Here is a 57671-nt window from a genome sequence, read left to right as displayed (position 1 = left end):
ATGCTGAACATGTCGAGAACTTTATGCGTTTTGTTGCCACTGAAACGAGAGAGCTGATGGCTGAACTTGGTTTCAGAACAATCAACGAAATGGTGGGACGCACAGATGCACTTGAAGGGAACGAAGCGATTGACCATTGGAAAGCGAAAGACATCGACTTGTCTGCACTCCTTTATTCACCTAAACTCCCAGCAAAAGTAGGTCGCTATCACACAGTAGACCAAGACCATGATTTAGAGAAAACGCTCGATTTCCAGGAGCTGATACCGATTTGTCGAAATGCCATCGAAAAACAACAACCAATCGAATTTACAACCGCTATTCGAAATATTAACAGGGTAACCGGAACAATGCTCGGCAGCGAAATCACGCGACGATACGGAGAAAAAGGACTGCCTGAGGATACCATTCGTCTGACGTTAAAAGGATCTGCAGGTCAAAGCTTTGGTGCATTTATTCCCCGGGGAATAACGCTTAGACTCGTTGGAGATTCGAATGACTTTGTTGGAAAAGGATTGTCTGGCGGGAAAATCATCGTTCATCCCGATCCAGTGGTCACATTCCCACCCGAGAAAAATATTATCATCGGTAACGTTGCTTTCTACGGGGCTTCAGCCGGGGAGGCATATATCCAAGGAGTCGCTGGAGAGCGTTTCTGTGTACGTAATAGTGGTGCCAACGTAGTGGTAGAGGGGGTTGGCGATCATGGCTGTGAATATATGACGGGTGGAAAAGTGGTCGTTCTTGGCTCAACCGGACGCAATTTCGCTGCAGGGATGTCTGGTGGTGTAGCGTATGTCTTTGACGAAGATGGAACATTCCTAACCAAGTGCAATGCGGAGCTCGTTCATATCCAGCCAATTGAAAATAAAGAAGAGTTGAATGAGGTCTTCTCTATGATTGAAAAGCATGTGGAGTATACAAGCAGTGGACTAGGCAAACGCATTTTAACTTACTGGGAGAAATACTCATCACAATTTGTGCGAGTTATTCCGAAATCCTATTTAACGATAAACGATCGAATCAAAGAGCTTCACGATAGTGGCTTAACGGTATTCGATGCACAAATGACGGCATTTGAGGAAAGTAAAAAAGTAGGAGCGGAAAAATAATCTGGCGAAAAGGAGGGATACGATGGGAAAGCCAACTGGATTTATGGAGTATGAGCGTTATTCGCAACGAGAACGTGAACCGCAACATCGTGTAAAGGATTGGCAGGATTATACTGCACCGATGACGGAACAGGAAGTGCAGATACAAGCAGCACGCTGCATGGATTGCGGAGTGCCTACATGCCATACAGGAACTGAAATCAACGGGGTGACATCCGGTTGTCCGGTATATCACTTGATACCTGAATGGAATGACCTTGTTTATCAGGGGCAATGGCAGGAAGCCTTGAAGCGTGAACATGAAATGAACAACTTCCCTGAATTTACAGGTACAGCTTGTCCAGCTCCATGTGAAGGTGCGTGTGTCCTTGGAATAAACGAACCTCCTGTTGCCATTCGTACCGTAGAACGTGCCATTATCGACAGAGGTTTTGAAGAAGGTTGGGTCGTTCCCGAGCCCCCCGAAAAACGTACAGGAAAAAAAGTAGCGGTCATCGGATCTGGACCAGCTGGTCTTGCTGCGGCAGCACAATTAAATAAAGCAGGGCACTGGGTAACGGTTTTCGAACGTAACGATCGCGTAGGCGGATTGTTGACGTATGGAATTCCTGAAATGAAATTGCCATACGAAATGGTGGAAAGACGGGTTGCCTTATTAATTCAAGAAGGCATTACGTTCATTACCAAAACAGAAGTTGGAAAGAACTACCCTACTGAAAAACTGCAAACCGAGTTTGATGCGACCATTTTATGTGGAGGTGCAACGGTTCATCGTGACATCCAAGTGGAGGGTCGAGAATTAAGAGGCATTCATTTCGCCATGGACTTCCTTCATGCCAATACTAAAAGTTTGCTGGATTCAAATCTTCAAGATGGCAATTTCCTTTCAGCGGAAGGCAAAGATGTCGTTGTAATTGGGGGTGGCGATACAGGGACAGATTGTCTGGCGACAGCCGTTCGTCATGATTGCAAAAGTTTAACGCAGTTTGATATTTACGATAAAAAAGGTGCGGTGCGTGACGAGTTGGGCAATCCTTGGCCACAATATCCCATCATCCATCGTATGGAGTATGGCCAAAAAGAGGCGGCCAGTAAATTTGGAGAAGACCCACGCGCCTATGCCGTTCAAACCACACATTTTGTAGGGAACGAAGATGGTCACGTCAAAGAAGTTCATACTATTAATGTAAAACTCCGCATCGATGAAAATGGAAACCGTGTCCGCGAAGTAATTCCCGGGACCGAGAAAGTATGGCCAGCTGATCTTGTTTTGCTTGCCATAGGGTTTAATGGTCCGGAGCAAGGACTTCTTCAGCAATTGAATGTTGAAACAAACCGAAACTCTACGGTCAAAGCGGAATACGGCAAGTATGCAACAAATGTAGAAGGTGTTTTTTCTGCAGGTGATATGCGTCGCGGGCAAAGCTTGATTGTATGGGCCATTAACGAAGGGCGTGAGGTAGCGAGGGAATGTGATCGCTACTTGATGGGAACAACAGTACTGCCATAGGTATACAAATAGGGGTGTACTTCCACAATGGAAAGTATGCTCCTTTTTCATTTTACACACGTCACATTTGATGGCAGGTGTAGCTTAACCTTTGTCGACATGTTGCACTTTTGCCTTTTACTCAGTTTGAATAATTAATGCAAGAGTGTATCCATGTATTACAGCATTAAAAGAATTGTAAAGGTACATCCAAATGTTGGAAACATGTTAAACTGATAATAGGGGGAATTAACATGAATGGATCAAGAGAAAAGATGTTGTCACTTACCGATTTGAAGATGAATTACGGAAATAAATCCGTCTTAAAAGGAATCAATTTGGACGTTTACCGAGGTCAAATCATTGGCTATATTGGGCCGAATGGAGCAGGGAAAAGTACCACCGTTAAAATCATGCTGGGCCTGATTAATGGATACAAGGGAAAAGTGGAGATTTTCGGTCAGGATATTACTGACGGTGATATTACATATAAGAAAAAAATTGGCTATGTTCCTGAAAATGCGGAACTGTATGAGACCTTAACGCCACGGGAATATTTGACGTTCACAGGTGAGCTTTATGGGCTTGATCGAAAAGAAGCAGAGCACAAAGCACTCGACTTGCTGAGGAATTTCGGACTGGAGAAAGTGTATGACAGCCGCATTTCTTCCTTTTCGAAGGGAATGAAACAAAAAGTCTTGATTATCTCAAGCTTGTTACATGACCCGGATTTATTATTTTTCGATGAACCGTTGAGCGGGCTTGATGCCAACAGCATGATGGTCGTCAAGGAAATGATCACATTGCTTGCAGCTGCCGGCAAAACCATCTTCTATTCGTCCCACATCATGGATGTCGTCGAAAAAATTAGTACTCGTATCATCCTTCTAGTGGAAGGTGAGATTGTAGCAGATGGAACGTTCGAGGAGCTGGTCATGCAAAGTGAACAAGGGTCTCTAGAAGACATTTTCAATCAATTGACGGGTTTTAATGAACATCGGAATATTGCCTTACGCCTTGTCACGACAATGGCGGGGGGAGAGCAGAATGGATAATTTTCGCTCACTGAGAATGCTTGATGCATTTCGTAAATTGTTCATAGCAGTAGGTATTGATTACGACGTCATGCGAAAAATTCTTCAATTGAAGCTTACGATGGATGACCGTCGTGTACCAACCATTTTCGATGGAGCCAATCCAGAAGAAGGAGAAAATCACTTCCTGAAATCATTGGGCATTTATGCACTCTACGGGTTGATATTGATTCCCTTCATCCTGCTTGGTGAAAACTATATGATTCAATTAAGCCTGGTCTTCGGCATCATCATCTTCATCCTAATGACCACCATGATCACCGACTTTTCAACCGTTTTGTTGGATTTAAGGGATAAAACCATGTTGAATAGCCGACCGGTTGACAATCGGACCATCCAGGCTGCCAAGACCATTCATGTGCTAATTTATATGGTGTCAATTACCTGTGCTTTTGTTACTATTCCAGTAGCTGTCAGTTTGTTCAGCCAAGGTCCCTTATTTGCCCTGTTGTTTGTGGGGGTATTAATTTTTGTTAGCCTGTTCGTTGTAGTGCTAACTGCCCTGTTGTATTTGTTGGTGTTGAAATTTTTTGATGGCGAGCGTCTTAAAGACATCATCAACTATGTCCAAATCATCTTGAGCATCGGTATCTTCTTGGGGTACCAACTTATTGGGAGGTCAGTTGAGTTCACCATGTCAGGATTTATTTATCAATTCGACTGGTGGCATCTCTTTGTTCCTGCCTTCTGGTTCGGTGCCCCATTCGAACTGTTGTTGCGCGGGGATTTTTCCACGCCATTGATTGGATTATCCATCCTAGCCTTACTGGTTCCGGTCATTTCATTGATTGTTTACGTGAAGATGATGCCTTCATTCGAACGGAATTTGCAAAAGTTGCTGACTCACTCAAGCAAAAGCAAGAAGAGATGGAGTGGCGTTAACGAATTGTGGGCAAAGATTCTATGTCGAACAAATGAAGAACGAGCGATGTTCCGTTTTGCAGGATTGATGATGGAGAAGGACAGGGAATTCAAACTGAAGGTTTATCCGAGTTTGGCCTTGTCACTTTTCATCCCCTTCCTATTCGTGGTGAATCAAACCCGCTTTAGTTCCATGGACGAAGTTTCAAGTGGGAACGGATACTTATCAATTTACTTCTGTAATTTTATGATACCTGCAGTCATTCAAATGCTCCAATACTCAGGAAACGACAAAGCAAGCTGGATATTCAAGACCACTCCCCTTGAGCAGATTACGTCAACATATAGCGCGACACTAAAATCGTTCATCGTGAAACTGTATATGCCAATCTTCCTTGTCGTCAGCATCGGTTTTACTTGGTTGTTTTCGGTCAGTCTCCTGCCGCAGTTGGTCATTATCTTCCTAGCTGGTATCGTACAGACTCTCGTGACCTACAAACTGCTCGACAATGAGATTCATCCGTTTTCTAAGTCGTTCAAATTCATTAAAGAAGCCAAATCCGCCAAAACTTTATTGCTCGCTTTAGTCACTGGACTCTTTTACGGAGCTCATCACTTAGCATTGAAGGTCCCTTACGTATTACCCATCTATTTTATTCTTCTACTGGGAGCTGTCGTCATCGGTTGGGCACTCATCTTCCCAAAAACATCTTCAAAGCCTTTGGTTAGATGAGAACAGATGGGTATTATTTTGAAAGCTGAGTCAGGGTGTCAGGCACCACACTTATTGGCTTTGTAGCGAAATTCTGTTATCAAAGTAAAAACAGGAAAGGAAAGAAAAATATGAAATTTGTCATCATCGTGGGACCCCAGGCTGTCGGGAAGATGACAGTCGGGCATGAACTGGAAAAGATAACGGACTTAAAGCTGTTTCATAATCATCTGACCATCGAGCTCGTCCATCCATTTTTTGATTACGGCACCGAAGCGGGAAATCGGTTGGTTAAATCATTCCGTCAGCAAATGTTCGAGGAGTTTGCGGTAAGTGAGATGTATGGTGTGATTTTTACGTTTGTGTGGCGTTTCGACGTGCAAGTCGACTGGGATTATGTCGAGAAAATAAGTCGAATTTTCGAATCAAAAGGATCGATAGTCTATATCGTTGAGTTGCAGGCTGATATGGATGAAAGACTTGAACGAAATAAATCCCCTCATCGCCTGGAACACAAACCAACCAAACGAGACATATCATGGTCAGAGGCACATCTGAAAAGCGTAGCTAATAAATTTAGGCTTAACTCAATCGATGGGGAAATTAAGAAGGAAAACTACATAAAAGTTAACAATACGCATTTGACTGCAGCTGAAACTGCGGAGTTAATTAGAAAAAGATTCGATTTATAAAAGTTGCGATAGAAAAGAGGTACACCATTTGGCTACTGAAAAAGAGAAAATGCTTGCTGGTGATATGTACAATCCCGCAGATCCGGAACTGACAATCGAACGGGGGACAGCCCGACTTAAAACCAGATTATTTAACGATACACTTGAATATGAGACGGACAAGAGAGTGAAGATGCTGAAGAATTTGTTTGGCTCAACGGGTAAAAGCTTATACGTTGAACCCACATTCCGATGCGATTACGGATACAACATCCACGTAGGAGAGAACTTTTTCGCTAACTTCGATTGCGTCATTCTCGATGTGTGTGAAGTACGTATAGGAGACAATTGCTTTATGGGACCTGGCGTCCATTTGTATACGGCTACCCACCCGATTCATCCGGCAGAACGGAACACGATGCACGAATACGGAAAATCTATTACAATCGGTGACAACGTTTGGATCGGTGGGCGTGCAATCATCAATCCAGGTATAACGATTGGTGATAATGTTGTCATTGCTTCCGGGGCAGTCGTGACGAAAGATGTTCCAGAAAATGTGATTGTAGGTGGAAACCCGGCAAGAGTGATAAAGGAAATAGAATTTTAGTTTTTTGGTTAATGAAATCAAATTTCAATTAAGGGGACACGGAAATGGAGTACAGAATTGAAAATCTTGATTTTGAAATGAGAATTGTGGGAAAGGGTAAGTCAGTAAAAACAAGCAGGCCATTTAAAATTATTCCTTTGCTTTGGGGCAGTGCAAAAAAAGATGGATTTAGGCAGGAACTAATTGATATGTCATGGGAAAATCCAAAATGCACACTCGAAAGCCTTTTAGGGGTTTGTGGAAAAGAAGCTGCCATAACAGACGAAGATTTTACATACTTTATGGGTGTACGATACGACGGTGAGGCACCAAGTGGAATGGAAACTCTCGTTATTCCTCAAAGTACATGGGCAGTTTTTCCGAACATTCCAGATGCATGGAAACGTTTATATTCCGAATGGGTTCCTACTTCGGGTTATGAACTTGCTAATTTACCATGTATCGAATGTTATTACGGACCAAAACATAAACCAAGACATGAACTGTGGGTTCCCGTGATACCTAAATAAATAGTTGTATCAGTACCCTTGCTGAAATAACCGTTAAAAATCTTTTACATACTTACTGCATGCATGGTCAAATATTAATAAAAACACAAAAAAGGACTGCAATTGAGTCCTTTTTAATTTGCTTAATTATCAATATCGATGTTCAACAGAGCCTAAGACTAAAGAAGACCATACAACGATTATTTCACATCACCTAACCGAATAAAACTTTTTGTATCAGGCGTTTGTTTTCCTATCTTCGGTTTCATAGATACTGTTTCAAGCCTATTTATTCGGGGGCAGTCAGTATGGATGCCCAGCACAAATTTTAATGATATGACTGCAAAACTTCTCATAAAAAACTCCTTTAAGTTCCTTATTAATCAATGAAATAATCTTTATAAATATAAAGTGTAAGTAATAGAGCCAGAGAAAAATACACAATTGATCCGAGGAAGACAAATGATTGACTGGTCACTTTTTTTGTCGTGGCCATTCGAATTCCGGTTTCTCCTTGAATCTGCATATCCATCTGACGACTTAAGGCCCCGCCCTTGTTTGTAAAAATGTATGCCAAGAATATAGCTGCTAACCCGAAGGGAATGGCGATATCAACAAAATTAGAGTCAAATATAAAAGCAGTAATTCCATGCAAACTCCCAATAATTAAAATAGTTACGCTTAAAGTGATAAACTTTTTCAAAACCTCACTCCTAATCATTTTGAAGTATCAGAATAAATTATCGTAGTAATAACATTTTTTCCCTATTATTCCATCTGTACGTTTTGATTCAGCTTTAGGTTTCGGATAAATATAAATGAGAAGAAATAAAAAAAGAGTATTCTAACTATTTATTTTCGATTAATAATATTAATAAAAGGCACACTTATACAATATACAATTTTAAAAATCATTATATTATGTTAATTAATATTCCGAAATATCTAAATTAACAAAAAATAATATAGACTAAACGGATATCTTGTTTTACAATCAAATTGCTTACTATAAAATAATGATAATATCTAACTACTAAACTCACATAAACATTTTGTGAATTAAGTTTTCAGAATTATCAAAAAGGGGATTGCGTATGATAAAGAGAAAGTTTACGAAATTGGCTGTGGTTTCTACATTACTAGCTGGTATTTTAACTGGTTGCGGAGCAGAAGGTGGGGGTTCAGCTAACGGAGACACCATTAAAATTGGTGCGAACTTAGAGCTTTCTGGCGGTGTTGCTTCTTTTGGTTCTTCAATCTCAAAAGGAATCGACCTTGCTGTTGAAGAAATTAACAAAGCCGGTGGAGTCGACGGTAAAGAAATTGAAATTATTAAAGTGGATAATAAATCCGAGGGTTCAGAAGCAACAAGTGGGGCCATTAGATTAACAAGCAAGGACAAAGTTACTGCAATTATTGGTGCAGCTACAAGCGGTAATACAGTTGCACAAGCACAAATTGCGAATAAGAATAAAACAATTCTACTGACACCTTCTGGTACAAGTCCAAACGTAACTGTTAATGAAGATGGTAGTGTAAACGAGTTTGCTTTCCGAACTTCGTTCATCGACCCATTCCAAGGAACAGTGGCAGCTAACTTTGCAGCAAATGAGTTGAAAATTAAAAACGTAGCTATCTTTTCTGATAGTTCAAGTGACTACGCAAAAGGGCTTGCAAAATCTTTCAAAGAAACGTTTGGAGAAGCTGGTGGGAAAATTGTAGCTGAAGAAGCGTACGTTGCGAAAGATACAGATTTCCGCTCGACATTAACGCGTATTAAATCAGCAAAACCAGACTTCATTTTTATTCCTGGTTATTATGAAGAAGTTGGTTTGATTGTAAAACAAGCTCGAGAAATGGGCATTGATGTTCCTCTAATGGGTGCTGATGGTTGGGATTCTCCGAAGTTAGTTGAATTAGCAGGTGCAGAAGCACTTAATAATACATTTATTACAAATCACTATTCTTCTGAAGATCCAGATGAGAAAATTCAAAAATTCGTTAAGAGCTTCTCTGATAAATATGACGGCGCATCACCTGACGCATTTAACGCACTTGGTTATGATTCTGTCTATTTGTTAGCAGACGCAATTGAACGTGCAGGAGATTTAGATACAACTAAGATTAAAGATGAACTAGCAGCAACGAAAGATTTATCTTTAGTTACTGGAAATGTAACAATTGATGAGCAACATAATCCAATCAAGTCTGCAACAATTTTGGAATACAAAGATGGCAAACAAGTCTTTAATACAAAAGTAAATCCTTAATGATTTAACTTGAGATGGGAGGATGGAACAACCATCCTCTCATCTTGTTTTTATTAAGATGTTGAGAATTTATAAGGGAGTGAGAATACATGGAATGGATTCAACAGATTATTAACGGAATATCACTCGGCAGCATCTATGCGTTAATCGCACTCGGCTACACGATGGTTTATGGAATTATTAAATTAATCAACTTCGCCCACGGGGACGTATTCATGGTAGGTTCTTTTATTGGGTTTTATTCAATTACCGCGTTTGGACTTGGATTTTTCCCAGCATTATTATTGTCAATGGTTGCATGTGCAGCATTTGGTGTCCTCATTGAAAGAATTGCCTATAAACGACTTCGAAATGCAACTCGCATAGCCGCCTTAATTACCGCAATTGGGGTTTCACTTCTTATTGAATACGGTGTCATATATGTTAGAGGTGCTCAACCGGAAGCATATCCAGATGTAGTGCCTAATATTTCTTTTGATTTATTCGGGGCTCAAATTAGCAGTCAGTCTATTTTAATCCTTTCTGTATCAGTGATACTTATGATTATTTTGCAATTAATCGTACATAAAACAAAAATTGGTAAAGCAATGCGGGCCGTTTCACATGATGTAGACGCAGCAAAATTGATGGGTATAAATGTTGATAATACGATTTCAGCTACCTTTGCGATTGGTTCAGCTTTAGCTGGAGCCGCTGGTGTTATTTTTGGCGTGTATTATACAAAGATCGAACCATTAATGGGAGTTATTCCAGGGTTGAAAGCTTTTGTTGCTGCCGTTCTAGGTGGTATTGGTATTATTCCAGGAGCAATGGTCGGAGGTCTTGTCCTTGGAGTTGTTGAAACGGTGGTAAGTGGCTTAGGGTTCTCATTATGGAGAGATGCGGCAGCTTTCATCATTCTAATTTTAATTCTAATTTTCAGACCGAATGGCATCTTTGGGAAAAATACACGAGAGAAAGTGTAGGTGAAGGCACATATGAAAAAGATAAAGGGATTCTGGTTATTTATCATTTTATCGGTAGTGATTTATGGAGTTATCCAATTTCTCATCACCGGTGGAGTTTTGGATCTGTTTTATTCAAACACACTCATCTTTATTATCATCAATATAATATTAGCCGTAAGCTTACATTTAGTAATTGGGGTTACGGGACAATTTTCAATTGGTCATGCGGGATTCATGGCAATTGGGGCATACATATCAGCTATTGTAACAATGAAACTTCAGCTACCTTTTGCTCTTGCAATCGTCATGGCTGGTTTGGTTGCTGCGTTAGCCGGAATGCTCGTTGGAATTCCTTCTTTACGATTAAAGGGTGATTACTTGGCAATTGCCACATTAGGATTTGGAGAAATTATTCGGATTGTCTTTCTTAACATTGACTATGTCGGTGGGGCAGCAGGTATGCAAGTTGATCAATTAACTACATGGACAACTTCTTTCGTCTGTTTAGTAATTACGATTATTGTGATTGTGAACTTTACTAATTCCAGACATGGACGCGCATGTATCTCTATACGAGAAAACGAGATTGCTGCAGATGCTATGGGAATAAATACAACTTATTACAAAGTGACAGCCTTTGTTATAGGGTCGTTTTTTGCAGGGGTTGCAGGTGCTTTATATGCTCATAATTTTTATATTATTCAACCTACAAACTTCACGTTTTTAAAATCATTTGATATTTTAATATACGTTGTGTTAGGTGGATTAGGAAGTTTATCTGGAGCAGTTATTGCAGCCGTGCTGTTAACGATTGTATCGACTTTTCTTCAAAGTTATCCCGAAACACGTATGATTATCTATAGTCTTATTTTAATCATTGTCATGTTATACCGACCTAAAGGATTAATGGGAACACGCGAAATAACTGATTATTTTAAATCGCGAAAAAGTTCGAAAGGAGACAACCAATATGGTAAGTAAACCTTTACTTCAGGTACAAAATGTTGGCATTCATTTTGGTGGACTTAAGGCTGTCTCTGATTTTAACTTAGAAATCCATCAGGGAGAGTTAATTGGTCTTATAGGACCTAATGGTGCTGGAAAGACAACTAGCTTTAACTTATTAACTGGCGTGTATGTACCAACAGAAGGTGAGATTGTATTCAACGGAAAACGTTTGAATGGACTGGCGCCATATCAAGTAACCCGTGGGGGAATTAGTCGTACGTTTCAAAATATCCGACTTTTTAATGAATTATCTGTTTTAGATAATGTGAAAGTTGCTTATCATTCATTAGCGAAGCATTCGATGTTTAGCTCGATTTTGCGTTTGCCTTCTCACTTTTCTGGTGAAAAAGAAATGGAAGAGAAATCTTTAGAGTTTCTCAAGCTTTTCGAATTGGACCAATACAAAGATGAGATTGCAAAAAATCTTCCTTATGGTAAGCAAAGAAGATTGGAAATTGCCCGTGCTTTAGCAGCGGGACCTCAATTATTATTATTAGACGAACCGGCGGCGGGGATGAATCATAAAGAAACACACGATTTAATGTCATTAATCGCATTTGTTCGAGAAAAGTTCAATTTAACGATTTTATTAATTGAGCATGATATGAACTTGGTTATGGGTATCTGTGAAAGAATTTATGTGTTAGACCATGGGGTATTAATAGCTGATGGCACACCTGAATATATCCGTAACCATCCTAAAGTGATTGAGGCCTATTTAGGAGAGGAGGTTCCGAAATGACTTTACTTAAAGTAGATCAATTGGATGTTTACTATGGAAATATACAGGCACTAAAAGGAATCTCACTTGAAGTCAACGAAGGTGAAATTGTAACGTTAATCGGAGCAAATGGAGCGGGAAAAAGCACTCTACTAAAAACGGTTTCAGGATTACTTAAGCCCAAATCAGGAATCATTAATTACATGAATTCTTCAATCGCAGGTAAACCGGCTCAAGGCATTGTGAAAGCCGGAATATCTCATGTTCCAGAAGGAAGACGTGTTTTTTCGAATATGACCGTTCTGGAAAATCTGGAGTTAGGGGCTTATTTACGAAAAGATTCAAAAGAAATAAGCAAAGATTTTGATAAGGTGTATGAACTATTCCCACGATTATTTGAGCGAAGAAAACAGATGTCAGGCACACTTTCGGGTGGAGAACAACAAATGTTAGCGATGGGAAGAGCCATCATGGCAAAACCAAAACTTCTTTTGCTTGATGAACCATCCATGGGCCTTGCACCGCTTATGGTAAAGACTATTTTTCAAATTATTGAAGAAATCAATCGTGAAGGTACGACGATATTATTAGTTGAACAAAATGCCAACGTCGCTTTATCCATTGCAAACCGAGGTTACGTAATTGAAACTGGACGCGTGGTCGTTTCAGGGCCAGCTTCAGAGTTACAAGCAAGTGAGCAAATCAAATTGGCATACCTAGGTGGTATATAAGCAATTTTTGAAGGGAGTAGATTAAACGCTACTCCCTTTTTTATATGGATTGAATTAAAACGATGTTTGATAAAAAAATTAAGAAATGTCTTCAATGGGCTTATTAAAAATTGGTTCCTCTAAAGCTCATTATCATGCCAAAAATTTTGTGAAACGTGCAACTCCGACTTATATGGCTGAATTGAATACCCTTGTTCGATTAGCCAGGCAATGATTCCAGGTAAAGCTTTTGTGGTTTGTACACGATCATGGAGTAATACCACAATGTGTTGATCCTTGGCCCGAATGGCTTCTTCCACACCCTTTTTAACACTCGTGATAATTTGTTGGAAATTGTCTTCCGATATTTTCCAATCCAATGTATCGACATCCCAATCCCACATTTTGTAGCCTTCCTTTTTCAGTAAACTACGCATGGCAGACGTTACGTAGGGCTTACTTCCATAGGGGGTACGAACCAACGTAGGCTTGAACCCAGTCAGCGATTGAATCATTTCCGTTTCTTTCTTCATTTCACCTATGAACGCTGGTGCGGATGCATAAACGCTCTTACGGTCATGCGTCATGCTGTGAAGAGCGAGGGTGTGACCTTCATTATAAGTTTGCTGAGTCAATGATTTGAAACTTGAAATCTGATTTCCAACGAAAAAGAACGTGCCCTTTACATTATAATTTCTCATGATTTTTAAATGCTCGGATGTATAGCGATTCGGTCCATCGTCAAAGGTCAAATAAACAATTGGCTTTCCAGGCTCAGCAGGTGGAGTTGGTTTCGGTGATGCAGTTTCGTTACGTTTCTTCTTTATTTGTTGAATAAACTGCGGATGGCTTAGATGGGGGTATCGATCCGTATAAAGTCTTACTGTTAAGATGTCGGATAAGTAATCAACTTTGAAATCTGTGGATTCTCCTAACAAGCGAACTGGAATGTACAGAATATCGTCGATCATTTGGACCGCGTTGTCGGAAATAATCACTTGATTGACTGTCGTTTCAGTGGTTAGAAAATTATAAGAAATGGACGTATCATTTTTTGTGATTGTGATTTGTTTGTCTGACTTTTGAATGTCCGCATACAAATAACGTGACATTTTTTCGAATGGAACCAGTATTTGTGCGTTCTCCAGGCGGACTTCTTCTTTTTCGAACGCTAATAAACGGTCATGCAATGCGATGTACCGATTTGAATCTTCTTTAGCAAGACTGGGAGTTGGCAAAGAAAATAAAATGAAAACAAGCACAACAAGGAACAACATCGGATATGTTAATTTCATCATTCATAACCCCTTTATCTATCAAACTTCTTAGTAAGTGTATGAAAGAAGGTCTTCAGATAGATTCGAAAAGGAGAAAAAATTTTCCGTTCGATTGCTTGAAAAATCGGCTTTAATTCCGAACTGAATGCCAATCTGGCATTTGTTGCATAAGATAGAAAAAGAATTGCAGGAAAGGGGTGTAAGTAGCGATGGGATTATTTATTAATTCAGATAAGCACCCGGATGTTTATAAAAATCATGGGCAAATACAAGAGCCCAATCAATCATTTTTCAAACAGAATCACTTAACTGATTTGTTGGAAGAACAGCAAAAAACAAGTGAAAAATTGCATCAGTCATTTAGTGAACTGAAAGATTTATTGGAAAATCAAGCTACGAAACAAACCAATCAGTGGAAGTTTTTCCAACATGGATTCAATGAGCAAAAGAAAGTGAATTACCACCATGAAAAGGTTGAAAATCAAGTGTTGGATTGGTTGAAGAAACTAGATGGAAAAAGTGAAGCTTTACAAACAACATTGGAAAATGAAACGTTAGGCAACAATGATTTAATGAATTACATGAACCAGCTAAGCCTTTCAAATCAAGAGGTAGCGAATCGGTTAGACAAAGTAGGGTTGAGAAATGAGCAACTGGAACAAAAGGTTGATGAGCAACTGATTCTCCAAAAACAGATGGCGCATCAAATGAATGCCCAAAAAAATACTCATACGGAAGTAATGAGCCGGCTTGATAACCAGGAAGCACTGACGGAAAAAATCTTAAGACAAGTTGATCATTTCCGATCCATCCTCTTCGAACGAACGAATTATTTAGCAGAAAAAATTGACACAGGGTATAACTACACAACCTCTTATATAACAAAACTGTTCACAGGGTCAGACCATCCATTGACACATTTTGTTATCAACCAAAAATCAAAAGACAACGAGAAAAAGAAGCCTTGAAGAAAAAGCGTAAGACGTGCCTGGCAAAGGGACGTCTTTTGTGTGTTTTGGACGTGGAAATACTATGAAATGATTGAAATCGCGAATAGAAAGGCGAGAATCGCGAATAGAACTTCCAAAACCGCGAATAGATCCCCATCTACGACCTCAAAAGATTGACAGATGACCTTTTTATGATTAGAATCCTTAGTGGCTTACCTGTTTATCAGGCAGAGCGGGTTGGGAGAGGGCTAATTTTATAGAAGGTTGAAAACATGTTTAATTGGTTTGACCGATTTTTCGGTCTTAAAACGAACGGAACGACGGTAAAGCGGGAAGTAATGGCAGGAATCATCGGATTTTTTACGGTGGTTTACATCATTGCGGTCAATGCACTTATCTTGTCTGAAGCGGGAATGCCGCTCGAAGCAGCGATTGTTGCAACGATTGCAGCTTCTGTGTTCGGATGTCTGATTATGGGCTTCTGGGGGAATGTTCCAATTTTGCTTGTACCAGGAATGGGAATCAATGCGTTGTTTTCCTATACGATGGTTCAATCAATGGGTCTTTCCTGGCAGGAAGCACTGGCTGTTGTTTTTGTGTCTGGCGTCATTTTTGTGTTCATTGCATTTACGCCTTTCTCGAGAATATTAAGTGCTGCTGTACCGCATTCACTCAAAGAAGCAATCACTGTCGGTCTTGGATTGTTCCTTATGCTAATTGGTCTAGAAAAAGGCGGCATCGTCGAAAAAGGCTCAAGTTCCATTTTGGCACTTGGGTCTTTGGGTGAAGCACATGTGCTTGCGACTGTCTTGACGTTTTTAGTAGCAATCGTGTTGTTCATCCGCAACGTACCTGGGAATTTTCTCATCACGATTGTGTCCGGAACCATCATTGCGTATTTCTTCGGATTGATTGATGTCAATCAGACAGACAATGCCTCTTTAGGCTTGGCTGACGCATTTGGTGCATTTGGTGCACTATCATTTGAGAATTTCCTGTCCATGACATTCTGGATTGCAGTATTTTCGCTGACAATGGTCATTGTCTTTGAGAACATTGGGCTAGTCCATGGGCACGTTGGATTTATCAACCGTCCAGACAGATTTAGTCGTGCGTTTCAGGCAAACTCAGTGTCTGCGATGATGTCCGGTATTTTCGGTACGAGTCCGACTGTTGCTTCTGTTGAAAGTGCTGCCGGAATGGTAGCGGGTGGTCGAACAGGACTGACAACCGTGACTGCAGGATTGTTGTTTTTAGTGGCTGCGTTTTTCATTCCGGTTATCAAACTGATTCCGGATAGCGCCATTGCACCGATTCTAATCATTATCGGCAGTTTGATGCTGCAGAACATTCGCAATCTCGAGTTGAAAGACTTGAGCGAAAGTTTCCCTGCACTGTTCATCATTGCAATGATTCCGTTCACTTATAGCATTGCTGATGGCATTGCAATCGGCTTCATCATGTATCCAATCCTGAAAATTGCGATTGGTAAATGGCGAGAAGTCTCGCCGGCACTTTACGTTATTGCAGGATTGTTCCTGATGAATTTCGTTGTTCATGTCATAGGCTAATTCAAAAAATGCACCCGCATATAAATAGCGGGTGCATTTTTCTATTTTAATCTCTTAACTGCTCAATAAAGGCATCCAATTGATCGAACGGTCCTGCCAACCCGTGTTGAATGACTTCATGGGCATCCTGGAATACGGAATGCTCCTCTTCAGTGGCAGAGACTGGAATCCCTCGCATGGCTAGGACGGTTTTGCTGTTTTCATCTTCGTCAGTAACAATGATAATAACTGAATAAATACAAAGTTAACCATATAAATGAAAAAAGCCCAATAACAGTAACGTTATTGGGCTTGATGGTTATTTGTAAATGACGATTGAACCAACAGACTTATCAGCAGCTTGACCATTTACAGTGATTTTCAAACCCAAAGACTGCAAATCGCGACCTGCATCTGGCATAAATGAATTGCTATATGAATTTGCATCATCAAACAATCGAACGCCTTGTTGGCTTGCATAATTCAACGTTTGAGTTGGATAAATCAGATTCAATCCAGATGTTTTATTCAATCCGAATGCTGCATCCGCTAAATGGTAGCGAGAACTTGCTTGAACCGGTGTACCATTTTTAATGTTCCATGTTAAATCGGTTTTCGTATGTGCATCAACAACCCCTAAGAAACCATCTCCAGGGTGAACCCCAGTCCAGTTATCCGTGTAACTGTCATCCACATACCACACGACTAAACCACCATCATAGCTCATTAGTGAATTACCACGAGCAATGTTGCCTAAACCTGCATCCACACCTGCATGATTTCTCCACTCTAGTAAATAGTAATGATTCATTAATTTATTACCATTGAAACGCTCAAACCCATTCAAAGTGAACTTAGTTGGTTCTGTTTCGGCGCCATCTTCTACGATTGTTTGTCCATCAGCTACTACTTTCACATTATCCGCAAAGAAACCAAGTTCCGAAGTACCCCAGTCCGTTACAGAACGTAAACGAAGTTTAATGTTTTGGCCTGCATATTCACTCAAATCGAACGATTGTTCAGTCCAACCATTGGAATGACCTGTTAGTCCTGGCATTGAATTTAGGATTGTTGGATAACCTTCAGCCACAACATCACTTCTCGTGTTTTCATTACCAAGAGATTTCCATGTCGCACCGTTGTCCTTAGAAACTTGTACAAATGCAAAATCCCATTTTTCTTCAATTTCGTACCAAGCATCAAAAGTTAATGTAGCAGAAGTTTTTCCTGTCAAATCAACGTTTGTCACCATGTTTGAATCGCTTTCATCTTTTTGACCACCCCAGAATTCGAAGTTACCAGATTTAGGTGTGTTCACAGGTGTTTCTTTTTTCGGTATGTTGATGCGAACAACTTGGTTGTTTTTACCGAGTGGTGAATTTGCTTGATCTAATAAAAACTGTGTACCTTTCGAAGAAACATCTTTCCATTCTAATACGGCTGGTTCAAACCATTCGCCACCTAATGTAGATTGGAAATATTGCTTAGCCCACGGAGAGAATCCAGTCGGTTCTGTTCCAGGAATTTTACCTGCCCAAGAACCTGCAGACATAATGGACCAATAAGCAACAGCTTCGCCTGTTCCAGAATAAGCAGTGTCATATTCATCCGGTAAGCCTAAGTCATGACCATACTCGTGAGCGAAAACACCAGTTGCCCCATCTTCCGGCATAACTGTGTAATCGTAGAAGCCAGGAAGACCTGCTCCAAGTCCATCTGGATCCACAAATGATGCTGAACGATGTGACCAAACTGCGTTATCACCTAATGAACCACCACCTGCTTCTTGTCCCATCCCAGAGTGAATGATTTGTAAGTGATCGACTAAACCGTCTGGCTCCCAGAAGTTACCGTCTCCATCTAAATCATGTGAATCTTCTAAATCGTAATCTTGTAATGGGACACCTGCTGCTTTAGCCGCGTTATATACATCTTTTACTAATATTTTCGATCCGCCGGGTGCAACATTATCATGACCGCCATTAGTTCTATCAGCACCATAAAATGCTGCAGTACCAGGAAGTTTTAACCATCCATATGCTTTTCCTTCAATCGTATACGTACCACCAGATTGTTCTTCATAATATTGTTTCTGTGAAACAAATGTTTCTCCATTCGGACCTTTCACGCCATTTTCACCGAAAATCATATCTTCGAAATGCTTCGTGTTGTAATCCTCGTAGTAGTTGTCTGTTTCATTTGGTTGGAGATTATTATGTTCAAAATCCGAGTATTCTACCATTAGTGTTAATAGTTTACCTTGTTTCACTACACCTGGTGATGCCCCTTCTTCAACAGGATCTGGTTGTTTTTTTAGATGCCCATTTTTTTTGCCATTTCCCTTTAATAAACCATTATTGAATTCTTTCTGTTTCTTCGCTTCGGCTTGTTTCACCTGTTTCGCTAATGGATCATCACTTACTTTGTTACTAGAGTCAGATTGACCTTTAGCAGCTAAATAATTATGCAATCCCTGTTGTTTTTGTGCTTCTGATGCATTAGCTGGTATTACACCACGTTTCATTAATGCTTTGATTAATTTCTCGTCATTTACAATTGAGAGGTCAATAGATCCTGCAAAATGAGATTGAGCAGAATGTGATACTTGTTGATGAAGAGGCGCTTCGGAAATTGGGCTTGCAAAGCCACCGGACATACCGGATAGCAATGTTCCTGCAAACACAACCGATGTAATACTAGATTTCCAAAACTTTTTCAATTCGTAACCCCCTTGAGATAGTTAATCTTTATTAGAATATTTGCAAAAGTGAGTTAAAACAATGAGTTAAAATGCTTGTTTCTTTCTAATAGATTCAGAGTCTTTTATACCATTTTTTTGAATATTCATATTCTTTCTACTTAGATTTTCTCTTCTTTTTTACGAATTATCTTATAGCTCGAGGTTTTCCTCGTTTTTTTGCAGTAATGAAAATAAGGTTAGATCTTAATTAATGATTTGAATTATGTAAATATTTTCGAGGTATTTTTTTATTCGATTCATTCATCAACATTTCAGATGTATTTTTATCCCCTTTTTATTTTGATTGTAAGTGGAATTAAAGCATCCTTTTTACTCTCTCTTCGTCATGTTAAATAAACTGTCAGAAAACGGGTGGATGGTATGAAAAAGAAGGTGGTCTTAGCTGGAGGAACAGGTTTTATTGGACAATACTTGGAGGAGAAATTCACCGATTTAGGGTATGAAGTGGTGATTATTTCAAGACAGCCTCACCATATTGCGTGGTCCAATAAGACGGGTATTATCAGTGCTTTGAATGGTGCGGAAATGCTGATCAATCTTGCTGGTAAATCCGTTAATTGTCGTTACAATGACAAGAATAAAGAAGAAATCATGAGTTCCCGTACGAAGACGACTCAAATACTTGGAAGTGCTCTGTTGGCTTGTGAAACTCCACCGCCCTTATGGATCAATTCAAGTACAGCAACGATTTATCGTCATGCAGAAGATCGTCCCATGACGGAAACAAATGGGGAAATTGGCACCGGTTTTTCGGTAGATATAGCCAAAGCGTGGGAGCAATCCCTATTCGATTATCAACTTCCACATACTAGACTAGTGGCTTTACGCATGGCAATTGTACTTGGTGCAGAGGGTGGCGTGATGAAGCCTTACTTCAACTTGGTGCGCTTCGGGCTTGGTGGGGCACAGGGGTCAGGTAATCAAATGTTTAGTTGGATTCATATTGAAGATGTGTACCAGATTATTCTATTCCTTCAAGAAAGAACCGACTTGGAGGGTGTCTTTAATTTGTCTGCTCCACATCCCGTTTCAAATCGTGAATTCATGGAACAACTGCGCAAAGCAATGAATCGAAAGCTTGGATTGCCTTCCCCAAAATGGATGCTCGAAATCGGTGCTATCCTTATACGAACTGAAACAGAACTCATCGTGAAAAGTCGTTGGGTGTTGCCGGAGAGGCTCGAGAAAGAAGGGTTTCATTTTACGTTCGAAACAATTGAGAAGGCATTTCATCAAATCATCCTAAAGCAACAATCCATTTCTTAAAACACAAAACCTCCAGAATCAACGATTCTTCTGGAGGTTTTGTGTTTTCGAATTAAGCGTTTTTAAACATATCTTTCAACAAGTCATTCCCCAAGTGCATAGACTGGTTTTAATACCAACTTAGTAAAGGGGAATACTTAGATATGATACATCCGCATACGGAATTACGTTATATAAATGATGAAATGGGTTTTGGTGTATTTGCGACTCAATTTATTCCGAAAGGAACGATTACGTGGGCACTGGACGACCTCGATCAAATACTGGAGCCCGACTATATTCATACGGTTGACGAGTACAGAAGCGAGTTATTGAAAAAATATGCATATCGAAACCAAGAAGGGAAGTACGTTTTATGTTGGGATTTAGGGAGATATGTGAACCACAGTTTTCATGCCAATTGCATGGGGACCGCTTATGAATTCGAGGTAGCCATCAGAGACATTTATCCAGGTGAACAGTTAACAGACGATTATGGAACTTTGAATATTGATGAACCTTTCGATTGTTTCCCTGAAGACGGGACGGAGCGGACGAGAGTTTACCCAGATGACCTTCTCCGTTACCACGAAGAATGGGATATAGTGGTCAGTGACGCTTTACAATATTTTAATAAAGTGGAACAACCGCTTCAACCACTCATTCGACCTGAATTCGTCGAGAAAGTAAGAATTGCAGCAACAAAGCATTATCTGCCGGATTCAATTAAGTGCCTATACTATAATCGTCACCAATAACAATGGTAGCGTCTAAATTTAAAAAGCTTTCTAACCATAAAACGATAAAACCTACTCAGGGGGTTTATCGTTTTTATTTTTCTCTAATGAATTCACAAAATACGAATCTCTTTTCTAATACATTTACAGTAGAAATTAGGTTTTCGAATTCTTTAGTTCTGCAAAAAATGGTTTACCCCCTTTATTTCAAAAGTTGCACTTAATATGACCAATAATATTGTATGAAATAAAGAAAAATTGAACATGCTTGTGAAGAAAGTTTATGTAGTAATTGGGTTAATTTTCTTGTAACTGACAAATGGATTACTAAAAAAAGTAAAGTTAGCAAAAATAAAAACGAAACAGTAAATGAGGTAGTGTATGGGCTTTTTCGAAAAGAAAATTAATAATAAAATACAACCCAATTCTACTTCAACTAGTCAAAGGACGAATAAAAGTCCAACAAAATATATAAAACCAAATCTTCAAGAGAATATACAAATAATTAAAGATTCCCTTGGGGAAAGCTCTGATATTATCATTCGAGAAATTAATATTGGAAAAGAAGGATCCATTAAAGCTGCTATCATATATACAGATGGGTTAACTGACACACCCTCATTACAAAACTTCATTTTGGAAACGCTCATGTTGGATACCAAAGGGACGGAATTGCAGGAAAAGATATCTCCTGAACAAAATCTTATTAGCGTATTAAAAGATTTTGCCATGACAGTAGGGGATATAAAAGATTTAACCGATTTCGATGTGCTTTTTACTGGTCTTTTATCGGGAGATACGGTTATTTTAATCGATGGTTATAAGCAAGGTTTAATCATTTCCAACAGACATTGGGTTGATCGGGGAGTAACCGAAGCATCATCTCAGATGGTAGTCAGGGGACCACGTGAAAGTTTCTCCGAAAATTTGCGTGTAAATACAGCCTTAGTTCGCAGGAAAATTAAAGACCCAAATCTTTGGATGGAATCAAAAATTATTGGAAAACGAACGAAAACGAACGTTGCCGTGATGTATATGAACGGCATTGCAAATGACAAAATAGTGAAAGAAGTCTGTTTGCGTTTGGATAAAATAAAAATTGATGCAATTCTTGAAAGTGGAAACATTGAGGAGTTGATTGAGGATGCACCTTTATCACCTTTTCCCACAGTTTTTAATACAGAACGTCCAGATATAGTCGCTGCGGCACTATTGGAAGGGCGCATAGCTATTTTAGTTGATGGAACACCCTTTGTACTGATTGTTCCAGCAGTATTTGTTCAATTTTTTCAATCTTCCGAGGACTACTATCAACGTGCAGATATTGCGAGTCTTATTCGGCTTCTTCGTTTTTTTGCATTTGCAATTGCTTTATTGGCACCATCATTATTTATTGCAATCACCACTTTTCATCACTCAATGCTACCACCTGCACTCCTTATCAGTTTGACAGCCCAACGGGAAGGCGTCCCATTTCCGGCATTTGTTGAAGCAATAATAATGGAAGTCACCTTTGAACTTTTGCGTGAAGCAGGTATAAGAATGCCCAGAAACATCGGTGCAGCCATGTCTATAGTAGGGGCATTTGTTATTGGAACAGCAGCCGTTGAAGCAGGCATAATTTCTGCTGCGATGGTCATCGTAGTTTCAATAACAGCCATTTCAAGTTTTGTTTCCCCTACTTATGACTTGGCTATCGCTGTCAGGATGTTGCGCTTTGTATTTATGGCAATCGCAGCATCGTTCGGTTTGTTTGGAATTACGATAGGTTTAATTGCTCTTATTCTGCATTTATGCAGTTTACGTTCTTTTGGCATACCATATATGTCTCCATTAGCTCCATTTAATATTTCCGATCAAAAGGACACGTTTATTCGTTTGCCTAAATGGAAAATGTTTACTCGACCTCGCCTAATCAATCAACAAAATATGACTCGTCAAAAAGATTCCGCCTCTGCAAAACCACAACCAACAAAAAATGAGGAGTATGAAAGGGAGTAAACGATGAAAAAGTGCATGTTTGTACTCCTGATTCTCAGCCTCTTTCTTACGGGGTGTTGGGACCGGAGGGAATTAAATGAGCTTGGCATTGCATTAGCAATAGGCATCGATAAAGTAGAAGATGAATACCAAGTAACTGCTCAAGTGGTTGTACCTTCTGAAATATCAGCGAAAGCAAGTACTGGGCGTTCACCGGTAACCCTGTTTCAGGCGAAAGGGGAAACGGTATATGAAGCTCTTCGAAAAATGACAAAGAACTCGCCACGAAAAATATATCCTGGACATCTTCGAATGCTTGTGATCGGTGAGGATTTAGCTGAAGAAGGTATAGGCGAATCCTTAGAGTTACTGTCAAGAGATTGGGAACTTCGATCTGATTTTTATGTTGTTATTGCTAAGGATGTGACCGCGGAAGAGATACTAAATGTCACAACAACTCTTGAAGCCATACCCGCTAATAAAATGTTTAACACGCTTAAAACGTCAGAAACTGCCTGGGCCGCAACGAACGGCATTATATTAGATGAGCTGATAACAGATCTAACAAATGAAGGAAAAGAAGCGGTATTAACGGGGATTCTAGTAACAGGGAACCAAGAAATAGGAACAAGCAAACAGAATGTAGAATCAATTACTCCTGAAGCGCGAATTATATATGATGAATTAGCTGTGTTTAAAAAAGATAAACTGTTGGGCTGGTTAACTGAAGAGGAAAGCAGAGGGTATAATGACATCACCAACTCAGTGAAAAATACAGTAAGTGTAATATCTTGTCCTAAAGAAGGAAAAATTTCTATAGAAATCATTCAGTTAAAATCTGACGTTAAAGGTAAAATGAATAAAGGAAAACCCGAAGTAGACGTCAATATTAAAGTAAAAGGAAATGTAGGGGATGTAGAATGTCCAATTAATCTTAGTGAACCAAAAACATTTGCTGAGCTAGAGAAAATTACGGAAAAAAAAATGGAAGATACCATTAATCAGACCATTGAATCGGTACAAAAACAATATGAATCAGACATATTTGGATTTGGTGAAGCCATTCATCGATCCAATCCGAAAGAATGGAAAAAGATTAAAAGGCAGTGGAGGGATGAAGGATTTTCTGAGTTGTCAGCGAACGTTAAAGTTGATGTGAAACTTCAGCATACGGGTACAGTAACTAATTCCTACCTAGAAGATGTAAAGGAAATTAAATAATCATGTTGAAAAGTATAGGAATACTCCTGATTGCGGCTACCATTCTGTGGATTGAAGTTCCACCTCTATTGGAAAAAAAGTATAAAAAAGAGTTACTTGTGTTTTATATACTTCTTGCTATTGCCGTAGGAATAAGTATTACACTAGGATTTGGAAAATCTATTCCAACTCCATTAGATTTACTCACTTTTGTGTTTAAACCTCTTAATGATGTTATTGCTCATTTGTTAAAGTAAAAGAACAGTGTGGAGCGGAAGGTATGATATAAATGATGCAAGACGTTAAAATAAACTCGTACCAATTTCTAATTTTAGTTATTTTTTTTACGATTGGTACAAGTCTCTTAACTGTACCATCAGTATTAGCAACCGACGCGAAACAAGACGCTTGGATTGCCGCTATAATTGGTACGGGAATCGGGTTATTGTTCATATGGCTATTCATCACTATAGCTCTTTGGTTCCCTCACCTCACCATTATCCAAATCAATGAAAAAGTATTTGGAAAATGGATAGGTAAAGCTTTTTCTGTTTTTTTTGTACTCACGACTTTACTTTATACTTCAGAACTTTTGTTTTATTGTGGGAAATTCCTAAACATCCATGCGCTGCCAAGTACTCCAATGGTAGCCCTTAGTATTCTTATGGTGGGGGTAGTGGTGATGGGAGTCCGTCTTGGATTGGAAACCATCGCTCGTTCTGCAGAAATCTTAATTGCCGTTTTCTTCGTCCTTTTTTTCATTTTAGTGGTGTTTATTTCACCTGAAATCAAGTTTGAAAACATACAGCCTGTATTTGAGGTGGGTATGAAAAAGATCGTTCAATCATCCTTATTTTATTTCGTAGTATCTTCAGTTAATGCCGTTATTTTATTAATGATTTTTCCTTCCTTTATTAACAAAATGAAACAAGGTAAAAAATCCTTTTTATTCGGAAACTTAATAGGTGGCATCGTCATTATTATTATTACATTTTTGAGTGTTGCTGTATTAGGTTATGAGAATACTGCAAGACAGTCTTTTCCTAGCTATGAATTGGCTAAAAGGATAAATGTTGGGGATTTTGTACAGCGTATCGAGGGGTTAATGGCCACACTTTGGATTATTGCGCTCTACTTTAAGACAGTACTTTATTTTTATGCTTCCGTTTTAGGTACGGCACAAATTCTAAATTTGAAAGATTACCGCCCTTTAACACTCCCCTTAGGTATGATTGCTGTTGTCCTTTCTCTCGTGATTTATCCTAACGTCATTTACCAACAAAAATGGGACAGTACAACGGGTAATTCCTTAACATTGTCATACGGATTTTTTTTACCTCTTTTGCTGGTAGTTATATATGGGTTACGAAAAAAGAAATTAAAAAAAGAGGCCAGAAATCCTTAGGAAAAAATTTGTTAAAAGCCAAGTTGGAAATGTATTGCCAACTCAGTGACAGGTACCTGGGAGTCCTATTGGAGCGGAAGGTATGATATGAAATGATGAAGGATGTAAAAATAAATTCGTACCAATTTCTTGTTCTAGTCACCCTATTTACGATTGGTTCGAGCATCTTGCTTGTACCATCAGGCTTAGCTCAAAATGCGAAGCAAGACGCTTGGATTGCCGCGATATTCGGGATGGGGATTGGGTTACTAGTCATTTGGCTATTTTGCACAATAGGGAAATGGTTTCCAAATCTCACTTTTATTGAAATCAATAATAAACTCTTTGGGAAATGGATAGGGACAATATTTTCTCTTTTATTTGTGTCGCTTTCTTTTCTTTATACCACTAATCTTCTAGCTCATTCTGGAACTTTTCTAAATATCCATGTGCTGCCAACTACTCCAATGGTAGCGCTAAATACACTTATGGGAATGATTATCATGATGGGTGTTCGTCTTGGGTTAGAGACAATCGCTAGGTCGGCCGAAATCTTAATTGTTGTTTTCTTCTTCCTATTTCTCATTTTAGTGGTGTTTATTTCACCAGAAATCAAGTTTGAAAACATACAACCTGTATATGAGGCAGGAACAAAAAAAATTGTTCAATCATCCCTGAATTTAGTGGTTTACTCTTCTGTCAATGCTGTTATTTTGGTAATGATTTTTCCTGCATTTATAAACAAAGCTAGACAAGGAAAAAAATCCTTTTTAATTGGAAACTTAATAGGTGGAATCGTCACCATCATCATTACATTTTTGTGTGTTGCGGTATTAGGTGCCGAGAATACTACAAGACAGTTATATCCTGGCTATGAATTGGCTAAAAGGATAAATATCGGGGATTTTGTACAGCGTATCGAGGCGTTAATGGCCGCCTTTTGGATTATTGCGCTCTACTTTAAGGCGACCCTTTATTTTTACGCTTCCGTTTTAGGGATTGCACAAATTTTAAATTTAAAAGATTATCGTCCCTTAACTATACCGTTAGGCATGATTGCCATTGCCCTTTCTCTTGTGATTTATCCAAACGTTATCTACCAAAAAAATTGGGACAGTACAACGCTTGTTTCATATTCATTATCAATAGGATTATTTTTACCTCTTTTGTTAGTAGTTATATATGCGTTACGCAAAAACCAATTAAAAAAAGAATCCTGAACATCATTAATATCGTCAAAGCTTATTCGACAATGCATGATCTACTCAGTAACTGAAACCTGGGAACTCTTGAAGAGGAATTTTAGTATGATGCATTTGGGTGTGAGTAAAAAGTAAATGGAATAACTTATAATAATTTTATATATTGTCCACTAAACACCCATCTTCTGTTTTCGAAGATGGGTGTTTGCAATCGACTATGTTCGTGACCTTCTCCTCAAGGGTATGAATCGTTATCATATCGAATTGGAAAATGACGAAACCTTTTTTAAATGACATACCAGTATATAAATTTAAAAAAGCGAACTCCTTTAATTTATGGAGTTCGCTTTTATTCATGTATGCAATCAAGTTAAATCTCGATAATGATAGGTAGAATCATCGGCTTTCTTTTCGTTTTTGCAAATATAAACTTCCCTAAGGTAGCTTTAATGCTTTGCTTCAGTACGTTACGCTGTCGTCCATTCGCTGATTCAGTTGTTTGGATGGTAGTCAACACTAATCGATCCACTTCCTTCATCAGTTCTTCAGCATCACGTGCATAGACGAAGCCCCGGGAAATGGTATCAGGTCCGGAAATAATTTGACCATCGGACTTACTGAGAGTAATGACGATGACAATCATCCCGTCTTCAGATAGAAGCTTGCGATCCCGCAACACAATGTTTCCTACATCCCCAATCCCTAATCCGTCGACAAAAATGTTGCCGGAAGGGACCTTTCGCGTTTGGCGTGCAATGGAGTTGTTTACGTCTACTACGTCTCCATTGCTGATGATAAAGACATTTTCTCTTTCCACACCAACTGATTCGGCTAATAACCGATGCTGATGTAGCATTCTGAGCTCTCCGTGAATTGGGATAAAATATTTCGGTTTCATCAACGTCAGCATCAGTTTCAATTCTTCTTGGCAGGCATGTCCGGAAACATGCATCCCTGTAGCACTACCAGAACCATAAATGACTTTTGCTCTTAACCGATACAAATTATCGATAACTCGTGAAACATTCCGTTCATTTCCAGGTATAGGTGACGAAGCGAAAATCACAGTATCTTCAGGCAGGATTTCTACTTGACGATAGTTGGAGCTTGCTAAGCGCGATAAAGCCGCCATGGTTTCCCCTTGGCTTCCTGTACAAAGAATAGCTACGTTTTCTGGAGCCATTCGCTTGATATCATGCGGGTCAATAATCATGCCCTCGGGAACATTTAAATAACCCTGCTCCATAGCAACAGAAACCACATTCACCATACTGCGCCCGAGTAGGACAAGTTTTCGGTTTGTTTTTTGGGCGGCATCCACGACTTGTTGAACTCGATGAACATTGGATGCAAATGTTGAAATAAATACTTTCCTGTTCGCTTTTCGGAAGGCATCTTCAATGTGTCCGCCAACTAAAGATTCTGATGGAGTAAATCCAGGACGTTCCGCATTTGTACTTTCTGATAATAATACAAGAACACCATTCTTGCCGATTTCAGCCATTTCATGAATGTCCGCATATTCATTATTCACTGGAGTTAAATCGAATTTAAAGTCCCCGGTATGAACAACCGTACCTTCAGGTGTGTGAAAGGCAATTCCTAAACAATCTGGGATGCTGTGGTTTGTTTTAAAGAAGGTACATGTAATGGCATTGAAGTTGATTTTTGACTTGGAATCAATCAAATTCATTTCAGTTTGTCGTAATAGTCCGTGTTCTTTCAACTTGATTTCAATTAATCCCAACGTCATTCTTGTGGCATAAATCGGCATATTCAATTGTTTTAATAAGTATGGGATGCCCCCAATATGATCTTCATGACCATGCGTAACAATTAAAGCTCGAACCTTTTCCTTGTTTTCCTGTAAATAGGAAATATCTTGAATGATTAAATCTATGCCAAGTAAGCTTTCATCTGGAAATTTAGATCCGCAGTCGATGACTACGATATCGTTTTCAACTTGCAGGACATACATGTTTTTTCCGATTTCATTTACGCCGCCAAGGGCGAAAATGGATAATGAGTTTTCTATCGTTTCCAAATTAAATATCCTCCTATTTTAAATCGCTATAAGAAGTATTCCCACGCGCCTTTCTTTTTATGAGGATTAGGGAAAAGTTTCTGTATCAAAAAAGGGCAACGAATATCATGTAGCGACTGAAATCAACGCACAAATCCTATTAAGAGACATTGGATGTATAGATAGAAAACAAAATGAAACGAACCACCTTTTACACGAATAAAAGATGGTTCGTTTGATTAATGCTGTTTCTTTTTTGGCTGCTTGATAATGGGTTTTCCTTCATTTTCCACATGGTACTCTTTTTCGATTTCCTCATTCAACGTTTCATCTTCAAACTTATTATCAAGAAAAACTTGAACGCCGTTTACACTGACAATCGTATTGGCAGGGTCAGAAAAAATCTCTTTTTCACGATTACTGCTCATCGGTATTCACTCCAATTGGGTATCGCTTAATTAGCTTTTGTTTCTATTCCCTTGAGTTGCTGATTTCCCATCTTGCTTTCCAGTTTTATTACCGAGTTAGGGAATTCGCGAGAAAACTCTTCTTGCTTATGCTGGAGTTTTTGTTTCAAAGCTTTCGGTGTTTGTGCAACGAATTTTTATTGTTGCTTGATGAATTATGGTTGTCTCTCCCCATATAAGAAAGTATGGCTTAAAAAAGGGATTTTGATGTAACTGAAAAATATCCTATTAATCTTTTATTAACGCTACGCGATAGGGAAACAACTTAGCCTCCATTATGCCTTCTTTTATTGCGGGGTCTTTTTCCATCAAAGTATTTGCTTCTTCTTCGGAGTGATGCTGAACATATTATTTTCTTTATCAGTCCAATTTGATTCTTCAAGTAATGAAGGAATTAATTTCAGTTGATATAAAAATTGCATTTTTCCCACTGCGAAACCTCCAGTATATATTCTACAATTTAGTCACCAATTTCTTTGAATTAGGAAAGCAATCAAAAACAGCACGATAATAATTGATTAATTCACCTATGCACAATGGAAGTCATAGACATATACATAATCATAAACTTAATAATTTGCCCTAAATAAAATTAATGAGGCATTTTTATTTGTTTTGCAATGACAAGACAGAAGAAAGGGGAAAACGGGATGAAAGATGAGTATTTAATCTCATTAGTTGGAAGGTCAGTTCAAGTTTACAAAGGTGGTCCCGATTCAAATGTAGGCGTTTTACTGGATGTCAACGATGATTATTTAACCCTGCAAAAAGAAGATGGCGAAATTATTTATTACAAAACCGCTCACATTAAAAGTATTAAAGAAAATTCCCAGATTCGATTTAATTCTATTTTAAGAGTGTATGATTCCAATTACCTAGTTAAAGCAGCCAAGTTTAATGAAGTTGCAGGTCATTTCAAAGATCAAATTATCCAGATTAATGGGAAAGGTCCAGAATCCAAGTTTGGGACACTGATTGATGTAAAGGACGACTTCTTTGTTCTTCATACTGAGCAGGACGGATTAATTTTTTACAAAGAACAACATATCAAAAGTTTTAGTCACGCTATACCCAAGACCAATAACGTCGATGTAAAAGATGAGGAAGTAAAAGTAGAGGAAACGTTAACGGACGAAGCTACTGAAGATGAAGCAATCTTAAAAATGAACGAAATAAAAGATGTTTATGATCAAATTACTGCAGACAACACCAATGGTTTATTGAAAAATCTGACATACTCTTGGATTAAAATAAATAGAAAAGGTCCGGAAAGTATAGAAGGTCTATTAACCGAAGCCAATGATGAATACCTAGTAATGGTTGTTAACAACGAAATCTTCCGAATCGCTAACTATCATGTGAAAAATTTCAGTCTAAATATTAATAAATCAGAAGAGAAAAAAACTGAAGAAGAAAATGCCAAACAAACTGAAGAAGAAAATGCCCAACAAACAAAGTCAAAAAAAGGCAAGGAATCAGACGGAGACCAAGAAACATCAAAAAACTCGTCAAAAAAAGACAAGGAATCAGACGGAGACCAAGAAACATCAAAAAAATCGTCAAAAAATGGCAAGCAGTCAGATGGAAACCAAGAATCATCAACCTATACAAGTTCAACCTATACAAGATTAACGTATGAAGAAGAATTGTATCTTGCGATGATGCGAAGAAATAAACGCATGAAGAGAAAAGCACAAAAAAGGAAAAAGTAATCATCCTACAAAAAAGGATGAAAGACCTGTAGTTGAACAAACTGCAGTCACAGTCGTCTTTACCATCCACTCTCAATAGAGTCGCAGTCAATACAAATTGAACGTAATAATAAGAAAAAAATGAAATTCCGTTTTAATGGGATTAATCCAAATGCATAAATATGAACTTGTTAATACATTTACAATTTTTGCACTCACAACTTTGTTCATCCTTTGGAGACCCCAGGGAATAAATGAATCCATCCCTGCACTTTGTGGAGCACTTCTACTTATTGTTGCAGGTGTGGTGCAATTTAGTGATGTTCTTGAAATATTTAAGCTGGTAAGCGGACCATCCATCACGATCATTTCGACAATTGTCATTTGTATTGTTTTGGAAAGTAAAGGAGTTTTCTGGGGGGTTGCGGTTAATCTGGCTAATTAAGCAAAGGGTCTGGACTAAAACTATTCCTGTATGATTGTGTTTTTAATGACCATCTTCTTCAATAATGACGGAAGTATTCTGATTACCACTCCAATCATCCTACATATCGTAAGCATGTCTCGGTTGAAACACATCAAAAATTGCCTAATTTATTCGCGGGAGTATTTATTGCGACGTCTGCCAGTTTGCCAATCGGTGAGAGAGTAATATAGCAAATCTAATTGGTTTAAAAATGGTTGGTTTAGATTTGATTTCCTATAGACATTTCGCTTTCGTTCCTTCCATGATTGGAATTGCGACGCTTAACTTACTTATCGATCTTCTTTTTAAGAAAGAAATACCGAAGACCAGCATTATTGGTTATTCCAGCGACTCTTTTCGTCACGTTAGTTATATTTAATTTGTGGCTTCTCTTCATTTTATAAGTAAAGGAGTTGAATAAATGAATAGTCTAGATTCTTATATAGGTCAAATAATAGATGTTGAAGTATCCTCCAAAAAATCAATCATAGGAAAGCTTCTGGAAGTAGGTTCGGATATTATTGTCCTCTTTAACGGTCAACATTATGTGTATTTGCCAGTCGTGCATCTTATCTCCGTAAAAAAAGTGGAAACAACGTATACTGAAGAATACATTAATAATGATATGTCACCGTTTGAAAAAGAGGAAAAGCAGCTATCCATGAAACAGATATTAACGAACGCGTCTGGTAAATTTGTAGAACTTTTTTTAACCGGAAGTCATACAGTACATGGTTATATCCGATATGTCAAAGAAGACTATATTGTGTTCGATTCGCCAGCATTTAAAACGATTTACATTCCAATCGTCCATCTTAAATGGCTAATCCCCTATATCAACCAAACCCCTTATCAAATTAAGATAGGTCAACAATTTAATTCTTCTGACGAATCATTCGCTCACACATTTAAAGAGCAAATGAAAATGTATATCGGGAAAATAGTGCTATTTGATTTAGGAAAAGATTCCGGAAAAATCGGGATTTTGAACCAAGTCGATCCTGTTTTGGTGGAGTTGGTTACAGGGAATGGGAAAACCATTTATTTGAATATGACCCATCTTAAGTCAATGCATGAAGGAAAATAAAAACAGGCATTTGTGCCTTTTATATAGAAAAAGAAGCAGGCATCCCCTTAGGAATCCTGCTTCTTTTCATGTGAGTTGAGAAAAAACTATTTGTTATTTTTTCGTTTTTGAGCAGTTTGGCTTTGCCCTGATTGTGTGGCTTTATTAATGATTTCAGTCAATTCACGAGAGAATTCTTCTCGACCTGTTAGAGCACCATTTGTTTGCCCAGTTTTTGGTGGTGTTTTCGTTTTGTTTCGGTTGTTGTTACCTGAAGAGTTACCTGAAGAATTCTGATTGTTTTTTGGCATTTGATCATGTCTCCTTTCAAGTTGGCCGTACATAGTAAGTATGGCTTAAAATGTATTTCTTCATGTATGGTCATAAAATTTTTCTGAAATAATTTTATCGATAAAAATTATTTATTTTTTATTAAATTATCGATAAAAATAAAGATGAATAGAAAAACAAGTTTGCAATTATTCATCACATTTCCGGCATAAATATTCACCAGTTGTTATACTAACAAGGTACTGCTCTTCACGAAGTAAAGGGCATGAAAAAGGATGGGAATAACTTGAATCAACTAGAACGAACAGGTGAATTTATTTATACATACGCATACACCAATGACGAAGAATCTTTATGTCATTTGGAAATGCGTTCATTTTTTGATATGGATACACATACTAAAATAATCAAAAGCTCGAATGAAATAAATCCGAGCAGAAGTCCATTTATGAAAGAACGAATAGAAGTAATTTTTGAAGGTGATGAGCTCTCGGATATTTTGAAGCAAGTGGAAGTCGTAAATATGATGGAATCCACTTTTAAAGTCATTTTTGTCAAAATCAATGACTTGGCTCTAACGGAAAAAGTGGACTACCAACAAAAGCGAGAAATCGAACGTGAAATTGGAATGATCATTGAAGGGGAAGCAGATGTTCATCACCCCGATATGACATTTGGATTAGTGCCATTCGATGGACGTTGGTATTTTGGGGAGTACCTAAAAAGTGAAGCTGTTTGGTTGCACCATTTAAAAAAACCGCGTGAGTATTCAACAGCACTTAGCACACGAGTGGCCCGTGCGGTGGCAAATATTGCCGTTCCAAAACCAAATGGTGTGAAAGCAATCGATCCGTGCTGTGGAATCGGTACTGTCCTGGTAGAAGCACTTTCAATGGGAATCGATATAGTCGGCCGCGATATTAATCCGTTGGTCGTTCTAGGATCACGTGAAAACATTGCGCATTTCGGATTAACAGGGGATGTTGACCTTGGCCCAATCGCGGAAGTGACGTCTAACTATGATGCCACCATTATTGATATGCCATACAATCTCTACACACATGCCACACCTGAGGATCAACTATCCATCCTCAAGCATGCACGGCCTTTTTCTAAGAAGCTCGTGGTCGTTACGATTGACACAATCGATCACATGATTGAAGAAGCGGGTTTTCACATCATCGACAGATGCGTAGCCAAAAAAGGCATATTTTCCAGAGAAATTTTAGTGTGCCAGTAACTTGAATTAATAAAGCCTGTCCTCCAATTTAATGGGAGACAGGCTTTTTTTAAGAAGAGTTTATAGGTAACTTATACAATTCTTTATCGTGCATTTGAGCTTACCGCATGTCCCGCATTAGCCAACAATTAATCAGTAATGTTCCAAAACCAAAAGTAATTAGCACAGTCAGTCTTGCAATAAGATATTCCTACACTTCATTGATCCCTTACCAATATATTAATTTTTATTCGTTTTATCATAACATCGTTATGTTTAGTTGGATAGTTTTACCATATAAGGAGCCGTTCTACTGTCTATTCAAGAAGCAGTCTTTTTCTGTAATTTTAATTGTTTTGTTAAAACATATAAAACTACTAGATTTCTTATCGTAACTGGAATGTGACTACTATAAGTGGCATAGGATAAAACCAAACACATAAAGAAATGGTGATGTTATGAAAGTATTGGTAACCGGTGGTGCGGGCTTTATAGGTTCTTTTATTGTAGAAGAAGTAATGAATATCGGATGGGAGCCCATTGTAGTCGATGACTTGAGCACAGGCAATTTGAGCTTTGTGCCGAAAAGTGTGCCTTTTTACAATATCGATATTCGTTCCGATACCTTGGAACAGGTTTTTCGCATGCACAATCCAGAAGTCGTCATACATCAAGCGGCACAAGTGTCTGTGGAGTTTTCAACACAACAACCTTTGACAGATTGCGAGATTAATACGTTAGGAACGTTAAATATATTGAAGCTTTGCGCAAAATACAAGGTTTCCAAACTAGTATATGCTTCATCAGCAGCGGTATATGGATCGGCAAAAGAGATGCCGTTGAAAGAAGAACATCGTATTTTGCCCATTTCTTTTTATGGACAGTCCAAATATTCTGCCGAGCAGTACATTCACTTATTCCATCAACTGTACGGATTGCCTTACACGATCCTTCGCTATAGCAATGTCTATGGTATGAGACAGAATATGCTTGGCGAAGCAGGTGTTGTGAGTATTTTTATTAATCAAGCCATTCGTAATACAGGGGTCACCGTTTACGGTGACGGTAGCCAGACAAGGGATTTCATTTTTGTGAAGGACGTAGCAAAGGCAAACATACAGGCAGTAGCATTTGGTGGGAGTGGAGCGTTTAATATCAGTACGAACCAGCCCATTTCGTTAAATAAACTGCTTGCCATTTTGCAAGAATCGATTCATCAGCCATTAGACATCACTTACACAGATTCTAGAGCCGGGGATATTAAGGACAGTTCTTTATCCTTCGACAAGGCAAGGGAGTTCCTGCAATGGGAACCTCGAACTAGTTTTGAAATTGGCTTGAAAGAAACAGTAGCCTATTATCAAAATCAAGTTCCCAAATAAAATTTTGTGTAAAGAAACTGGTGAAATGAATGAAAAATCTAACCGTATTTCTCACAACAGAAGGTACGTATCCTTTTCATGAAGGCGGAGTGAGTACGTGGTGTGCACTTTAATAAAGAAAGTTCAAAATAATGGGTTGGTGTCGGTTTATTTAGAGCCGGCCCTATATCGACGGAATTTGTTGGGGAAATCCACCTTTTTCATTGGCTGAAAGCACGCTTGGACAGTTCATATGATTCAACACTTAACCTTCCTTCAGAAAAAATTTCATTTGAAGGTTTTTTTGTTGTTGGAACAAACGCAGGAGAAAGAAAGACAAGCTTATTCTTTAGCCGAAGATATTGCGGGAACAAGAGGGTTTCTTCTATATAATATCCCTAAAGATTATGTGGAAGATGTGAATGCTGCCTACTGAATAGATAGATACCAATTATTCCATGAGGTAAGATGAAAATAATGGATGCAAAAGATGAGAGCATGCAGGAATTATATTAGAAAAAATTGAATTTAGTTGTTAAAGGGGGCTTTTTACGTTGATTGATTGGAACGAATTGAATGTACTCGCAATTATTATTGGTGGTTTATTGTATATGGTGTATGGAGGTGTTTACTACTCCATTAGATTGGGTGGAGATAAACATCCTGAGAAGAAACACAATGAAATTGAAGGTCCAATGAAGTATATCTTTTCGGGGATTGTAGCTTTCATTAGCTCATTCATCATCGCTATCTTTGTACAAGCAACAGGTGCTGAAGGATTTGGACCAGGGATACTCGTAGGGTTTATGGTGGGGCTTATCATCACACTGGTATACATAAAAAATAGATTGTTTGGACTTATGACGAATCAATCTTTGATGGTAGCTATTGGAGATCATTTAGTGATTTTCACCTTATTGGGTGCATTGCACGGATTTATGTTCTGAATGTGAGCATCATGCAGTTGTTTTACTGCAAAAAGCGGGCGGATATTACAAAAAATTACAAAAACTGTAGTCAGATAAGTTTTGTAGAGTTATACTAATGAAAAGATTCCAATTAGTTTGACATTATTACATAGGTAAACATTTTACCAATTGTATTATGTGTATACCACAAAAAACATAGTTTTGGGGAGAGAATAAGACATGAGAAAACTGTTGGCAATTTTATTTGCGGTATCATTATTCTTTAGCTTAGGAACAAATGCTTCTGCAGCAGAATATGATAATTCTGTTTTGAAAGCACTTGAGCTTATCGAATCCACAAACAACGCAATCGATGTAAAGATTGAAGAAGGTGTTAAAGCAGCAGATGAGCTACAAACTCAATACTTGAAGGACATTCGAAAAAGTAAAAGTGCATCTGAATTCCTTCAATTAACAAAAGCATATAATGCTAACCTTGATGTGATTATTGACGATGTATATAATGAAACACTTAAAATGTCTGCAGATACTATTGAACTATCTGCTGAAGCTGGAATAGAAGCAGAATGTTCTTGGGTACTGGTACGCTTTGCACACCGTTTGGTTTGGATTGATCCGATTCGCGTAATTGGAATTGGTGGGCACTAAAACATCGCAATTATTATTTAATAAATCTCTATTCATTTATTTAAATATTGGTATAATTAGAAAAATGAGTTCTTTTATAGAGCTCATTTTTTTGATAAGTTTGCATAGAGGAGATTTTGGTATGAAAGGTTTTAGTATTGGGAAAAGAGGCACGTTCCTAGATAAAGTTGAATATGACAAAAATGAAATAAGCTTAGTAGCAGATGGAGACGGGGTTGAAGTATTGCTTCAATCTATTGAGAAGGACAGATTGTTCTACATTTACCCGGCTGAAAATCCAGAAGTTATGGAATTTTATTTAATCTTATCTGGAGAAGTTATCTGTGAACAGGATGGCGAAAGAGTTGTACTCGGCCCTCATGATTCCTTCACAGTTAAAGGAATAACTGAGCCTATTCATTTTACAGCCTTATCTGACGTTACCTTCTTATGGGTAATAACGGAGCCAACTTTTGTGCATTTAAGTAAAGAAATATCTTCTTTAATGGAGATTGTCAAACAGGTTGAATTAATGGATCGACATACATATATGCATAGTGATCGAGTTGCTACTTATGCATTAAAAATAGCTAGAAAATTTAAATTAAATGAAGAACAATTGGAGAATCTTGCAACGGCCTCTTTTTTACATGACATTGGAAAAATTCATATTCCAAAAGATATATTGAATAAACCCGATAAACTGACTTCTGAAGAATATGAAGTGATAAAAAAACATCCATCCGATGGGGCAGAGATGATAAAAGGCAGCGTTTACGAAGATATTGCGCCTATTATTGAGCAGCACCATGAACGTTTAAACGGAAGCGGCTATCCAAAAGGATTGAAAGATGATGAAATACTCCTCGAAGCTCGCATTATTGCTGTCAGTGATACATTCGATGCAATGACGGAAGACCGTGCGTATCGTAAAGCGTTCAGTGCTCAATACGCTTTGGAAGAATTGAAAAAACTATCGGTCACTCACTATGATAAAGAAGTAGTAGATAAATTTGAACAGGTGTTAAAAGAAGATGGCATTGTATAAAAAATGATGTGTATGTATAGCTAGCCATCAATCTATAGAGGTAACAAATCAGACTTGTCATAAACGACAAGTCTTTTTTGTTCTTCGCATGTATTAGAAGCATAGAGTGATAGGGTGTTGAATTTTCAATCAGTTTGATTCGTTACGTAAGTCATCAACTTTTGCTGCAATGCAAGCATATCCTTATCCTCTACCAAATTAGCTAACATTCCTTTAATGACAGGGGTTCGGGGCTTGTCCTTTTTTAGTTCTTCAGCAATTACATCCAGCGTGACGAGTATATCATTATCGATTGTGCTGTTCCTGCAATCAAGGACTTCCTGAAGGAGGTCTTGTCTGGGCGAACTATGAGCTGCATTTTGCAATAAACTCTTATCTAACATAGAAAGGCTTAAAAAAGGTTGTGGTTGTTTGGATAATAGGGACAACACTAGATCATCTATTCGTTCCATGATAAAAACTGATAATTCATTGGTATTCAATTGTTGACGATGAGTCAGGATGATTTCGATATAGCCATGAATGAGCCCTTTTACCATGACGATCAGATCGGCAACATACGGTTGAACATCTTTACCATAAGTATCCACAAAAATTTTGTGCAAAATCGTATGATGATGTTCCTGCATGGAAGCTAACAGCTCTGTCATATCTTTGTTCAAAGGATTTGTCTGTTCTCGAATTTGCATCAAGATAAAGTCTGCATGGCGTTCAATTTCTTCAAATTGTATGACTAATAACTGATGGAATTTTTCTTTGGGAGATACTCGTTGTATAGTGTCAAGCTCTGTAAATCTTTTCGATATTTTACTGAAAAAATATTCAAAAATCGAAACAAGCAATTCATCTTTGGATTTAAAAGATAAGTAAAAAGAACCTTTGGAGATGCCACAAGCATCGGTAATTTCTTGAATGGATGTTGATTCAAATCCTTTTGAGGCGAATAAGTGAAGAGCCTTTTCAATGATTAATTGTTTCTTATTTGTCATATTTAAGCTCCTTTTCCGAAAAAAATGATGTAAAATTATAGGTTAATAGTTGACCTTTGAATGACCAGTCAGTATTATTATGATTGATTATGACCAGTTGGTCAAATAAAGCAGGGTGGAAGTGAACTGACACGATGAACCACATCATTAATTTTGTGTTGAAGAACAAATTTGCAGTATGGTTAATGACCATTGTTATAATAGTAGCTGGCTTAACAGCAGGTTTACAAATGAAATTAGAAACAATTCCGGATATCACGGTTCCTGTAGTTACGGCAACGACTATTTATCCAGGTGCGACTCCTGACCAGGTAGTCAATGAACTGTCAGAACCGTATGAAAAAGCTGTCCGAAATTTAGAAGGCGTTAAGATGGTCATGTCTTCTTCTTATCAGAATGCATCCTCTCTCCAAATTGAGTTTGAATTTGGAACAGATATGAAGGAAGCAGAAGCAGAAGTAGCTGCGGCTCTTAAAAATATTCCACTTCCGACAGGTGCACAAGAGCCTAAAGTCGCGCGAATAAGCATCAATGCATTTCCTATCGCTGCGATTAGTGTTTCAAGTGAACAAGATACACTTGCTGAACTTACGGAGAATGTAGAAACGAATCTCGTGCCTACACTCGAAGGAATTGAAGGTGTGTCTTCCGTCGCTGTCACCGGTCAGCACCTAAATGAAGTCAGCTTTAGATTCAATCAAGATAAGTTAGTTCAATATGGACTGACTGAAGAGATGGTAAAAGGGACCGTAAAAGGCTCTGACGTTACATTCCCTTTAGGGTTATTCCCATTTGAAGGAAAAGAACAATCTGTCGTTGTTGACGGAGATATTACTACGATTGATGACCTGAAAAAAATTCAAATTCCGGTTGTCCCAACCAGTCCAGATACAGCCTCTTCTAAACCTTCAATGGTGGCATTAGGCGAAGTGGCGGAGATAGAACTCGTTGGAAAAGCGGAATCAATTTCTCGTACCAATGGTCAAGATTCGATTGCTGTTCAAGTTGTAAAGTCTCAAGGGGCAAATACGGTTGATGTTGTCAATTTAATGAAAGAAGAAGTAAAGGCGTTTGAAAAGGAAAATGCTGACTCCGAAATCATTTTTACATTTGACCAAGGGGAACCAATCGAGAAATCAGTAGAAACGATGCTGAGCAAGGCATTATTTGGTGCTGGTTTTGCTGTATTGATCATTTTGCTATTCCTTAGAAATATCCGTTCAACCCTAATCGCAATTATATCCATTCCATTATCATTGTTAATCGCAGTATTACTGATTAAACAAATGGATATCACATTAAACATGATGACTCTAGGAGCTCTAACCGTCGCTATTGGGCGTGTAATTGATGATTCAATCGTTGTCGTCGAAAACATTTATCGAAGAATGGCATCCCCGACAGAGCAGTTAAAAGGGAAGGCTTTAATTCGAGAAGCAACAAAAGAAATGTTTGTGCCAATCCTATCGTCTACACTTGTAACAATTGCCGTATTTTTACCAATTGGTTTGGTAGGAGGAATGGTGGGCGAATTATTCTTACCATTCGCATTAACAATTGTATTTGCGTTACTGGCTTCACTATTAGTTGCCATTACGCTCGTACCGATGTTATCCCATTCGCTATTTAAAAAAGGATTAGGCGACAAACATACACATGATCCTGAGAAACCAGGAAAAATAGCTGGTGTTTATCGTTCAATTCTTAATTGGACACTTAATCATAAACTGATTACCACAGTACTGGCAGTTGTACTTTTCGTCGGCAGCTTAGCTTTAGTTCCATTAGTCGGAACAAGTTTCATGCCTGAAGAAGATGAAAAAATGATGTATATTACGTATACTCCTAAACCGGGTGAAACGAGAGAAGATGTAGATGAAACAGTTACAGAAATCGAGGATTTCTTCATTGATCGTAAAGATGTAGAAAGTGTTCAAGTTTCAATCGGTGGGGAAAATCCAATGATGCCTGGACAAAATAATGGGGCATTAATGTATGTTATTTATGATAATGACACACCAGAGTTTTCATTAGAAAAAGAAGAAGCAATGAAAGAAGTTCAAAATTTCAACTTTGCAGGGGAATGGAAATCGCAAGACTTTGCAACAAGTGGCAGTAGTAATGAAATCAGCTACTATGTATACGGTAAAGATTTGAAAACGATTGAACCTGTTATTCGTGACATAGAAGAAATTTTAAATGAAGGTAAAAATATAAACAACGTAGGGTCAACGCTTGCAGAGTCTTATGAAGAACATACTTTAGTGGCAGACCAAGCGAAACTTGCTCAATTCGGATTAACGACCGCTCAAGTAGGGATGGCGCTCAATCCAAATGTACAGCGTGAAGTGCTGGCAACGATTGAACAAGATGGCGAGAAGTTTGAAGTGTTCATTGATTCTACAAAAGAAAAACCGGAGTCATTGGAAGAGTTTTTAAATAGAACAATTCCTTCTCCACTTGGCATGCAAGTACCTGTTAAAGACGTTGTGACAGTGAATGAAGGTAAAACATCTGATACTGTTACAAGAAGAGATGGACAGATTTATGCAAGTGTGAAAGGTAAAATAACGACCGATGATGTCTCAAAAGCATCAAAAGAGGTTCAAGAGAAAGTCGATCAACTAGACCTTCCAGCGAATGTGAGTATTGAAACAGCAGGAGTAACAGCTGATATGCAAGAGTCGTTTACGCAGCTTGGTTTGGCTATGTTGGCGGCAATTGCCATCGTGTACCTTATTCTGGTTATCACATTTGGCGGAGCGGTTGCACCGTTTGCTATCTTGTTCTCGTTACCATTCACAATCAGTGGAGCTTTAATTGCCTTGCTAATCGCAGGCGAAACAATCAGTATTTCCACGATGATTGGAGCTCTTATGCTCATTGGTATCGTTGTAACGAATGCAATTGTATTGATTGATCGGGTTATTCATAAAGAAAAAGAAGGCTTGAGTACACGCGATGCTATTTTGGAAGCCGGCGTAACGAGATTACGACCAATTCTGATGACGGCAATTGCAACTATCGGCGCATTGATTCCATTGGCGATTGGAGCTGAAGGTAGCGGGTTGATTTCCAAAGGATTGGGTGTAACGGTTATTGGCGGTCTTACCAGTTCAACTTTGTTGACGTTGATTATTGTACCTGTAGTTTATGAATTCTTAGGGAAGTTCCGTAAAAGGAAACTAACCGAAGAAGAATAAAAAAATATAGATCGAAAACGTGCAGTGGATTTATAATCCTTCTGCACGTTTTTTATTACAGTATTCGAAAAAATTCAGTTTTTATGTGTCATAGTCCATTCATTTTGAATAAAAACTCCTTTTCGATGCACACTAATTCTGATGCACATTAAATGAAACAAGGAGGAAATTGATAAATGACTCAAAATCCACAAGGTCAAATGCACGAAAATATGCATACAGGTCCAGTGCCGCCACAAATGAATCATGGTGGTCACGAACTGTTTGATGTTCATGAAGTATTATCTGCTTCTGTTGCGGGATTAAACCAATTCACTTTATTACGTCCTCATATTCAAGATCAGGAATTATTAACGATGTTGGATAGACAATTCAGCTTCATGCAAGAGGAATACAACATTACAGCAGAATGTTTTAAAACAGGTATGGATCCGTCTAAAACAACTCAAAAATACATGATGAAACAAGATAATGATTTCATTTTTGGTTTAAAACCTTCGCAACCGAAGAAACCGATTCAATCTGGTGCAGAGTTAACAGATGAAATTATCTCAGGCTTCATGCTGGGCGTGCACAAATCAGGTGCCTCTTTAAAAGCAATGTCTGCCTTAGAAACCACTAACCCCGTAGTTCGTCGAGTACTTGCAGACTCGGTGCCGAACTGTATTGAAATGGCATATGAAGCTTCCATTTATCAAAACAAACACCATTATTACCAAGTGCCACAACTTGCACAACAAGACACGATGGCCATTGTGAATTCGTATGCACCATCGTCTATCCAACACGCGGGAACTCATTAATAAGATTAAAAAGATGGACCAGATCAAAGTATCTGGTCTTTTTATTATTGGGTCTGTTAAAACATAATGGCCAATAAAATATTGTTATTTAAAGTAATAATGGACGATTGTTGCATGAGTATATTTTCTTAACGCATAAACTAACAAAATTAAGACATTTTAAAAAGATATAAAATTTATATTTACAAGTTGTTTATATGGGAGTACTATAATCTTCAGTTTCATATTTCTAAATCGCTTAATCCATTTGGAACGGGGAACCCATTATTTGTGGCTTCTCTTTGCCGCTTGGGGTGAATCCTACTATTGTAGGTAGGGCTACTCTTTAGCCCAAACCCGACAGCTAACTCCGTAAGCGTTATGAGAGAGAAATACGAACTAGTGAGAATGTTATTAAGCCCACTAGGCTCTTTCCCTATGCCTAGCGGGCTTTTTTGTTGTTCTTTTACAGGAATTTGCAGTGCATCTAAGGCTGTCCAAACGGCGGCTCATCAAAGAAAGAAGTGGAAAACATGTTGTCGGCAGTAAAAAGATTTTTAATCGGTCGTCCATTAAAATCATCGGAGTTAGGTGAACAAAAGCTTAACAAAACAAAAGCTTTAGCCATCCTTTCTTCAGACGCATTATCTTCTGTAGCATATGGACCGGAACAGATTTTGATTGTATTGGCTTCGGTAGGGGCAATCGCGTTTTGGTATTCGATTCCAATTGCAGTAGGTGTCCTTGTTCTGTTAATGGCACTTATTTTATCATATAGACAGATTATTTTTGCTTATCCACGTGGTGGTGGCGCATATGTTGTGGCGAAAGAAAATCTTGGTGAAAATGCAGGGTTAATTGCGGGCGGCTCGCTGTTGGTGGATTATATCCTGACGGTAGCGGTTAGTGTTTCGGCAGGCACCGATGCCATTACTTCAGCAATCCCAAGCCTTCACGATCATAATGTGGCCATTGCCAGTGTACTCGTTATATTTGTTACCATCTTGAATTTAAGAGGTATTACCGAATCGGCGTCCATTCTCGCGTATCCAGTCTATTTGTTTGTTATCGCTTTGTTTATTCTGATTGGAGTAGGTCTTTTCAACATTATCACAGGGAATGTGTCACCTGATTTGCATACACCGCTCGGTACACCTGTTGCGGGTCTTACTTTATTCCTATTGCTCAGAGCATTCGCATCCGGAAGTTCTGCATTAACCGGGGTTGAAGCCATTTCGAACTCAATTCCAAACTTTAAAAACCCTGCTGCAAAAAACGCAGCAAAAACCCTAGTGATGATGGGTTCATTGCTCGCTTTGTTATTCACCGGAATCGTCTTTCTGGCTTATTTCTATGGAATTTCACCCAAGGTGGAGGAAACTGTGATTTCACAAATGGCTTCCGAGATTTTTGGGCGAAACTATATGTATTATTTCGTTCAGGGAACGACGGCCTTGATTCTTGTACTGGCAGCTAATACAGGATATTCAGCTTTTCCGCTTTTGGCATTCAGCCTGTCGAATGATAAATACATTCCAAGCATGTTCAAAATGAGAGGCGATCGCTTGGGCTATTCCAATGGGATTATCACACTAGGAATCACTTCAATCCTTCTCATCATTGTTTTCCAAGGACAAACGGAACAACTTATCCCGCTTTATGCAGTCGGAGTATTTATTCCATTTACGTTATCCCAGACAGGGATGCTCGTTAAATGGATGAGGGAAAAGCCAAAGGGTTGGATGGTCAAACTAATCACTAACTTTGTCGGGGCATTTATCAGCTTTGCGGTCATGATGATTTTCTTCATCACCAAATTCGGACAGGTTTGGGCGGTTCTAATCTTTTTGCCTCTGCTCGTTTTAGTCTTCCATAAGATAAAACAACATTATCTTTCTGTTGGCGAACAGTTAAGTATTTCTACTTGTGAACCTGCAATGCCAATAGAAGGAAATGTCATTATTGTGCCGGTTGCAGGAGTCACGCATGTAGTTGAAAACTCATTAAACTATGCCAAATCACTTAATCCAACACAAATCATTGCCGTATATGTATCTTTTGAGAGAAAAGATGAACACATTTTCCAAGAGAAGTGGAAAAAATTCCAGCCTGATGTTCGGCTTGTGACTTTGCATTCTCAATATAGAAGCATAACTCAACCATTGGCGAAATTTATTAGTACGGTGGAATATAAAGCAAATGAATCAAACCATCGTGTAACCGTCTTGATTCCACAATTTATTCCGAAAAAAGGGTGGCATAATATCCTTCACAATCAGTCAAGTTTACTAATCAGATCCATCTTGCTTTACCGAAGAGATGTAGTTGTAACGACTGTTCCTTATCGTTTTAAAAAGTAATATAGATAACTACTACGAATAAAAGCATTCATCACATGAATTTCGCGTGATGAATGCTTTTTTAGGTTGCTCCAAGTTCTTAGCTATTCTTGTATCCATCGATCAAGTACTGGCCCACGACTCCCGTACACGGGATCCATGGAAGGGGCTTTAACTTGCTTAATTTCTTCTAAGACTCGAGGTCTTTCATTGTGTTCACCGGTTTTAAGGTTGTATTCGTTGCCATCTGCGTAAGCACCGACAACTTCAAAATCTGTACTACCCTTTAACTTTTTATGTCCTGTACCCGCGGGCAAAACGAGGACATCACCGGTTCTGACTTCAACCGTTTCCCCATATTTTCCTCCTATTCTTAATGTTGCCGAACCAGCGCGAACTCCTAATACTTCATGAGCATTGCTATGATAATGATGATAGTCAAAGACACCATCAATCCAGCTGTTTCTCCAATTATTCAATCTAAATGTAGGTTCGATTTCATTTGGATGATGCTTGAATACACCGGGATATAAAATAACCGGTAATTGTGGATTATTTGGAATCGTGCCATCATCTTCAAACGTAAATACTTGATAAGTAGAATTAATCACATATACCCCTCCCTTAGTTTGCTGTTAATAGGATAAATACCCGTTTAGATAAAAAGTAATCTTTCGGTTTGATTAAACCAAAAGAAGGAAAGATTAATGTTATTAATGGAAGTTTACAAATAAATGGACCTTTAAACAAGATTTGTTAGGAGGAAAGAAATAGAATGATAGATTGCACAGTAGTTGGGGGAGGTCCAGCAGGTTTAAATGCCACTTTGGTGTTAGGAAGGGCTAGAAGAAATGTAGTGTTGGTTGACAGTGATGAGGCACGCAATAAAGTAACGGACGCCTCGCATGGCTTTATAACAAGAGACGGCGTAAAACCGGCAGAATTCAGAGCACTTGCCCATCAGGAGTTCAGTCGCTACCCGACAATCCAGACATTGAGAGACAAAGTTGTAGAAATTGCGAAAGAGAAGGATGGGTTTTTAGTTAAAACTGAAATGAAGAAACAGTGGAAAACACGAAAAGTCATTCTGGCTACTGGTGTAAAAGAGAAGTTTCCGAACATCCCAAACCTCCGGAACTTTTATGGTAAAAGTATCTTTAACTGCCCATATTGTGATGGTTGGGAATTGCGAGATCAACCACTCGCATTATTTGGCATAATTGACTACACCCTTCACACAGCGGAAATATTACGCAATTGGTCTCAAGATCTAGTGATATTTACGAATGGTCAAGAGATGACGAAGAGTCAATTGAATGAAATTAAAAAGACTGAGCTCCAAGTGGAAACAAGTCCTATCCGACTTCTTATTGGAATAGAAGGAAAGCTCCAAAAAATCGAGCTTGAAAATGGACGAGTCATAGCACGAATGGGTGGATTTGTGACACCGGAGCTTGTACAAGCATGTGAATTAGGAACTCGTCTAGGTGTTAAATTAAACAATACAGGAGGCCATCATTCGGACGAGGTAGGAAAAACCAAAGTGCACGGTTTATTTGTGGCAGGAGAAGCTTCAAATGTCTATCCTGCACAATTGATCATAGCCGCTGCAAGTGGTGCCGAGGCTGCAATGGCGGTCAATGTGGAATTAATTCATGAAGGAATATTAGGAAGTACAAAAGAAGATTTTAGCACTCCTGAAGACTTATGACTGGAGTGTTTTTTCACGTCATTTTTCGATGGGAATAGACAAATATACCTACTTATTTTTGGTTTTGAAAATTCTTTTGTTTCGCATTAGTAATATAAACACCCTCAAATTGTAAAGAAACATCCTATGTTTTGTCATGAATCTGTAATGTTTAAATGTTATTTTTATTTCTACAAACGAGAAATAAAGGAGAAACAACTTGAAAAAATTTAGTTTCGTGATAAGTTTTGTACTAATGTTCCTCTTCACATTTGCCAATGATTCAGAAGCAGCTGCTTCTTCGCACACGGTTAAAAAAGGTGACACATTATATAAAATTTCCAAACATTATAATGTTAAAGTTTCTACCATCAAATCCTTAAATGGTTTAAAGTCCGACATGATTAAACCGAATCAAAAACTTAAATTAACCGGCACTAAAACTGCTGCTAAAAAATCTACACCATCTCGATCGAATGCCAATGTGGTAAAAGAATTTATGGTATCGACAACTGCCTACACAGCAAATTGTCGAGGATGTTCGGGCATAACAGCGACGGGAATTAATTTGAAAAAGAATCCAAACTTAAAAGTAATTTCTGTTGATCCACACGTCATCAAGCTTGGAACAAAAGTATACGTAGAAGGCTACGGATACGCTGTCGCAGGCGATACAGGAAGTGCAATAAAAGGAAATAAGATTGATTTGTTTATGCCTAACCAGACAAGTGCATTAAAATGGGGACGTAAAACAGTCAAAATCAAAATTCTAAAATAACCTTAGCATTAAAGCTCACTTGCCAATTACGGCGGGTGAGCTTTTTTGAAACGCTCCATTCCACCTCTTGGAAATCAGTTCATCATCACCTTGAAAGACTCTTCATTGGTCTATATTATCAGTGTGCCAGAACTGTTCGCCTTGGCTAACCGAGGAGCGGTGCAGTCCTATCAATCTCTGGAAACCTTTTTAGTGGTTGGGGTATACTACCTAGTGTTGGTTATGATCATCACTTATTTACTAAAACTGTATGAAAATAAACTGAATGTCGACAAATAAGAAGGAGGGGATTAAATGTTAAAGGGAACAAATATCCATAAATCGTTCGGCGATTTGGAAGTGTTGAAGGGCATTGATCTGGAAGTCGCTCCTTCGGAAGTGGTCGTCCTGGTCGGGGTCAGTGGATCCGGTAAAAGTACGCTTTTACGTTGCTTCAATTTTTTAGAACGAATTAATAAAGGGACCATCGAGGTGGATGGACAAGTGGTGGATCCCAAGAAACATAAATTATCAAATATCCGTGCAGAAGTAGGCATGGTATTCCAACATTTCAACCTCTTCCCGCATATGACGGTGCTTGAAAATATCATTGAAGCACCAATGATTGTGAAGAAGTTGAAAAAAGAAAATGCGGTTACTTTGGCAAAGGGCTTACTTGAAAAAGTAGGCTTGGCTGACAAGGCAGATGTCTATCCGAGCAAATTATCCGGTGGACAAAAGCAACGTGTCGCAATAGCACGTTCACTTGCAATGGAACCGAAAGTTCTTCTGTTTGATGAACCAACTTCTGCACTTGATCCGGAGCTTGTTGGAGAAGTGCTGAGCGTTATGCAGCAACTCGCACAAGAAGGTATGACGATGGTTGTGGTGACACATGAAATGAAGTTTGCACGTGAAGTTGCAGACCGTGTCATCATGCTGGATGAAGGCCGAATTATTGAGTCTGCGGATCCAGTTACTTTCTTTGAAAATCCAAGTCATGAACGTACGAAACAATTTATTCAACTAGTCGATTAAAAGGGAAACCCCGATGGTCAGCATAAACTGACCATCGGGGTTTTTGTGTGGGGAAAAAAAGAGGAGTATTCTGTACAGTAATTCGTCTGACTGTCGACCCCACTATTGGACTTTACATCAGAACGAATAAAACTTTTGAATTATCGGCGACAACCACATGGGTTTCCACCGCAACCACATCGGCGTCCACCGTATGGGTTCATTCCACCATAAGGGTTTCCACCGTATGGGTTCATTCCACCATTAGGGTTTCCTCCGTAAGGGTTTCCACCGTAAGGCGATTGGCTTGGAGAAACAACAACGTTCTGATTAATCTCCCGGTAGTAAGTTCTAGGAACGTCAACGATGTGCTGTCTGTTGATATTAATTAATGGTTGAATATAAGGAACTTCACGTTTTACGTAAGAGTCCGTATAGCGGCATAAAGGCGGACATACAATTGGTTGAACACCTGGTTGATAACCTGGTTGTGCGCCTTGTTGAACACCTTGAACACCTCGTGGCCCATAGTTTGATCCTGGTCCATAGTTTGATCCTGGCATATTGCGATTCATAATGAATTCACCTCCATTCTATCTCTTTTAATAGATGCAATTTTGTTCCTTTTGGAAACGGCGTTCAAAACATTTCTTGCAGAGAGATTTTTATTTCTGTAAAATTATTGGAAATAGTATGAATCGGGAAAGGGTGCGACGAGTGTAAGACTTCTTCTTTCAATCTAATAAACTGAATAGAGTGAAGGAGAGATTCATGTGAACGACCGTCGTTCTTTTTATTTTCTATGGGTAAGTCAGATGATGTCCAATGGTGGGGATGTCCTTTATATTGTGGGACTGATACAACTGGTTTATGTCTCGAGTGGTTCTGTATTAACACTGACACTTATTCCATTAACCATTACTTTTTCACGGCTGGTTGGGAGTTATCTAACCCCACTTCTTTTGCATCGGTTTCCTTTACGTCAAATATTACTTTTTTCGATGGTCGGGAAAATCATTGTCTTAAGTGGCGTTTTTTTATGTAAAGAAGAAAGTATCCTATGGATTCTAATTTTGGTCAGTGTCATCGCCTTCCTGGATGGGTGGGCAACGCCGATCCGACAAGCCATGCTGCCTGAATTGGTCGGGAAATCGGAATTGCCTAAGGCTAATAGTTTAGTAGCCATTTCCGATAACACAATCAATCTGGTAAGTTGGCCGATTGGCGCATTTTTTGTCGCTCTTTATAGTGGGGGAACTCTTTTACTTGTTTCCATCGGGTTATATATGTTCGCATGGATGCTCACATACGGAATTAAAGCGATTCCCCATATCAAGAAGGATGTACAATCTGTATTTCAACAACTTTCTGGAGGATGGAAGTATAGCTTTTCCATAAAGCCTATTCGTAATATACTGCTGCTAGATACATTGACAGCATTTGCAGGAGCGGTCTGGATTTCCGCCATTCTGTATGTTTATGTTGACGAAGTAATTGAGAAAAGCACTGCGTGGTGGGGGTATATAAACGCATTTTATTCAGGTGGCTTTTTGATTGGTGGGTATTTGTTTGCCAAATTAATGAAGATTCCTGCACATCTGATGATAGGAGTTGGTTGTTTTCTTACAAGCCTATTAACAGTGTGGTTTCTGTTTCCATTTTATGCGTTGATGGCGCTGGTTATTTCACTGTTCCTTGGCGTCTTTGGTCAATTACAGCTGATTGCCCAATTGACACTATTGCAAATGCATACGGATACTAATCAACTTGGTCATGTATTTTCTGTTCAATCTGTTTTGGTGACTGGTTCATTTGGAATCGCAACTTTTATTTTCGGTTTGACAGCCGAATGGTTTGGAATAAATCACGCATTTTATCTTTCCGCAGTTGTAATGGTGGTTTCAGGATTGTTTACAATTAAGCAGAGAAAAACATTCTATTACGCCTAATCATTTAAGCACATGAAGTGTCTATCACTTCATGTGCTTTTTATATTGAAGTAAATTCAGCACATTGAAATGTTGTACAAAACGCGTGTGGGGTAGTGAGGATTTAAAGGGGTGTGACTAGATGACTACTGAAGAGTGTTTGATCATCGGATTTTCTAACCAGGAACAACAGTCTTTGATTGAACTATATGATTGCTACTCTCGGCTGTTATGGAAAATATCATATAGAGTTGTTGCTGATGAAGCTATCAGTGAGCAGATTGTACGCGGAGTCTTTCGGGATGCATGGGAAAATCCAGAGAAATTTAATAACGGAAAAAAATTATCAACTTTAATGATTTTATGTTGTCTATCACAAATTGATACACTCAATATTCAGAAGATTCCCTGACTAAAATGTCGATAAAAACACTTTAGAAAATGTTTCACGTGGCACATTTTGTCGAAATGCATTGAATCCATTTCTTTTATAGCGGATGATGAATGTATTAGGGGGAGGGAGAGAAATGATGACAAAACGAAATGCATCCTATTACATAGAACATTTAAACATGGAAGCGCACCCAGAAGGGGGACACTATACACGGAGTTTCTACTCGGAAGAAAAAATGGTAACGTCGGATAGCAAAACAAGAAATCTCTACACGACAATTTACTTTTGCTTAAAGAGTGGCGAAGTATCCCACTTACACCGACTTCAATCGGACGAATTATGGTTTTTCCATGACGGAAGTCCACTCACTGTCCACGTGATACACCCGGATGGTGAATATACAGCTCAGAAATTAGGATTGGACTTTAATAAAGGGGAAAAGCCACAGGTACTCGTACCTAAAGGTGCAATATTCGGTTCCTCAGTTGATCTGGAATCCACATTTTCTTTAGTCGGTTGTATGGTGTCGCCTGGTTTTGATTTCGATGATTTCGAGCTCTTTACGCAAAAAGAATTACTAGAATTATATCCTCAACAAGAAGAGGTCATTAACAGAATGGCATATAAAAAAATAGTGGATGGCAATTACACGTGACAATCACATATCGTTTTTATGAAGGGCCTCAAGATTTACATCGGCAAATTGAATTTTGGAATGCTTGTACAATACTACTTCCTTTTGCATGGAAGCCAACATTGTCACCGAATCAATTCATGAAACAACAATAATTCGCAATCACGATGTTGTGCCTATAATGGTGAACTTTGTGTAGGGTATCCTTGGGTTTTACCAGGTATATCTTTTTAATTCTTTCGCACGACTATCAAGTAATTCACGACTAAAGAAGTTAGATTTTACGGAGCAAACCGAAGATGTCATGATGATGAAGAAAAGCGATCCTAAAGAATAGGACCGCTTTTTTTTATTATTTTGGGTAAAATTAGCCGGTAAGTGCCTGACTGACCTCGTCTAAGTCCCCAAAGTCTCCGCGTATTAGGTCACCGGTGATATTAAATGTATGAGTTATCGATAGCATTGCATCGCCTCCTACTACTCTATTACCTTTTTGGTGAATAGTTAAGCGTACTGAATAGTTCATCCAACTCCACTTTCGTTAAATCACGCCATTCACCGACAGTAAGACCGTCCACATGAATATTCATGATTCGAATACGTTGCAAACCTTTGACTTCGTAACCCAGTGCTGTACACATGCGGCGGATTTGACGGTTCAATCCTTGTGTTAGCGTAATTTTAAACATTTGAGAAGAGAGTTTTTCTACTTTACAAGGTAATGTTTTGGTGTCTAAAATCTCTACGCCTTCAGACATTTGTTTAACAAAATCCTGTGTAACAGGTTTGTCCACTTTAACGATGTATTCTTTTTCATGCTCATTTTCAGCCCGCAATATTTCGTTTACAATATCTCCATCGTTGGTCAATAAAATCAATCCATGCGAATCTTTATCGAGTCGGCCGATATGAAAAATACGTAAAGGATGATTGACGAAATCAACGATATTTCCTTTAATATGTCGTTCCGTTGTGCTAGTAATGCCTACGGGTTTATTAAGAGCGATGTAGACATAGGGCTCTTCATGTTTTACCGGTTTGCCATCGGCACGCACATCGTCTCCAGGCTCTACTTTGCTCCCAAGTTCAGCTTTTTTCCCATTGATCGTAATGCGTCCGTCTTCTATCCATTTATCAGCACCGCGTCTTGAGACAATACCAGCTTCACTTAAAAATTTATTTATGCGCATATCATCACCTGCTTCATTTAGTATGTTAATTATACCCCATAATGAACTCCTATATGAGATGGAAGGGGAATCTCAATCGTGCAGATGGTACTATCCAATAGAAAAGGTTCTATGGTACTCTTTACCCAAGAGAAGACGAAGAAAGGAGTGTTTTGATTGAAAAAAGGGATGGTTGATACGTCCGTTGAACTGAAAGAGTTGCTTTCCATACGACACATTGTGAAAACGTATAATAAAGACTCTTATTTGTTCCAAGAGGGCGACCCCATCAAAGGGATATACTTCATCCGAACCGGAAAAGTTCAAATTGGGAAAGTTACACCTGAAGGTCGAGAATTGACGTTAAGGATTTGTGGACGCAATCAGTTCGTTGGGGAATTCACACTCTTTGCCGAATCAGCCAAATATATGTTGGATGCCAAGGTCATGGAAGATGTGGAATGCATCAAGATAAGTGTCGACGATCTGGAAGAAGAGCTGACCCATAATGCCAAGCTTGCCGTTTCCTTTATGAAGTGGATGGGTATCAATCACCAAAAAACACAGACGAAATTCCGTGATCTCCTATTGCATGGGAAAAAAGGAGCCCTTTACTCAACGTTAATTCGCATGACGAATAGCTATGGAGTACCTAACGAAAAGGGAACCATGATCGATATGACGCTTACCAATCAAGAACTTGCTAATTTTTGCGGCATGACACGTGAAGTGGTGAATAGACTGCTGAGTGACTTAAAAAAGCAAAACATACTTTCTACGGTGGATGGAAAGATGCTGATACACGACCTTGATTATTTAAAAGATGAAATCAATTGCGAAAACTGCCCAATTGCTTTTTGTAAAATTGATTAAAAAAGTGATTTACCTCAAAGGTAAATCGCTTTTTTTGTGGGGGAAAATTGGCGGAACCGATTAAGACAGGTTTGATGCCGATTAAATTGAGTCCCATTCCGATTAAATTCAATCACCCTCGATTTACTCCATAGCCCTATTCCAATTTTGACAAATTATCGACACTCACTGTAAATAACCCTTCGAGTGTGACTTATATCACAGTCCCTAAATCATGAATGGCCTACGCTGAATATAAGTTATAAAAACGTAAAGAGGTGAATGAGATTGAGTAAAAAAAATCAATCGCCAGAGTTGAATTTAAAAGGAACGCTGATCAGTGTTTTTTCAGTCGGCATCATTATTATCGTCATGTGGTTTGTCGTTTATTTCATGTATGTAGCAAGATGAAAAGGAGTAGATTTAAATGCATTTTCATAAATATGAAAAGATTTGGCTTGTATTTGGCCTAGTCTCATTAATCGTGTTTTTAAGTATAGTCGGAGTAAGCGCATTCTCTCACGGCCACACACCATCGGGAGGAATGGATACAATTGATCCTAAAAAAGTAAATGAAACTGCGCCATTTAATCACCCGGGCGTTACTCAGATAGATGACGATACGTACCAGGTAGCAATTGTGGCATTGGCGTTCGGATACAATGCGCCGGAACTTAAAGTACCTGTAGGAAAAGAAATTATTTTTAAATTAACTAGTACAGACGTCGTTCATAGTTTTACGATTGATAATACGAAAGTAAATATGATGGTGGTTCCAGGTCGGATTACTACAAAATCTTATACATTCGATAAACCAGGTAAATATTTAATTCTTTGTAATGAATACTGCGGTGCCGGTCACCACATGATGTCCACAGAAATAGAGGTGTATTAAGATGATTGCTGCACAAGATCGTAAGTTGGCTTTATGGAATATCGGAGTTGCATACATCGCATTTCTGATTGGAACATTATGCGGATTATTACAAGTTTTCATACGAAACGATGCTCTCCAATTACCTAGTTGGTTGGATTATTATCAAATATTAACGGCACATGGCGTATTGCTTGCACTTATATTTACTACTTATTTCATTTTCGGTTTCTTTATTACTGGTATGAGTAAAAGCCTTGGAAGCTTCGGTCCGAAAGTTCGACGCGTTTCCTGGATTGGTTTTGCAGTCACAACAATAGGCACTATTTTAGCAACAGCTATGATTATTTCTGGGGAAGCTTCAGTTCTATATACGTTCTATGCTCCGTTGAAAGCAAGTGGTTGGTATTATGTAGGATTGGCATTGTTTGTAGTAGGTACATGGATTAATAGTTTTGCATTGGTAGGACATTATCTCGTCTGGAGAAAAAAACATAAAGGACAATTAAGTCCACTATTTGCTTTCATGACCATTACGACAATCATCCTGTGGATCATCGCTTGTCTAGGTGTGGTAGCCACAGTTCTATTCCAATACATCCCTTGGGCGTTTGGCTGGGTGGATACGATTAACGTGGAACTAAGTCGCTCTTTGTTCTGGTATTTCGGTCATCCGCTTGTGTATTTCTGGTTGTTGCCAGCTTATATGGCGTGGTATGTAATAGTTCCGAAACTAATTGGAACGAAAGTTTTCAGTGATTCATTGGCTCGTTTGTCATTTGTATTATTCATTCTTTTCTCTATTCCAGTAGGGTTCCATCACCAATTAACGGAACCAGGGATTTCAAACTTCTGGAAGTTCCTTCAAGTCGTATTGACATTCATGGTTATTATTCCATCTTTAATGACGGCGTTTTCTATGTTTGCGACATTCGAGATTTCAGGACGTAAAAAAGGAGGGAAAGGATTATTCGGCTGGTTCACGAAACTTCCTTGGAAAGACGTTCGCTTTACATCAATTTTTATTGCAATGGCTTTCTTTATTCCTGGTGGAGCGGGAGGAATCATCAACGCAAGTTTCCAATTAAACGAAGTCGTCCACAACACATTATGGATCGTCGGACATTTCCACATTACTGTTGGGACACCTGTAGCGATGACTTTTATGGGGCTGACATTTTGGTTAATTCCATACTTAACAGGACGTAAATTCTCAAAGTCTATGCAAAAGCTAGGATTCATTCAAATTATTACATGGACTATCGGTATGCTCTTAATGTCCACTTCGCAACATATTTTAGGTCTTCTGGGAGCACCGAGACGCACTGCATATTCCAATTACAATAATCATCCTTCCGCAATGGAATGGTTTGATGGGATAATTACGAATCATGTAACGATGGCAATTGGAGGTAGCATTTTATTCCTATCTGCCATGATCCTGATTTATATCGTCGTGATGTCGATGTTTTTATCACCAAAAGCTGTACGTGAAGAAGACTTTGTCGAGTTTCCAATGGCGGAAAGTGACAAAGAAAACACACCGAAATTTTTGGAAAACTGGTGGATTTGGATTGGCATCGCATTCGCATTAATCATTATCGCCTATGCTATACCGCTAACTGGCATGATTCACCATGCACCTCCTGGTTCAGAAGGATTCAAAACATGGTAGGAGTTGAATGAAATGGTCTTAATGCTGATATGTTTCTTTGTCGTAATTACTTTAGTGGTCGGAATGTTAGTGGAAGTTAATGAAATAGAAGAATAAGGTTAAAATGAGGTTTGTAGCGAAAGAGTTCGCAGCAAACCTTTTTTTAATTTGTAGGACAATGATATGTAACTTTATCCTATTGATGACTAACAAAAAGTATTTTTAGAAATAATCAAGTTAAAAATGAATGGATATTTTTTATAAACATGAATCGTGAAATCTATTGCTAGTTTCATGCTTTTACGATTGACTCAGTCTACTTTTACTGTAGACTTTTTAATCATGTTTCGAAGCTAGAGTAGCTATGCAGAAATAGAAACAGGGTTCCTTATGATTAAAAAAGTCTAGCTTCTTACGTTAATAAACAATAAAAAAAGCTCCCGGGATGGAAGCTTTTTTTGAAAGTCTAGAATTTTTTTCTCATTATCCAATTTGTGTAATAACAAGATGAGCTGATACAGGCTCTGATCCTCCAGCGGTAGGAGTAATTGTCAGTGCAGTGGATGCACTTCGAGGATTTCGTACGGTGATGATTGAATTAGTGACATTTGTTTGCACTAGTGCCATCCCTACTATCTGAGTAGTGCCGGTTGCACGACCGACTACAGTATAAGGTAATTCAGTAGATCCCGATCCCGAATCAAGAGTTAAAACTAGTTGCCCAGCTTCTGTTATGCTCACTTGAAATAAAACTTGATAAGTTCCAATAGCTGACAAATTAAATGAATCACCGTTGATACGAGTAATCCTTGATCCAGCTAAGGTAGGTCCATTTTGAGGGAAATCAACATCTTCACCTGCACCAACTGTTGTAGCATTATCACCAGGCATCAAAGCATAAAAATCTGCAAAGTCTAGTATGCCTCCTGTTCCAGCAGGCCCAGTAGCCCCAGTAGGTCCGGCCGGTCCAGTAGGCCCAGTAGGCCCAGTAGGTCCAGTAGCACCGGTAGCACCAGTAGGTCCAGTAGGTCCAGTAGCGCCGTCAGCGCCGGCAGGTCCAGCAGGTCCAGTAGCTCCATTAGCTCCATTAGCCCCGTCAGCGCCTGAAGGTCCAATCGGTCCAGTAGCCCCGTCAGCACCAGCAGGTCCAATCGGTCCAGTGACTCCGTCAGCACCAGCAGGTCCAGTAGCCCCAGTGGCTCCGTCAGCACCAGCAGGTCCA

General features: G+C 38.7%; 56 protein-coding genes, 2 pseudogenes and 1 riboswitch (1 of these 59 only partly in view). Of the genes and pseudogenes, 45 read left to right on the top strand and 13 right to left on the bottom strand.

The window, feature by feature from the left end; all coding sequences use genetic code 11:
- From gltB to HMPREF1210_RS11485, 7 genes and pseudogenes are all read left to right on the top strand, one after another.
- Window positions 1-1112, top strand: partial view of a glutamate synthase large subunit gene (gltB, locus tag HMPREF1210_RS11515; RefSeq protein ID WP_016428865.1) — the end only. Its footprint begins 3481 nt before the window's first position; 1112 of the gene's 4593 nt are visible here — the last part of the coding sequence; its start codon lies beyond the left edge, outside the window; the stop codon is at window positions 1110-1112.
- 22 nt (window positions 1113-1134) lie between these two features.
- Window positions 1135-2622 carry a glutamate synthase subunit beta gene (locus HMPREF1210_RS11510; protein ID WP_016428864.1) on the top strand — a complete coding sequence of 496 codons (1488 nt, stop codon included), beginning with the start codon at window positions 1135-1137 and terminating at the stop codon, window positions 2620-2622.
- 233 nt (window positions 2623-2855) lie between these two features.
- Complete coding sequence (locus HMPREF1210_RS11505; protein WP_016428863.1) at window positions 2856-3656, top strand: ABC transporter ATP-binding protein; 801 nt, start codon at window positions 2856-2858, stop codon at window positions 3654-3656.
- Window positions 3649-5289, top strand: a complete 1641-nt coding sequence (locus tag HMPREF1210_RS11500; RefSeq protein ID WP_016428862.1) for a hypothetical protein — start codon at window positions 3649-3651, stop codon at window positions 5287-5289. Before HMPREF1210_RS11505 ends, HMPREF1210_RS11500 begins: the two co-directional genes overlap by 8 nt.
- A 110-nt stretch (window positions 5290-5399) precedes the next feature.
- The gene (locus HMPREF1210_RS11495) at window positions 5400-5960 is read left to right on the top strand and encodes an AAA family ATPase (RefSeq protein ID WP_016428861.1); all 561 of its coding nucleotides are present in this window, start codon (window positions 5400-5402) and stop codon (window positions 5958-5960) included.
- A 28-nt stretch (window positions 5961-5988) separates the two neighbouring features.
- Window positions 5989-6549, top strand: a complete 561-nt coding sequence (locus HMPREF1210_RS11490; RefSeq protein WP_016428860.1) for a sugar O-acetyltransferase — start codon at window positions 5989-5991, stop codon at window positions 6547-6549.
- Between the two features lie 32 nt (window positions 6550-6581).
- Window positions 6582-7058 (top strand): annotated as a pseudogene (locus tag HMPREF1210_RS11485) (GyrI-like domain-containing protein); the annotation flags it as partial.
- Window positions 7059-7416: 358 nt separating this feature from the next.
- On the opposite strand, the gene HMPREF1210_RS11480 reads toward HMPREF1210_RS11485, so the two are convergent.
- The gene (locus tag HMPREF1210_RS11480) at window positions 7417-7740 is read right to left on the bottom strand and encodes a hypothetical protein (protein WP_016428857.1); all 324 of its coding nucleotides are present in this window, start codon (window positions 7738-7740) and stop codon (window positions 7417-7419) included.
- 391 nt (window positions 7741-8131) lie between these two features.
- Here HMPREF1210_RS11480 and HMPREF1210_RS11475 point away from each other — a divergent pair, with 391 nt between their 5' ends.
- The 5 genes from HMPREF1210_RS11475 to HMPREF1210_RS11455 all read left to right on the top strand — a co-directional run bounded on the left by HMPREF1210_RS11475 (window position 8132) and on the right by HMPREF1210_RS11455 (window position 12714).
- Window positions 8132-9307 (top strand): ABC transporter substrate-binding protein, encoded by a 1176-nt coding sequence (locus HMPREF1210_RS11475; protein WP_016428856.1) that lies wholly within the window; start codon window positions 8132-8134, stop codon window positions 9305-9307.
- Window positions 9308-9396: 89 nt separating this feature from the next.
- Window positions 9397-10272 carry a branched-chain amino acid ABC transporter permease gene (locus HMPREF1210_RS11470; RefSeq protein ID WP_016428855.1) on the top strand — a complete coding sequence of 292 codons (876 nt, stop codon included), beginning with the start codon at window positions 9397-9399 and terminating at the stop codon, window positions 10270-10272.
- A 12-nt stretch (window positions 10273-10284) separates the two neighbouring features.
- Window positions 10285-11235 (top strand): branched-chain amino acid ABC transporter permease, encoded by a 951-nt coding sequence (locus HMPREF1210_RS11465; protein ID WP_016428854.1) that lies wholly within the window; start codon window positions 10285-10287, stop codon window positions 11233-11235.
- The gene (locus HMPREF1210_RS11460; RefSeq protein ID WP_016428853.1) at window positions 11225-12004 is read left to right on the top strand and encodes an ABC transporter ATP-binding protein; all 780 of its coding nucleotides are present in this window, start codon (window positions 11225-11227) and stop codon (window positions 12002-12004) included. Before HMPREF1210_RS11465 ends, HMPREF1210_RS11460 begins: the two co-directional genes overlap by 11 nt.
- On the top strand, window positions 12001-12714 hold the full coding sequence (locus HMPREF1210_RS11455; RefSeq protein ID WP_016428852.1) for an ABC transporter ATP-binding protein: 714 nt from the start codon (window positions 12001-12003) through the stop codon (window positions 12712-12714). The genes HMPREF1210_RS11460 and HMPREF1210_RS11455 overlap by 4 nt, the downstream gene beginning before the upstream one ends.
- Before the next feature lie 119 nt (window positions 12715-12833).
- On the opposite strand, the gene HMPREF1210_RS17395 is transcribed toward HMPREF1210_RS11455, so the two are convergent.
- Window positions 12834-13991, bottom strand: coding sequence for a polysaccharide deacetylase (locus HMPREF1210_RS17395; protein ID WP_016428851.1), 1158 nt, complete (start codon window positions 13989-13991; stop codon window positions 12834-12836).
- Window positions 13992-14179: 188 nt separating this feature from the next.
- Here HMPREF1210_RS17395 and HMPREF1210_RS11445 point away from each other — a divergent pair, with 188 nt between their 5' ends.
- On the top strand, window positions 14180-14938 hold the full coding sequence (locus HMPREF1210_RS11445) for a hypothetical protein (protein WP_016428850.1): 759 nt from the start codon (window positions 14180-14182) through the stop codon (window positions 14936-14938).
- A 254-nt stretch (window positions 14939-15192) separates the two neighbouring features.
- Window positions 15193-16491, top strand: coding sequence for an NCS2 family permease (locus tag HMPREF1210_RS11440; protein WP_016428849.1), 1299 nt, complete (start codon window positions 15193-15195; stop codon window positions 16489-16491).
- A 46-nt stretch (window positions 16492-16537) separates the two neighbouring features.
- On the opposite strand, the gene HMPREF1210_RS18515 is transcribed toward HMPREF1210_RS11440, so the two are convergent.
- Window positions 16538-16669 (bottom strand): hypothetical protein, encoded by a 132-nt coding sequence (locus HMPREF1210_RS18515; protein ID WP_255349287.1) that lies wholly within the window; start codon window positions 16667-16669, stop codon window positions 16538-16540.
- 120 nt (window positions 16670-16789) lie between these two features.
- Window positions 16790-19189, bottom strand: a complete 2400-nt coding sequence (locus tag HMPREF1210_RS11435; protein ID WP_016428848.1) for an immune inhibitor A domain-containing protein — start codon at window positions 19187-19189, stop codon at window positions 16790-16792.
- A 402-nt stretch (window positions 19190-19591) separates the two neighbouring features.
- Between HMPREF1210_RS11435 and HMPREF1210_RS11430 the strand changes: the two genes are divergently transcribed.
- The 7 genes from HMPREF1210_RS11430 to HMPREF1210_RS11400 all read left to right on the top strand — a co-directional run bounded on the left by HMPREF1210_RS11430 (window position 19592) and on the right by HMPREF1210_RS11400 (window position 26997).
- Complete coding sequence (locus tag HMPREF1210_RS11430) at window positions 19592-20497, top strand: TIGR01777 family oxidoreductase (protein WP_016428847.1); 906 nt, start codon at window positions 19592-19594, stop codon at window positions 20495-20497.
- Between the two features lie 143 nt (window positions 20498-20640).
- On the top strand, window positions 20641-21234 hold the full coding sequence (locus tag HMPREF1210_RS11425; RefSeq protein ID WP_016428846.1) for an SET domain-containing protein: 594 nt from the start codon (window positions 20641-20643) through the stop codon (window positions 21232-21234).
- A 360-nt stretch (window positions 21235-21594) separates the two neighbouring features.
- Window positions 21595-23214, top strand: coding sequence for a spore germination protein (locus HMPREF1210_RS11420; RefSeq protein ID WP_016428845.1), 1620 nt, complete (start codon window positions 21595-21597; stop codon window positions 23212-23214).
- Window positions 23215-23217: 3 nt separating this feature from the next.
- Window positions 23218-24414 (top strand): Ger(x)C family spore germination protein, encoded by a 1197-nt coding sequence (locus HMPREF1210_RS11415; protein ID WP_016428844.1) that lies wholly within the window; start codon window positions 23218-23220, stop codon window positions 24412-24414.
- Between the two features lie 2 nt (window positions 24415-24416).
- Window positions 24417-24650, top strand: a complete 234-nt coding sequence (locus HMPREF1210_RS11410; RefSeq protein WP_016428843.1) for a hypothetical protein — start codon at window positions 24417-24419, stop codon at window positions 24648-24650.
- Window positions 24651-24682: 32 nt separating this feature from the next.
- On the top strand, window positions 24683-25798 hold the full coding sequence (locus HMPREF1210_RS11405) for an endospore germination permease (RefSeq protein WP_016428842.1): 1116 nt from the start codon (window positions 24683-24685) through the stop codon (window positions 25796-25798).
- A gap of 92 nt (window positions 25799-25890) precedes the next feature.
- Window positions 25891-26997, top strand: a complete 1107-nt coding sequence (locus tag HMPREF1210_RS11400) for an endospore germination permease (RefSeq protein WP_016428841.1) — start codon at window positions 25891-25893, stop codon at window positions 26995-26997.
- Window positions 26998-27349: 352 nt separating this feature from the next.
- On the opposite strand, the gene HMPREF1210_RS11390 is transcribed toward HMPREF1210_RS11400, so the two are convergent.
- From HMPREF1210_RS11390 to HMPREF1210_RS18510, 3 genes are all read right to left on the bottom strand, one after another.
- Complete coding sequence (locus tag HMPREF1210_RS11390; RefSeq protein ID WP_016428840.1) at window positions 27350-29023, bottom strand: ribonuclease J; 1674 nt, start codon at window positions 29021-29023, stop codon at window positions 27350-27352.
- Between the two features lie 218 nt (window positions 29024-29241).
- A complete protein-coding gene (locus HMPREF1210_RS11385; protein WP_016428839.1) occupies window positions 29242-29430 on the bottom strand; it encodes a hypothetical protein in 189 nt (62 codons plus the stop codon).
- A 347-nt stretch (window positions 29431-29777) separates the two neighbouring features.
- The gene (locus tag HMPREF1210_RS18510) at window positions 29778-29900 is read right to left on the bottom strand and encodes a hypothetical protein (protein WP_255349286.1); all 123 of its coding nucleotides are present in this window, start codon (window positions 29898-29900) and stop codon (window positions 29778-29780) included.
- A 219-nt stretch (window positions 29901-30119) separates the two neighbouring features.
- Here HMPREF1210_RS18510 and HMPREF1210_RS11380 point away from each other — a divergent pair, with 219 nt between their 5' ends.
- The 3 genes from HMPREF1210_RS11380 (at window position 30120) to HMPREF1210_RS11370 (ending at window position 32713) form a co-directional block, all read left to right on the top strand.
- Window positions 30120-31181 (top strand): hypothetical protein, encoded by a 1062-nt coding sequence (locus tag HMPREF1210_RS11380; RefSeq protein WP_016428838.1) that lies wholly within the window; start codon window positions 30120-30122, stop codon window positions 31179-31181.
- 151 nt (window positions 31182-31332) lie between these two features.
- Entirely contained in the window at window positions 31333-31605 is a 273-nt protein-coding gene (locus HMPREF1210_RS17390; RefSeq protein ID WP_016428837.1) for an ArsB/NhaD family transporter, read from the top strand.
- A gap of 442 nt (window positions 31606-32047) precedes the next feature.
- On the top strand, window positions 32048-32713 hold the full coding sequence (locus HMPREF1210_RS11370) for a hypothetical protein (RefSeq protein WP_016428836.1): 666 nt from the start codon (window positions 32048-32050) through the stop codon (window positions 32711-32713).
- An 86-nt stretch (window positions 32714-32799) separates the two neighbouring features.
- On the opposite strand, the gene HMPREF1210_RS11365 is transcribed toward HMPREF1210_RS11370, so the two are convergent.
- The gene (locus HMPREF1210_RS11365) at window positions 32800-33003 is read right to left on the bottom strand and encodes a hypothetical protein (RefSeq protein ID WP_016428835.1); all 204 of its coding nucleotides are present in this window, start codon (window positions 33001-33003) and stop codon (window positions 32800-32802) included.
- 266 nt (window positions 33004-33269) lie between these two features.
- Between HMPREF1210_RS11365 and HMPREF1210_RS11360 the strand changes: the two genes are divergently transcribed.
- The 7 genes from HMPREF1210_RS11360 to HMPREF1210_RS11335 all read left to right on the top strand — a co-directional run bounded on the left by HMPREF1210_RS11360 (window position 33270) and on the right by HMPREF1210_RS11335 (window position 38167).
- The gene (locus HMPREF1210_RS11360) at window positions 33270-34223 is read left to right on the top strand and encodes a TRM11 family methyltransferase (RefSeq protein WP_016428834.1); all 954 of its coding nucleotides are present in this window, start codon (window positions 33270-33272) and stop codon (window positions 34221-34223) included.
- 437 nt (window positions 34224-34660) lie between these two features.
- Complete coding sequence (locus HMPREF1210_RS11355; protein WP_016428833.1) at window positions 34661-35584, top strand: NAD-dependent epimerase/dehydratase family protein; 924 nt, start codon at window positions 34661-34663, stop codon at window positions 35582-35584.
- A gap of 29 nt (window positions 35585-35613) precedes the next feature.
- A complete protein-coding gene (locus HMPREF1210_RS18670; RefSeq protein WP_147640347.1) occupies window positions 35614-35697 on the top strand; it encodes a DUF3492 domain-containing protein in 84 nt (27 codons plus the stop codon).
- Between the two features lie 173 nt (window positions 35698-35870).
- On the top strand, window positions 35871-35999 hold the full coding sequence (locus HMPREF1210_RS18505) for a hypothetical protein (RefSeq protein ID WP_255349285.1): 129 nt from the start codon (window positions 35871-35873) through the stop codon (window positions 35997-35999).
- A 118-nt stretch (window positions 36000-36117) separates the two neighbouring features.
- Window positions 36118-36510, top strand: coding sequence for a DUF1761 domain-containing protein (locus tag HMPREF1210_RS11345; RefSeq protein WP_016428831.1), 393 nt, complete (start codon window positions 36118-36120; stop codon window positions 36508-36510).
- Between the two features lie 201 nt (window positions 36511-36711).
- Window positions 36712-37140: a hypothetical protein gene (locus HMPREF1210_RS11340; protein ID WP_016428830.1), complete on the top strand. Its 429-nt coding sequence runs from the start codon at window positions 36712-36714 to the stop codon at window positions 37138-37140.
- Between the two features lie 121 nt (window positions 37141-37261).
- Window positions 37262-38167: an HD domain-containing phosphohydrolase gene (locus HMPREF1210_RS11335; protein WP_016428829.1), complete on the top strand. Its 906-nt coding sequence runs from the start codon at window positions 37262-37264 to the stop codon at window positions 38165-38167.
- 125 nt (window positions 38168-38292) lie between these two features.
- Here HMPREF1210_RS11335 and HMPREF1210_RS11330 read toward each other — a convergent pair whose 3' ends face one another.
- The gene (locus HMPREF1210_RS11330; RefSeq protein ID WP_016428828.1) at window positions 38293-39156 is read right to left on the bottom strand and encodes a TetR/AcrR family transcriptional regulator; all 864 of its coding nucleotides are present in this window, start codon (window positions 39154-39156) and stop codon (window positions 38293-38295) included.
- A gap of 134 nt (window positions 39157-39290) precedes the next feature.
- Between HMPREF1210_RS11330 and HMPREF1210_RS11325 the strand changes: the two genes are divergently transcribed.
- From HMPREF1210_RS11325 to HMPREF1210_RS11315, 3 genes are all read left to right on the top strand, one after another.
- On the top strand, window positions 39291-42359 hold the full coding sequence (locus tag HMPREF1210_RS11325) for an efflux RND transporter permease subunit (RefSeq protein ID WP_016428827.1): 3069 nt from the start codon (window positions 39291-39293) through the stop codon (window positions 42357-42359).
- A 176-nt stretch (window positions 42360-42535) separates the two neighbouring features.
- Entirely contained in the window at window positions 42536-43162 is a 627-nt protein-coding gene (locus tag HMPREF1210_RS11320) for a spore coat protein (protein ID WP_016428826.1), read from the top strand.
- Window positions 43163-43387: 225 nt separating this feature from the next.
- A riboswitch (cyclic di-AMP (ydaO/yuaA leader) is annotated at window positions 43388-43536 on the top strand.
- 138 nt (window positions 43537-43674) lie between these two features.
- A complete protein-coding gene (locus HMPREF1210_RS11315; protein WP_036659578.1) occupies window positions 43675-45501 on the top strand; it encodes an APC family permease in 1827 nt (608 codons plus the stop codon).
- Window positions 45502-45584: 83 nt separating this feature from the next.
- On the opposite strand, the gene HMPREF1210_RS11310 is transcribed toward HMPREF1210_RS11315, so the two are convergent.
- Window positions 45585-46091, bottom strand: a complete 507-nt coding sequence (locus HMPREF1210_RS11310) for a cupin domain-containing protein (protein ID WP_016428824.1) — start codon at window positions 46089-46091, stop codon at window positions 45585-45587.
- 164 nt (window positions 46092-46255) lie between these two features.
- On the opposite strand from HMPREF1210_RS11310, the gene HMPREF1210_RS11305 reads away from it, so the two are divergent.
- From HMPREF1210_RS11305 to HMPREF1210_RS11290, 4 genes are all read left to right on the top strand, one after another.
- Window positions 46256-47191 carry an NAD(P)/FAD-dependent oxidoreductase gene (locus HMPREF1210_RS11305; RefSeq protein ID WP_016428823.1) on the top strand — a complete coding sequence of 312 codons (936 nt, stop codon included), beginning with the start codon at window positions 46256-46258 and terminating at the stop codon, window positions 47189-47191.
- Window positions 47192-47390: 199 nt separating this feature from the next.
- On the top strand, window positions 47391-47948 hold the full coding sequence (locus HMPREF1210_RS11300) for a 3D domain-containing protein (protein WP_016428822.1): 558 nt from the start codon (window positions 47391-47393) through the stop codon (window positions 47946-47948).
- Window positions 47949-47993: 45 nt separating this feature from the next.
- Window positions 47994-48227 carry a hypothetical protein gene (locus tag HMPREF1210_RS11295; RefSeq protein WP_016428821.1) on the top strand — a complete coding sequence of 78 codons (234 nt, stop codon included), beginning with the start codon at window positions 47994-47996 and terminating at the stop codon, window positions 48225-48227.
- Between the two features lie 15 nt (window positions 48228-48242).
- Entirely contained in the window at window positions 48243-48965 is a 723-nt protein-coding gene (locus tag HMPREF1210_RS11290) for an amino acid ABC transporter ATP-binding protein (RefSeq protein ID WP_016428820.1), read from the top strand.
- Window positions 48966-49105: 140 nt separating this feature from the next.
- Here the strand turns inward: HMPREF1210_RS11290 and HMPREF1210_RS11285 are convergent, their stop codons facing one another.
- Complete coding sequence (locus HMPREF1210_RS11285) at window positions 49106-49519, bottom strand: hypothetical protein (RefSeq protein WP_016428819.1); 414 nt, start codon at window positions 49517-49519, stop codon at window positions 49106-49108.
- 198 nt (window positions 49520-49717) lie between these two features.
- Here HMPREF1210_RS11285 and HMPREF1210_RS11280 point away from each other — a divergent pair, with 198 nt between their 5' ends.
- The 3 genes from HMPREF1210_RS11280 to HMPREF1210_RS11270 all read left to right on the top strand — a co-directional run bounded on the left by HMPREF1210_RS11280 (window position 49718) and on the right by HMPREF1210_RS11270 (window position 51921).
- Window positions 49718-50893: an MFS transporter gene (locus tag HMPREF1210_RS11280; protein ID WP_016428818.1), complete on the top strand. Its 1176-nt coding sequence runs from the start codon at window positions 49718-49720 to the stop codon at window positions 50891-50893.
- 121 nt (window positions 50894-51014) lie between these two features.
- A complete protein-coding gene (locus tag HMPREF1210_RS11275; RefSeq protein WP_016428817.1) occupies window positions 51015-51284 on the top strand; it encodes an RNA polymerase sigma factor in 270 nt (89 codons plus the stop codon).
- A gap of 115 nt (window positions 51285-51399) precedes the next feature.
- Window positions 51400-51921, top strand: coding sequence for a cupin domain-containing protein (locus tag HMPREF1210_RS11270; RefSeq protein WP_016428816.1), 522 nt, complete (start codon window positions 51400-51402; stop codon window positions 51919-51921).
- 464 nt (window positions 51922-52385) lie between these two features.
- Here HMPREF1210_RS11270 and rluF read toward each other — a convergent pair whose 3' ends face one another.
- Entirely contained in the window at window positions 52386-53090 is a 705-nt protein-coding gene (gene rluF / locus HMPREF1210_RS11265; RefSeq protein ID WP_016428814.1) for a 23S rRNA pseudouridine(2604) synthase RluF, read from the bottom strand.
- 168 nt (window positions 53091-53258) lie between these two features.
- Between rluF and HMPREF1210_RS11260 the strand changes: the two genes are divergently transcribed.
- From HMPREF1210_RS11260 to HMPREF1210_RS11245, 4 genes are all read left to right on the top strand, one after another.
- On the top strand, window positions 53259-53942 hold the full coding sequence (locus tag HMPREF1210_RS11260; protein ID WP_036659954.1) for a Crp/Fnr family transcriptional regulator: 684 nt from the start codon (window positions 53259-53261) through the stop codon (window positions 53940-53942).
- A 267-nt stretch (window positions 53943-54209) separates the two neighbouring features.
- Entirely contained in the window at window positions 54210-54332 is a 123-nt protein-coding gene (locus HMPREF1210_RS11255; protein WP_231391084.1) for a cytochrome C oxidase subunit II, read from the top strand.
- Between the two features lie 16 nt (window positions 54333-54348).
- Complete coding sequence (locus HMPREF1210_RS11250) at window positions 54349-54816, top strand: cytochrome c oxidase subunit II (protein ID WP_016428812.1); 468 nt, start codon at window positions 54349-54351, stop codon at window positions 54814-54816.
- 1 nt (window position 54817) lies between these two features.
- On the top strand, window positions 54818-56470 hold the full coding sequence (locus HMPREF1210_RS11245; protein WP_016428811.1) for a b(o/a)3-type cytochrome-c oxidase subunit 1: 1653 nt from the start codon (window positions 54818-54820) through the stop codon (window positions 56468-56470).
- 462 nt (window positions 56471-56932) lie between these two features.
- On the opposite strand, the pseudogene HMPREF1210_RS18565 reads toward HMPREF1210_RS11245, so the two are convergent.
- Window positions 56933-57671 (bottom strand): annotated as a pseudogene (locus tag HMPREF1210_RS18565) (collagen-like protein); the annotation flags it as partial.

Origin of the sequence: Paenisporosarcina sp. HGH0030, from assembly GCF_000411295.1 — a bacterium.
Lineage (GTDB): Bacteria > Bacillota > Bacilli > Bacillales_A > Planococcaceae > Paenisporosarcina.
The sequence above is the reverse complement of the archived record's forward strand: the minus strand, read 5'-3'. Positions and strand labels throughout refer to the sequence as shown.

Bases quoted from the DNA above. Each gene is read 5' to 3' on its own strand.
- HMPREF1210_RS11510 (WP_016428864.1), top strand. From the start codon at position 1,135: ATGGGAAAGCCAACTGGATTTATGGAGTATGAGCGTTATTCGCAACGA.
- HMPREF1210_RS11505 (WP_016428863.1), top strand. From the start codon at position 2,856: ATGAATGGATCAAGAGAAAAGATGTTGTCACTTACCGATTTGAAGATG.
- HMPREF1210_RS11500 (WP_016428862.1), top strand. From the start codon at position 3,649: ATGGATAATTTTCGCTCACTGAGAATGCTTGATGCATTTCGTAAATTG.
- HMPREF1210_RS11495 (WP_016428861.1), top strand. From the start codon at position 5,400: ATGAAATTTGTCATCATCGTGGGACCCCAGGCTGTCGGGAAGATGACA.
- HMPREF1210_RS11475 (WP_016428856.1), top strand. From the start codon at position 8,132: ATGATAAAGAGAAAGTTTACGAAATTGGCTGTGGTTTCTACATTACTA.
- HMPREF1210_RS11470 (WP_016428855.1), top strand. From the start codon at position 9,397: ATGGAATGGATTCAACAGATTATTAACGGAATATCACTCGGCAGCATC.
- HMPREF1210_RS11465 (WP_016428854.1), top strand. From the start codon at position 10,285: ATGAAAAAGATAAAGGGATTCTGGTTATTTATCATTTTATCGGTAGTG.
- HMPREF1210_RS11460 (WP_016428853.1), top strand. From the start codon at position 11,225: ATGGTAAGTAAACCTTTACTTCAGGTACAAAATGTTGGCATTCATTTT.
- HMPREF1210_RS11455 (WP_016428852.1), top strand. From the start codon at position 12,001: ATGACTTTACTTAAAGTAGATCAATTGGATGTTTACTATGGAAATATA.
- HMPREF1210_RS17395 (WP_016428851.1), bottom strand. From the start codon at position 13,991: ATGATGAAATTAACATATCCGATGTTGTTCCTTGTTGTGCTTGTTTTC.
- HMPREF1210_RS11445 (WP_016428850.1), top strand. From the start codon at position 14,180: ATGGGATTATTTATTAATTCAGATAAGCACCCGGATGTTTATAAAAAT.
- HMPREF1210_RS11440 (WP_016428849.1), top strand. From the start codon at position 15,193: ATGTTTAATTGGTTTGACCGATTTTTCGGTCTTAAAACGAACGGAACG.
- HMPREF1210_RS18515 (WP_255349287.1), bottom strand. From the start codon at position 16,669: ATGCGAGGGATTCCAGTCTCTGCCACTGAAGAGGAGCATTCCGTATTC.
- HMPREF1210_RS11430 (WP_016428847.1), top strand. From the start codon at position 19,592: ATGAAAAAGAAGGTGGTCTTAGCTGGAGGAACAGGTTTTATTGGACAA.
- HMPREF1210_RS11425 (WP_016428846.1), top strand. From the start codon at position 20,641: ATGATACATCCGCATACGGAATTACGTTATATAAATGATGAAATGGGT.
- HMPREF1210_RS11420 (WP_016428845.1), top strand. From the start codon at position 21,595: ATGGGCTTTTTCGAAAAGAAAATTAATAATAAAATACAACCCAATTCT.
- HMPREF1210_RS11415 (WP_016428844.1), top strand. From the start codon at position 23,218: ATGAAAAAGTGCATGTTTGTACTCCTGATTCTCAGCCTCTTTCTTACG.
- HMPREF1210_RS11410 (WP_016428843.1), top strand. From the start codon at position 24,417: ATGTTGAAAAGTATAGGAATACTCCTGATTGCGGCTACCATTCTGTGG.
- HMPREF1210_RS11405 (WP_016428842.1), top strand. From the start codon at position 24,683: ATGATGCAAGACGTTAAAATAAACTCGTACCAATTTCTAATTTTAGTT.
- HMPREF1210_RS11400 (WP_016428841.1), top strand. From the start codon at position 25,891: ATGATGAAGGATGTAAAAATAAATTCGTACCAATTTCTTGTTCTAGTC.
- HMPREF1210_RS11385 (WP_016428839.1), bottom strand. From the start codon at position 29,430: ATGAGCAGTAATCGTGAAAAAGAGATTTTTTCTGACCCTGCCAATACG.
- HMPREF1210_RS11380 (WP_016428838.1), top strand. From the start codon at position 30,120: ATGAAAGATGAGTATTTAATCTCATTAGTTGGAAGGTCAGTTCAAGTT.
- HMPREF1210_RS17390 (WP_016428837.1), top strand. From the start codon at position 31,333: ATGCATAAATATGAACTTGTTAATACATTTACAATTTTTGCACTCACA.
- HMPREF1210_RS11370 (WP_016428836.1), top strand. From the start codon at position 32,048: ATGAATAGTCTAGATTCTTATATAGGTCAAATAATAGATGTTGAAGTA.
- HMPREF1210_RS11365 (WP_016428835.1), bottom strand. From the start codon at position 33,003: ATGCCAAAAAACAATCAGAATTCTTCAGGTAACTCTTCAGGTAACAAC.
- HMPREF1210_RS11355 (WP_016428833.1), top strand. From the start codon at position 34,661: ATGAAAGTATTGGTAACCGGTGGTGCGGGCTTTATAGGTTCTTTTATT.
- HMPREF1210_RS18670 (WP_147640347.1), top strand. From the start codon at position 35,614: ATGAAAAATCTAACCGTATTTCTCACAACAGAAGGTACGTATCCTTTT.
- HMPREF1210_RS11340 (WP_016428830.1), top strand. From the start codon at position 36,712: ATGAGAAAACTGTTGGCAATTTTATTTGCGGTATCATTATTCTTTAGC.
- HMPREF1210_RS11335 (WP_016428829.1), top strand. From the start codon at position 37,262: ATGAAAGGTTTTAGTATTGGGAAAAGAGGCACGTTCCTAGATAAAGTT.
- HMPREF1210_RS11330 (WP_016428828.1), bottom strand. From the start codon at position 39,156: ATGACAAATAAGAAACAATTAATCATTGAAAAGGCTCTTCACTTATTC.
- HMPREF1210_RS11325 (WP_016428827.1), top strand. From the start codon at position 39,291: ATGAACCACATCATTAATTTTGTGTTGAAGAACAAATTTGCAGTATGG.
- HMPREF1210_RS11320 (WP_016428826.1), top strand. From the start codon at position 42,536: ATGACTCAAAATCCACAAGGTCAAATGCACGAAAATATGCATACAGGT.
- HMPREF1210_RS11315 (WP_036659578.1), top strand. From the start codon at position 43,675: ATGTTGTCGGCAGTAAAAAGATTTTTAATCGGTCGTCCATTAAAATCA.
- HMPREF1210_RS11305 (WP_016428823.1), top strand. From the start codon at position 46,256: ATGATAGATTGCACAGTAGTTGGGGGAGGTCCAGCAGGTTTAAATGCC.
- HMPREF1210_RS11290 (WP_016428820.1), top strand. From the start codon at position 48,243: ATGTTAAAGGGAACAAATATCCATAAATCGTTCGGCGATTTGGAAGTG.
- HMPREF1210_RS11285 (WP_016428819.1), bottom strand. From the start codon at position 49,519: ATGAATCGCAATATGCCAGGATCAAACTATGGACCAGGATCAAACTAT.
- HMPREF1210_RS11275 (WP_016428817.1), top strand. From the start codon at position 51,015: ATGACTACTGAAGAGTGTTTGATCATCGGATTTTCTAACCAGGAACAA.
- HMPREF1210_RS11270 (WP_016428816.1), top strand. From the start codon at position 51,400: ATGATGACAAAACGAAATGCATCCTATTACATAGAACATTTAAACATG.
- rluF (WP_016428814.1), bottom strand. From the start codon at position 53,090: ATGCGCATAAATAAATTTTTAAGTGAAGCTGGTATTGTCTCAAGACGC.
- HMPREF1210_RS11260 (WP_036659954.1), top strand. From the start codon at position 53,259: ATGGTTGATACGTCCGTTGAACTGAAAGAGTTGCTTTCCATACGACAC.
- HMPREF1210_RS11250 (WP_016428812.1), top strand. From the start codon at position 54,349: ATGCATTTTCATAAATATGAAAAGATTTGGCTTGTATTTGGCCTAGTC.
- HMPREF1210_RS11245 (WP_016428811.1), top strand. From the start codon at position 54,818: ATGATTGCTGCACAAGATCGTAAGTTGGCTTTATGGAATATCGGAGTT.